This is a genomic window from Mycolicibacterium septicum DSM 44393, from assembly GCF_000455325.1.
In the GTDB taxonomy this organism is placed as follows: Bacteria; Actinomycetota; Actinomycetes; order Mycobacteriales; family Mycobacteriaceae; genus Mycobacterium; species Mycobacterium septicum.
This window is the reverse complement of the sequence record NZ_HG322951.1, coordinates 3,576,853-3,623,532: the sequence shown is the minus strand read 5'-3', so window position 1 is coordinate 3,623,532 and position 46,680 is coordinate 3,576,853. Positions and strand designations below refer to the sequence as shown.

Sequence of the window (46,680 nt, the reverse complement as noted above, 5' to 3'; positions counted from 1 at the left end):
ATGAGGGCGTCAACGGCATGTGGGGCGCGCCCTACGAGCCGGGCTACCGGGTACTCGACGGCCTGCGCGCGGCGATCAACACCGAACACCTGGCGCTGTCGCCGACGACCCGCATCGGCCTGTGGGGATACTCCGGCGGCGGTCTGGCCAGCGCCTGGGCCGCCGAGATGGCCGGCAGCTACGCACCCGAGCTCAACATCGTCGGCGCCGTCCTCGGCTCGCCCGTCGGCAATCTCGGAAACACCTTCCGCCGGCTCAACGGCACCGTGTTCTCGGGCCTGCCCGCCCTCGTGGTGGCCGCCCTCGCCGACATCTATCCCAATCTCAACCAGGTCATCGCGGAGCACGCCACGACCGAGGGACGCAAAATCCTCGACCGGTTGCATCGCATGACCACCGTGGAAGCCGTCTTGCGGATGTTCCGGACCGACATGGCCGACCTGGTCGACATGCCGCTGGACGAGATCCTCGACGGGCCCGAGGTCAGTGAGGTGTTCGAGGACACCAAACTTGGTGTGGCCGTGCCGGTTCCGCCCGTCCTGATCGTGCAGGCCGTGCACGACGAGATCATCTCGGTCGGCGACATCGACGAACTCGCCGACACCTATCTGGCCGGCGGCGCCGACGTGACCTATCACCGCGACATGTTCAGCGAACACCTGCTGCTGCACCCGTTCTCGGCGCCGATGGCGCTGCGCTGGCTGACCGACCGGTTCGCCGATCGCCCGCTGACCGCCAACCTGGTGCGGTCCAAGTGGCCGACGCTGCTCAACCCGATCACCTACATGGGCATGGCGCGACTGGCCGGAATCGCCACCAAGGTCGCCCTGGGGCGTACGGTCCGGCGACGCCCGCTCTGATCTGCCGGGAGCTGGCACAATGGGGGTAGATGCGTTACACCCGTCAGCCCCCGTCGGTGGCCTTGCGCAACAGCGTCGACCACCTGTGGTGCATTGCGGACGGACCCACGTATCCCGCCGAGCGAATCCTGCCCACCGGCACCACCGAACTCGTCATCAATCTCAGCGCTGACGCCGTCACCATAGCGAACCATCAAGGTTCACAACGATTTTCGGGAACAGTGGTCTCCGGCCCCTACGCGCGACCGTTCGACATCGACGCCAGCGAGCACACCGCCATGGTTGGCGTGCATTTCAAGCCGGGCGGCGTACGCGCAGTCCTCGGGGTCTCACCGGACGAACTACTCGGCTCGCACATCAATCTCGACGCGGTGTGGAATGGCGCGGCTGCCCACCTCCGTTCCGAGGTCTGCGAGGCAAAGTCGACCACAGAACGCCTGGCGATCGTCGAACGCGCATTGCTCGCCCGACTGCACGACGGCCGCGAACTGACGCGCGAAGTGGCCGTTGCACTGAACGCGCTCAGCCTCAGCCGCCAACCACCGATCGAGAAGCTGGCCCGCGAGGTCGGCTTCAGCCACCGCAGGCTGATCCAGCTGTTCACGAACCAGGTCGGAATGCCGCCCAAACGGTTCGCCCGCCTGCAGCGGTTCCGGCACGCACACGACGCCGTCGCGGCGGCACTGTCACCGCCACATTGGCCCACCTTCGCCGTCGAGCATGGATACGCCGACCAGTCGCACATGATCCGGGAGTTCCAGGAATTCTCCGGGATGACACCCGGCGAGCAACTACGCCGAAGCCGGTACGTCGCGAAGGAAGACCACATCGCGCTCGAACCATAGGTCAATTTTGTTCAATACATCCGCCGCCGAGATCGGCAGACTGCGGTCATGTCTGGACCCATCACCTACCGAACCGGCGCAGTCCGCTACCAGGTCACCGACGTCGAGCGGGCGGTCGCTTTCTACACCGAGCACCTGGGGTTCGATGTGGCCCTCCACGGCGGACCGGCATTCGCGTCCGTGGCCAACGGCCATCTCACCCTGTTCTTGAGCGGGCCGGGGAGTTCGGGCGCACGTGCACTGCCTGATGGCACCCCGCAGACCCCCGGAGGCTACAACCGACTCGTGCTCGAGGTCGATGACCTCGACGCGGCCATCGCAGAGTTGCGCGGAGCCGACGTCACGTTCCGCAACACGGTGCAGACAGGGCCGGGCGGCAGGCAGATCCAGCTCGGCGATCCCGACGGCAACCCCGTCGAGCTGTTCGAGGCGGCCGTCAAGCCCCCGGTGAACTGACCACCGGCGGAATCACCGGATACGTCGGCGTCTGCACAGGGGGCCAGGCGCCCAGATCGTCGCGAACCGTCGACACCGCGATCAACGCGTAGACCATCGCAGCCATCGCGGCCGGGAACAGAATGGTGCCGGCAATCTGCAGCGGCGTGTGCCCGAAGAAGACCGACGCCGCTTCCACCACATAGTGGACACGGTTTTCCGGGGTGACGGGTGCACCCGCGATGTCGAGCGAGCCGAACCGCCAATGAGCAAGTGCCGCACCGACACCCGCGGCCACCGCCGTGGCCACCGCACAACCGGCGGACAACGCGGCGACCAGAACCGGCCCGCGGTGCGGGGTCCACTGCCACAGTGCCACCGCCGCCACCACGCCCAGGACGACGAGCAAGCCGACGAACATGAACGCCGAGGTGAAGAAGTGGTCGGATTCGCCGCCAAGGAAGGCATGCACCCGGTCACCGCTGCGGGTCAACGCCACCACGCCGTGCACTCCCGGGGCCAGGAACGCCCACAGCGCACCGAGGACGGCACCCGCCACGGCAAGAGCGGCGATGACGATCACTACCGCCCGCTGACGCGAGACGCGCGGTGCACCGGGGATATCGGCAGGGGCCGGTTGAACCGACAGCATCTGCTCTTCGCCCGAGAGGCTCATCGCCGCGTATCCAGGTCCGTCGAATCCACCTGCCCATGCCGCGAACACTTGGCCCACCACCCGGTCGGCCGCACCTGGACGATCATCCGGCGGCCGCACTCGGCACAGAACCGGGGCGGTTCCAGGCCGAGCTGAGCCGCGGTGGGAAGCGCAGTTCCGTTCGCCGCGTCAGCCTGGACCCCGGTGTACACGTTGTAGAGGCCGGCGCCGACGGGCGCGGGCAGAGCCGGCGTTTCTGCCATATCGGAGATCACCACACCCCTGTTCTACAGGCTGGCGTTGAGGGCCTTGATCGGCATCTGCAGATCGTCGAGCAATTCCAGGTCCGACTCGGCCGGGCGACCCAGCGTGGTCAGGTAGTTGCCGACGATGACGGCGTTGATGCCGCCCAGGATGCCCTGCTTGGCGCCGAGGTCACCGAGGGTGATCTCACGGCCCCCGGCGAAGCGCAGCATGGTGCGCGGCAACGCCAGCCGGAACGCGGCCACCGCCTTGAGCGCCTCCGACGCCGGCAGCACCTCGAGATCGCCGAACGGAGTGCCCGGGCGGGGGTTGAGGAAGTTCAGCGGCACCTCGTGCGGGTTCAGCTCGGCCAGGTTGGCGGCGAACTCGGCACGCTGCTCCAGCGTCTCCCCCATGCCCAGGATGCCGCCGCAGCAGACCTCCATACCGGCCTCACGCACCATCTCCAGCGTGCCCCAGCGCTCTTCCCACGAGTGGGTCGTGACGACATTGGGGAAGAACGACTGCGCCGTCTCCAGGTTGTGGTTGTAGCGGTGCACGCCCATTTCCTTGAGGCGGTCCACCTGCTCCTGGGTCAGCATGCCCAGCGAGCACGCGATCTGGATGTCGACCTCGTTGCGGATCGCCTCGATACCCGCGGCCACCTGGGCCAGCAGCCGCTCGTCGGGGCCACGCACCGCAGCCACGATGCAGAACTCGGTGGCCCCGGTCTTGGCGGTCTGCTTGGCGGCCTCGACCAGGCTAGGGATGTCGAGCCAGGCACTGCGCACCGGGGAGGCGAACAGGCCCGACTGTGAACAGAAGTGGCAGTCCTCCGGGCAGCCGCCGGTCTTGAGGCTGATGATGCCCTCGACCTCGACCTCGGGGCCACACCACTTCATCCGGACCTCGTGGGCCAGGGCCAGCAGCTCCTCGAGCTGGTCGTCGGGCAGCTGCAGCACCTGCAGCGTCTGATCCCGGTCGAGGCCGACGCCACGCTCCAGAACCTGCTCGCGAGCCATGCCCAGTACATCTACGGCTGCCTGCGTCACCGAAAGTCCTCCTGTGGATCGTCTGCCTGCCGGGGCCGGCGGTTGAACACATCGATCGAGCCCGACAACTGAACACGTCGGCGGGTGCCGACAATTGAACGCGTCGGCGGGTGCCGACAATTGAACGCGTCGGCGGTGCCGACAATTGAACACCGTTCAGGCTAGGGTAACGGTGTGCAACTCCACAAACCCGACGTGGTGGATGCGGCGACGGCCATCCTGGACAACTACGGCATCGCCGACCTGACGATGCGACGCCTGGCCCGTGAGCTCAATGTCAGCCCGGGCGCGCTGTACTGGCACTTCGCCAACAAACAGGAGCTGCTCGGCGCCGTCGCCGACCAGATACTGCGGCCCGCACACATCGATACGCGCCGGCTCGGCTGGCGCGAGCGGATCCATGAGATCTGCCGAGTGCTGCGCGATGCACTGTTGTCCCACACCGACGGCGCCGAGCTCGTGTCGTCGAGCCTGGCAGCCGGGCAGTCCGCGGCCACCGCGGGAGTTGTCGAGCAACTCACGGAAGCGGCCCGTGAGGCGGGTGTGGCTGCCGACGACGCCGAACCGGCCGCTCGCACCGTCATCTATTACGTACTCGGATTCACGGTGGACGAACAGTCCCGGCTGCAGTGGGATGCCGCGGGCGCACTGTCCGAAGAGCAGTCGGTGCTGACCCGCGATACCAGCCGCCAGTTCGCATTCGGGCTGCAGGTACTCGTCGACGGACTGGCGGTGCACGGTGGCGCCAATCTTGAAGCATTGCAACGCAATAGCTGAAGTTTCCGGACTCCGCGGCCGGCTCAGCCCATCCCGTTGGAGACCACCGCGTCCAACGCCGCCACCGAGGCCGGTTCACCGGAGACTTCGACATCGCCTCCCCGGGTCCAGGCCCACAGCGCCAGATCGACAACCGGGCCGCGAACCGTGCCGGACGCGCGGGACATCCCGCTCGCCCGCTGGGCGCGCGGCCAGTCACCGGCACGACCAAATTCGACCGACCAGCGTTGCCCGGTATCGGAGCCGATGAAATCGATGACGGCCCGGGGCTCATAGTGCGAGCCTGCCGGCTGCCAGCCCCACATGACATCGACGGCGTGGTCGAGCGCCCCCGAGGCCACATCAGGGCCGATCGCGCCGACCGGTAGACCGGCCGTCAGTTCGGCATCGACCCGGTGCATGGTGGCCTCATACGTCTGCATTCGCCGGGTGAAGCCGACGGTCTGGTCCGGCTGCCACCACGACCACCGCACGTCGGTGTCGGCCAGGTTCTCCAGTTGCGCGAGCAGCGACGCGGTGGCCTGCTCGCGCAACACCGCGATATCGGCAAGCGCATCGGGACGGACCGGCTTGGACTGCTCGACGGCGGCCAGATCGGCGTCGGCGCGGGCATTCCGGGCCAGGACGCCGGCCCAGAAGAAATGCACCTCGGTCAGATGCCACAGGAGGTCGGTGGCGGTCCAATCGGGACAGGTCGGACACCGAGCGTCAGGTGCCGTCTCCGACAACACGTCGGAGAATCGCTGGGCTTCGGCACGAATGATCGCAACACGGTCCACCACCCCAGCATGTCAGCCGATCGCGTGCTCCACCCGCTTGTCGCCGTCCCAGTGCCGTAGCCCCGTCACCTGGCCGACGATCTCGGAAGGGCGTCCGGCGATCCGCACGGCGGTGGCCAGCCGGGCCGGAGCCACCCGTCGGGCCAGCGTCACGTGCGGGGTCCAGTTCGCCGGTTCCGCGTGCGGCATCGGGGCCGGGTCCATGAACGGCAGGCACAGTCGGTACGTATCGGCCTGGACGGCGAGCAGCTCGTCGGTCGGCACCAGCAGCCGCGCCAGCACTCCGGCCGAACGCCCGAAGATCAGGGTCGCACCGAGCCGGCACGGCAGCGGGAATCGGTCCACGAGCTCGGCCAGCACGGCGTCGGCCCCGGGGTCGATGCGCTGGGCGACAGTCAGCGTCGCGTGCGGCCGACCGGCCGGAGCCTGGCTGGGAATGTCTTTGTCGCGCAGTGCATCCCATATTCCACGGATCGCGACCTCGGTGTCCGGGTCGAAGACCAGCTCGACGGAATGCACCATCTCAGATCAGGCCGATCAGCCAGTCCCGGTCGAAGGCATCGGCGCAGATCTTCTCGAACTCCGCGGCACTCGCGCTGCCGGCGCCGGCGGGCAGCACGGCCCGAAGCGGCGCCAGTTGCGCCAGCGCCTCCCGGTTGCCCGCCTCCGTGACGCCGGGGTTCTCCGGCCAAGCACCGATCACCAGGCCGGCACATGGAATCCCCTGCCCGGCAAGAGATTCCAATGTCAACGCGGCGTGATTCAGAGTCCCCAGCCCGGGAGCCACCACCACCAGGACAGCGGCGGCCAGATCGGCGGCCAGATCACGCACCGTGACACCGTCGTCGCCCAATTCGACGAGGAGTCCACCGGCACCTTCGACCAGGGTCAGCCCGCCGGCAATCTCGGCACCCCGCACCGCGTCCACCAACTCCGCGCGGGTCGGCAGCGCACACCCGGCCCGGTGCGCGGCCGCGACCGGGGCCAGCGGCTCCGGATAACGCCATCCCCCATGCAGGTTGCCCACCCCGGACAACCGGTTCACCTCAGCGAGGTCGTTGTCGCCGTCGACGGTTCCGGTCTGCACCGGCTTACACACCGCGACATCGAGGCCGGCCAGGCGGGCCGCACACGCGAGCGCGGCGGTCGTCACCGTCTTCCCGACGCCGGTGTCGGTACCCGTGACGACCAGCGTGCTCACAAGCGGGCCTTCGAGAGCACCTCGGTCAACACCTGGCGGGCCAGGTCCATCTCGTCGGCGGTCAGCGAGGCCCGTGCGGTCAAGCGCAGCCGCGAGGTGCCCTCGGGCACCGTCGGCGGACGGAAGCACCCCACCCGCACCCCACGGTCCAGGCACGCGGCCGCCGCGGCCACCGCCACCTCGGGCTCACCGAGGATCACCGAGACGACCGCGGAGTCCGGCACCGCGGTGTCCCCGGAAATCCGGGCGAGTTCGGCGGCATGGTCCAACACGGCTTGGGCTCGCTGAGGTTCGGCGATCAGCACCCGCAGGGCGGCCCACGCGGCGCCGACGGCCGCCGGCGCCAGGCCGGTGTCGAAGATGAACGGACGGGCCGCGTCGATGAGATGGGCGCGGATCGGCTCCGGGCCGAGCACCACGCCGCCCTGGCTGCCCAGCGCCTTCGACAGCGTCGTCGTCATGACCACGTCCGGCGCCCCGGCCAGGCCGGTCTCGTACAGCAGACCCTGTCCACCCGGGCCGCGCACACCCAGTCCGTGCGCCTCGTCGACGAGCAACAGCGCCCCGTGGCGGCGGCACACCGCATGCAGCTCACGCAACGGCGCCAGCGCGCCGTCGGTGCTGAACACGGACTCGGTCAGGACCACAGCGCGTTCCTCGGTGCGCGCCGACAGTGCGGCATCCACCGCGTCGACGTCACGATGTGGAGTGACGGTCACCCGGGCGCGCGACAACCGGCAGGCGTCGACGAGCGACGCGTGCGTCAGCGCATCGGAGACCAGCAGCGAGCCGGGACCGGACAAGGCGACGACGGCACCCAGGTTGGCGGTGTAGCCCGAGGAGAAGACCAACGCCGACTCGGCGCCGACGAACGTCGCCAGGGCGGTCTCGAACCCTTCGTGCAACTCGGTGTTACCCGTGACCAGGCGTGATCCGCCGGCACCTGCGCCCCAGGTCCGCAGCGCCTCGATGCCTCCGTCGAGCACCTCCGGGTGCTGCGACAGCCCCAGGTAGTCATTGGAGGCCAGGTCCAGCTCGGTGGCCACGGCAGGGCGGGTTCGCAGCTCGCGACGTAATCCGGCCTCCCGGCGCTGCTGCTCGACGTCTGCGAGCCAGGCCAGCGGTGAAAGATCCGTGCGCGTCACGTGATGCTCCTCTGTGAACCTGTCGACCATTGAAAACGTCGGCGGTGCCGACCATTGAACACCGTTCAGGTTAGTGCACGAGCCACGCCGACCATGCCTGCGGTGATCTGTTCCACCTCCGTGGGCGTGCAGATGAAGGGCGGCATGGCATAGATCAACTTGCCGAACGGACGCAGCCAGACCCCGTGCTGCAAGGCCGCCAAGGTGGCCACCCGCATGTCCACCGGCTCGCGCATCTCGATCACACCGATGGCGCCGAGCACGCGGACATCGGCGACGCCCGGCACCGTGCGGGCCGGCTCGAGTCCTTCCCGCAGCCCGGCCTCGATCTCGGTCACCCGCGCCCGCCAGTCACCGCCGATCAGCAGTTCCACCGCGGCGACGCCGACGGCGCAGGCCAGCGCGTTGGCCATGAACGTCGGTCCGTGCATGAGGGCGCCGGGCTCCCCCGCGCTGATCGTCCGGGCGATCACCCCGGTGCACAGCGTGGCGGCCAGGGTGATGTAGCCGCCGGTCAGCGCCTTGCCCACGCACATGATGTCCGGACTGACCCCGGCGTGCTCGGCGGCGAACAGCTTTCCGGTGCGGCCGAATCCCGTGGCGATCTCGTCGAAGATCAGCAGTACATCGTGGCGATCACAGATCGCGCGCAGGTCGGCCAAGTACCGAGGATCGTGAAAACGCATGCCCCCGGCGCCCTGCACGACGGGTTCGACGATCACCGCGGCGAGTTCGTCGGCGTGTTCGGTCAGCTGCCGCTCGAATGCCTCGCTGTAGGCCGGTTGGTAGTCGGCGGGCACGGGCGGTGCGAAAACTTGAGGGACCAGCACATCGGTCCACAGCGAGTGCATGCCGCCGTCCGGATCGCACACGCTCATCGGGGTGAAGGTGTCGCCGTGGTAGCCGCCGCGCCAGGTCATCAGGCGGTGTTTGGAGCCTCTGCCCAGGCTGCGCCAGTACTGCAGCGCCATCTTGACGGCCACCTCGACGGACACCGACCCGGAATCGCTGAAGAACACGGTCTCCAGGCCTTCGGGGGTGAGCTCCACCAGCAGCTGCGCCAGCCGAGCGGCCGGTTCGTGGGTCAGGCCGCCGAACATGACGTGGTTCATGGTGGCGAGCTGGTCGTTGATCGCACGGTCCAGTACCGGGTGTCCGTGGCCGTGCACGGCGGTCCACCAGGACGCCATCGCATCGATCACCTCGATCGGTGCGCCGTCGGTAGGGTCGATCACAGTCAGCCACGCGCCTTTGGCACCGACCGCCACCACCGGCGGAAGCGCCGCCGAGCCCATGGCACTGTAGGGATGCCAGATATGGGCGGCGTCGATGGCATTGATCTGCGCTGGTGTCAGCTCAGCCACAGTCGGGCAGCCTAGCCCTTTGCTCACAGACTGTGACGCACGCATCCGAAATGTGAGCGGCAGGCCGATGTTAGGTAAATTGGCCTCGACCATGAAAACCCTTGACGCCCCCCGGACGGAGCCCGGCACCGAATCCGGTTCCGTTCCACGCGCAGTCATGGGTACCCGTGCATCGGGTTTCTACCGCCACGATCTGGACGGACTGCGCGGCATCGCCATCGCCCTCGTGGCGATGTTCCACATTTGGTTCGGCCGGGTTTCCGGTGGTGTCGACGTTTTCCTGGCGCTGTCCGGATTCTTCTTCGGCGGCAAGATCCTGCGGATCGCCCTCAATCCGGATGCGCCGCTGTGGCCGCTTCCCGAAGTGGTCCGGTTGATTCGACGCCTGCTTCCCGCACTGGTGGTGGTGCTTGCCGCAGCCGCCGTGCTGACGATCCTGGTGCAGCCCGAGACCCGCTGGGAAACGTTTGCTGACCAAAGCCTGGCAAGCCTGGGCTACTACCAGAACTGGGAACTGGCCAACACGGCCGCGGACTACCTTCGCGCCGGTGAGGCGGTCAGCCCGCTCCAACACATCTGGTCGATGTCCGTCCAGGGGCAGTTCTATGTGGCCTTCCTGTTGCTGGTCTTCGGGTTCGCTTTCCTGGGCCGTCGGCTGTTCGGCCGCCATCTGCGCACCGCGTTCATCGTTTTACTGAGCGCGCTGACCATCGCGTCTTTCGTGTACGCGATCATCGCCCACAACAACGATCAGGCCACCGCCTACTACAACAGCTTCGCCCGCGGCTGGGAACTGCTCGTCGGGGCGCTCGCCGGGGCGCTGGTACCGGCGGTGCGGTGGCCGATGTGGTTGCGCACCGTCCTGGCGACCGTCTCGCTGGCCGCGATCCTGACGTGTGGCTGGTGGCTCGACGGCGTCAAGGAGTTTCCCGGGCCGTGGACTCTGGTTCCGGTCGGCGCCACCGTCATCTTCATCCTGACCGCTGCCAACCGGATCGACGATCCGAGCGCGGGCCAGCGGTTGCCCGCACCCAACCGGATGCTGGCGACAAAGCCGTTCGTATCGCTGGGCTCGATGGCCTACTCGTTGTACCTGTGGCACTGGCCGTTGCTGATCTTCTGGCTGTCCTACTCGGGCCATGCCCACGCCAACTTCCTCGAGGGCACGGTCGTGCTGCTCGTGTCGGGCGTTCTGGCCTGGCTCACCACGCGCTACATCGAGGAGCCACTGCGGTCGCAGAAGGCCAAGGCCGCCACCACCGCGGCACCTGCCGTTCCGCTACGGGTCCGTCTGCGCCGGCCCACCATCGTTGTCGGCTCGATCGTCGGCCTTCTCGGTGTCGCCCTGACCGCCACGTCGTTCACCTGGCGTGAGCATGTCACCGTGCAGCGCGCCAACGGCAAGGAACTGTCGGGGCTGTCGGCCCGCGACTATCCGGGAGCACGAGCACTGATCGACCACGCGCGGGTACCCAAACTGCCCATGCGCCCCACGGTGCTCGAAGCGAAGGACGACCTGCCGGCCTCCACGACGGACGGCTGTATCAGCGATTTCGGCAACACCGACATCATCAACTGCACCTACGGCGACAAAGACTCCCCGCGCACCGTCGCGGTGGCCGGCGGGTCGCACGCCGAGCACTGGATCACCGCCCTGGACCTGCTGGGCCGCCTGCACAACTTCAAGGTCGTCACCTACCTCAAGATGGGTTGTCCTCTGACCACGGAGGAAACACCGCTGGTGATGGGCGACAACCGCCCGTATCCGAAATGCCATGAGTGGAACGAAAAGGTGATGTCCCGGCTCATCACCGACCGGCCCGACTATGTGTTCACCACCTCCACCCGGCCATGGAACATCAAGCCAGGTGACGTGATGCCGGGCACCTATATCGGAATCTGGGAAACTCTCTCGCAGAACAACATTCCGGTTCTGGCGATGCGCGATACTCCGTGGCTGACCCGAAACGGCCAGCCGTACTTCCCCTACGACTGCCTGGCCAACGGCGGCGACTCCATCTCCTGCGGCCTAGAGCGGTCCAAGGTACTCTCCGACCACAACCCCACGCTGGATTTCGTCGGAAGGTTTCCTCTGCTCAAGCCACTCGACATGAGCGATGCGGTGTGCCGTAAGGACTATTGCCGCGTGGTGGAGGGAAATGTGTTGCTGTATCACGATTCCCACCACATCTCCACGACGTACATGCGCACGATGACAGGTGAACTGGGCCGCCAGATGGCGGCGGCCACCGGTTGGTGGTGAACCCATGCCACCGTCTTCTCCAGTGCCGTCATCTCCAGTACCCACGCCGATGTCGACCGTCTGGCCCGGCGAGGCCTACCCGCTCGGCGCGACCTATGACGGTGCGGGCACCAACTTCTCGCTGTTCTCGGAAGTCGCCGAACGCGTCGAGCTGTGTCTGATCGCCAAGGACGGGACCGAGCACCGGATCAATCTCGAAGAGGTCGACGGCTACGTCTGGCACGCCTACCTGCCGACTGTGACGCCCGGGCAGCGGTACGGGTACCGGGTGTACGGCCCGTGGGATCCCGGCGCCGGACATCGGTGTGACCCCAGCAAGCTGCTGCTGGACCCTTACGGCAAGTCGTTCCACGGCGACTTCGACTTCAGCCAGGCGCTGTTCTCCTACGACCTGACGGCCGAACCTCCCGGCACCGGAACCCCGCCGCAGGTCGACTCCCTGGGCCACACCATGACCAGCGTGGTGATCAACCCGTTCTTCCAATGGGGTTCGGACCGCTCACCCAAGACCCCGTATCACGACACGGTCATCTACGAGGCACATGTCAAGGGAATGACCCAGACGCACCCGGGCATCCCCGAGGAACTCCGGGGCACCTATGCGGGGCTGAGCCACCCTGTGGTCATCGAGCACCTCCAGTCGCTGAACATCACCGCGATCGAGCTGATGCCGGTGCACCAGTTCATGCACGACCATCGCCTGCTGGACCTCGGGCTGCGAAACTACTGGGGCTACAACACAGTCGGTTTCTTCGCCCCGCACTTCCAATACGCGGCCACCAGGCACGCCGGCGGCGCGGTGGCCGAGTTCAAGACCATGGTCAAGGCGTTCCACGATGCCGGTATCGAGGTCATCCTCGACGTGGTCTACAACCACACCGCCGAAGGCAACCACCTCGGCCCCACCATCAACTTCCGCGGGATCGACAACGCCGCCTACTACCGGCTCCTCGACGGGCAGCTCGAGTACTACAAGGATTTCACCGGAACCGGCAACAGCCTCAATGCCCGGCACCCGCACACGCTGCAACTGATCATGGACTCTCTGCGGTACTGGGTCCTGGAGATGCACGTCGACGGGTTCCGGTTCGACCTGGCCTCGACGTTGGCCCGCGAATTCTATGACGTGGACCGGCTTTCGGCGTTCTTCGACCTGGTCCAGCAGGACCCGGTGGTCAGCCAGGTGAAGCTCATCGCCGAACCGTGGGACATCGGCGAGGGCGGCTACCAGGTAGGCAACTTTCCCGGCTTGTGGACCGAGTGGAACGGCAAGTACCGCGACACCGTGCGTGACTACTGGCGCGGCGAACCCTCGACGCTCGGCGAGTTCGCGTCCCGGCTCACCGGCTCCTCGGACCTCTACGAGGCCACCGGCCGCCGGCCCGGCGCCAGCATCAACTTCGTCACCTGCCACGACGGGTTCACCCTCAACGACCTGGTGTCCTACAACGAGAAGCACAACGAGGCCAACGGTGAGGACAACCGCGACGGCGAGAGCCACAACCGCTCGTGGAACTGTGGCGTCGAGGGCCCGACCGACGACCCGGAGATCCTGGCCCTGCGCGCCAAGCAGATGCGCAACATCATGGGGACACTGATGCTGTCGCAGGGCACCCCGATGATCGCCCACGGCGACGAGATCGGTCGGACCCAGTTGGGCAACAACAATGTGTACTGCCAGGACTCCGAGCTGTCCTGGATGGACTGGTCGCGGCTCGAGAGCAACGCCGACCATCTGGAGTTCACGCGTAAGGTGCTCGCATTCCGCAAGCGCCATCCCGCGTTTCGGCGCCGCCGGTTCTTCGAGGGCAAGCCGATCCGCAGCGGTGACCAGGTCCGCGACATCGCGTGGCTCACCCCGGCGGGGACCGAGATGACCCCCGAGGACTGGGGCACCGGGTTGGGTACCTGTGTCGCGGTGTTCCTCAACGGCGATTCCATCCCGGCCCCCAACGCCCGAGGTGAACGCGTCGTCGACGACACATTCCTGTTGTGCTTCAACGCCAACGACCACGAGCAGGACTTCGTCACCCCGAACGGCGATTACGCCGCCGAATGGACCGGCGACCTCGACACCGCCAGCCCGACCGGCGATTCCGGTCTCGTGGTGGCCGCGGGCGAGAAGATCTCACTACAGGCCCGCTCACTGCTCGTGCTGCGCAAGACGGCCTGATATGCCCAGCCAGGTCCTGTCCACGTATCGGCTCCAGATGCGCGGGGACTGTTGCACATTCGATGACGCGGTGAATCTCCTGGACTATCTCGACCGGCTGGGAATCTCGCATCTCTACCTGTCGCCGATCCTGACCGCCGCGCATGGATCCACCCACGGCTACGACGTCACCGATCCCACCACGGTGTCGGCCGCCCTCGGTGGCAGGGAGGGACTGCGCCGATTGTCAGAGGCTGCCCGATCCCGCGGCATGGGCCTGATCGTGGACATCGTGCCCAACCACGTCGGCGTCGCCCAGCCCGAGCAGAACCCTTGGTGGTGGGATCTGCTGCGGCATGGCCGCGCCTCAACCTACGCGGACTACTTCGACATCGATTGGGAGCTCGACGGCGGGCGGATCGTGTTGCCGGTCCTGGGTTCCGACGACGATGTCGCCGACCTGGTGCTCGACGGCGACGTGCTGCGGCTGGGCGACCTGGTCTTCCCGGTGGCGCCCGGAACCGGCTCGGGCACCGGCAGCGAGGTCCATGACCGCCAGCACTACCGGCTGACGGGTTGGCGCACCGGGATCTGCGGCTACCGCCGCTTCTTCTCGATCACCTCCCTGGCGGCGCTGCGCCAGGAGGACCGCACCGTCTTCGACGCGAGCCACGTGGAGGTGAAGCGCTGGTTCGACGAGGGCCTGGTGGACGGCCTGCGGATCGACCATCCGGACGGATTGTCCGACCCCGCAGGCTATCTGGGGTGGTTGCGCGAACTCACCGGTCCCGAGGCCTGGATCGTGGTCGAGAAGATCCTGGCCGCCGACGAGAGCCTCGATGCGTCACTGCCCGTCGACGGCACCACCGGGTACGATGCGCTGCGCGAGGTCGGTGGACTGTTCATCGCCCCGTCCGGCGAAAGCCCGCTCACCGCGGTGAGTGGGCGCCCGGACCCCGACGCCGAACGCACGCTAAAGACCGAGGCGGTCACCGACACCCTGGCCAGCGAATTGAGCCGGCTGTGCCGGGCCATCACGGCGGTGACCGCGAGGCAGGACCCGCTGCTGCCGTCCGCGGTGGCCGCACTGATCAGCAGGATCGGCGTGTACCGCAGTGACTATCCGGCGCTCGGCGCGACCCTTCCGGTAGCCGTGCAGGAGACATCCTGGGCCGCACCGGAACTGACCGACACGCTGTCCACCGTCGCGACGGCCCTGTCCACCAGCGACGAGGTGGTGTCCCGGTTCAACCAACTGTGCGGTGCGGCCACGGCCAAGGCGGTCGAGGACTGCCTGTTCTACCGCGACGCCCGACTGGTGTCGCTCAACGAGGTCGGCGGTGCGCCAGAGTTGTTCGGGGTGACGGCAGCCGAGTTCCACCAGCGGACGACGACGCGGATGCGCGCCTGGCCGAAGGCGATGACCACGTTGTCGACCCACGACACCAAGCGCGGTGAGGACGTCCGCACCCGCATCGGGCTGCTGTCCCAGGTCCCCCAGACGTGGGCCGATTCGGTCGAGCGGTGGTCGGCATCGTCCACTCCCCCGGACCGGGACACCGCACTGTTTCTGTGGCAGAACATTTTCGGCGTCTGGCCGGCGGACGGAGCCGTCACCGACGAGCTTCGTTCCCGGTTGCACGCCTACGTCGAGAAGGCGATCCGGGAAGCCGCCGCCCGAACCTCCTGGCATGATCCGTGCGTGGACTTCGAGAACGAGGTGCACGGTTGGCTGGACCGGGTCCTCGACGGGCCGGTCGCAGCCGAACTGACGGCGCTGGTGGGTCGGCTCGCCGCGCATGCCCGAAACGACAGCCTGGGCCAGAAACTCATCCAGCTGACCGCGCCCGGCATTCCCGACGTCTACCAGGGCACCGAAACGACCGAGGACAGTCTGGTCGATCCGGACAACCGGCGCCCCGTCGACCATGCGGCGCTGCGTGATGCTTTGGAGCGCGGGGACGACGACAAGCTGCGGGTGACCACGGCTGCGCTGACACTGCGCCGCGCGCGGCCGGCGACCTTCCGGGCCGGCGGCTACACGCCGCTGCCCGCCACCGGTAGCGCCGCAGCACACCTGGTGTCGTTTCGGCGCGGTCAGGATGTCGTGGTGGCCGCGTGCCGGTGGACCGTGGCACTGGCCGAAACCGGCTGGGCCGATACGGCATTGCCCTTGCCCGACGGCCGGTGGCTGGATCGGCTCAGTGGCCGGCGGTGGGCCGGGCTGGTGCCGCTGACCGACCTGCTCGCCGATTCGCCGGTGGCCTTGCTGGAGCGCACGGATGACTGAATTCACCGTGTGGGCACCGAAGCCCGACCGCGTGCGGGTCGACGTGGACGGAGCGCTACACGAGATGACGCGCACCGCCGACGGCTGGTGGCGGGCCGAGGTCAGCTGCCGCGCCGACGCCCGGTATGGGTTCGTTCTCGACGAGGACGCCACGGTATTGCCGGATCCTCGCTCAGCGCGCCAGCCCGACGGGGTGCATGAACGCTCACAGCTGTGGCAGCCCGCGCCGGACGCCTGGACCGACGCCCGGTGGGCGGGCCGGTCCATCTGCGGCGGGGTGATCTACGAACTTCACACCGGAACCTTCACTCCCGAGGGCACATTCGATGCCGCCACCGAGAAGCTCGACCACCTGGTGGATCTGGGTGTCGATTTCGTGGAGTTGATGCCGGTCAATGCGTTCAACGGCACCTACGGCTGGGGCTATGACGGGGTGCTCTGGTACGCGGTGCACGAACCCTACGGCGGGCCGGACGGCCTCGTCCGGCTGATCGACGCCTGCCACGCACGTGGACTCGGCGTGCTGATCGACGCGGTGTTCAACCACCTCGGGCCGTCGGGCAACTACCTGCCGCGGTTCGGTCCGTATCTGTCGACCGGCAGCAATCCGTGGGGCAGTTCGATCAACCTGTCCGATGCCGACGCCGACGAGGTGCGCACCTACATCATCGATTGTGCGCTGCGCTGGATGCGCGACTTCCACGCCGACGGTCTGCGTCTGGATGCGGTGCATGCGCTGGCGGATACGACCGCGATCCATCTGCTCGAGGAACTGGCGGCCGAGACCGACGCCCTGGCCGAAGTACTCGGCCGTCCCCTCTCGTTGATCGCCGAAAGCGACCTGAACGACCCCCGGCTGATCACCCCGCGCGACCGTGGCGGCTTCGGCCTGACCGCACAGTGGGACGACGACGTCCACCACGCCATCCATACCGCGGTGTCGGGTGAACGTCAGGGCTACTACGCCGATTTCGGATCGCTGGCCACCCTGGCACAGACGCTCAAGCACGGATATTTCCACGCCGGAACCTATTCGTCGTTCCGTCATCGCAGACACGGCCGTCCGTTGGACACCGCCACCATTCCGGGCACCCGACTGCTGGCCTACACCCTCACCCACGACCAGGTCGGCAACCGCGCCGTCGGCGATCGGCCATCGCAGCTCCTGACCTTCGGCCAGCTGGCCGTCAAGGCCGCACTTGCGCTCGGATCACCCTATACGGCAATGCTTTTCATGGGCGAGGAATGGGGATCCTCCTCACCGTTCCAGTTCTTCAGTTCGCATCCCGAGCCGGAACTGGCCCGCGCCACCGCCGAGGGCCGTAAGGCCGAGTTCGCCGAGCACGGCTGGGATGCCGACGAGATCCCGGATCCGCAGGACCCGGAGACATTCCTGCGGTCAAAACTGGACTGGAGCGAGGTCTCCGACGGCGACCACGGTCGGCTGCACAGGACCTATCGGGAGCTGATCGCGCTGCGGCGCACCGAGCCCGACCTCGCCGATCCGTGGCTCGATCACATGTCGATCGACTTCGACGAACAGCAGCGTTGGATCGTCCTGCACCGTGGTGCCCTGTCGATCGCCTGCAACCTCGGTTCCGACGCTGTGTCCGTGCCGGTGACGGGCGAACTGCTCGCGGCCTGGGAAGAACCCGACATCGGTTCCGGCGCCACGCTATTGGCCGGCCATTCCTTCGCGATCCTGCGCACCGAACGCGTTCAGTAGTCCTTCCGCACGGATGTGCTGTCCGGATCCACCGGGACACCGCGCGAATCGGTGGGGCGCAATACCGCGAGCACGAGACCGCGCTCGTCGACGAGTGCCGACCGAGCCTCGTCAGCGTCGAACGCGTGCCGCTCACCCCACTGGCGCAGCGCCACCACGACGGTGAAGAGGTCACGACCGGCCCGGGTGAGCGTGTAGATCTGCCGCCGGCCCGATGCGGCCACCTCACGATCGAGGATGCCGCGCTCGACGAGACGGCGCAGCCGGTCGGTGAGGATGTTGCGCGCGATTCCGGTGCGCTGCTGAAAGTCGGTGAACGCCCTCGCGCCGTCCATGGCGTCGCGGACGATGAGCAGACTCCAGCGGTCCCCCACGAGGTCGAGAGTGCGCGCCACTGGGCAGGTGGGATCGGTCCAGGTCACGTCATCGCTGTGCGGCACCGGGTCGGTCATCACACCCCCTTGAAGAGTTGCTGATTGAGACCATTCTGCCGTAGCCTACGATTAGTTGCAATATGCAACCAATCGAAGGAGTGTGCATGGAACTGACCCTGGGTCTGCGGATGTTCTTCGCCACCGTGTGTGCGGTGGCCGTCGCGACGATCTACGCGGCGCAGCCCGTCCTCGCCGGCATCGGCCGCGATCTGGGCGTGCCGGAGGCTGACCTGGGATGGATCGTGACGGCCGGACAACTCGGTTACCTGGTCGGGCTGGCGCTCCTCGTCCCGTTCGGCGACATCCTCGACCGTCGTCGGCTCATCAGTGGGCACCTTCTGCTGGCCGCAATCGGCGTGACGCTGGCGGCGATGGCCACCCAAACCTGGCTGCTGCTGGCCGGATTGGCGGTCGCCGGGTTGTTCGCGGTCGTCGTCCAGACCACTGTCGCCTACGCCGCGGCCCTGTCCACGCCCGAGGACCGCGGCCGGACCCTCGGCATGGTGACCTCCGGAGTCGTCGTCGGCATCCTCGGTTCACGCGTCGCGGCAGGCGCCCTCGCCGCCGTGTGGGGGTGGCGCAGCGTCTATGTCGGGCTGGCGGTGTTGCTGGTCGCGCTGGCCGGTCTGGTGCCGAAACTCCTGCCGCCCGACCCACGGCGCGAAGACGCGGATTACCTCGACGTGCTGACGTCGTTGGCCCGACTGTTCCGCGAGCGTCTTTTCGTTTCACGCGGGCTGATCGCGTTCTTCCTGTTCGCGTCCTTCGGGACGCTGTGGAGCGGCCTGGCGCTGCCGCTCACCGCCGCTCCGTGGCATCTGAGCACGGCACAGATCGGCCTCTTCGGTATCGCAGGTCTTGCCGGCGCGCTCGGTGCGGCCCGGGCGGGACGCTGGGCCGACTCAGGACTCGCGAGCGCCGTCACCGGCGGGGCGCTCGCACTGCTCACCGCGTCATGGCTGGCCATCGGACACGCATCATGGTCGCTGGTACTGATCGTCGTCGGTGTGATCGTGCTCGACTTCGCCGTGCAAGCGGTGCACGTGAGCAACCAGCACCTTCTCACCACAGCCCACCCGCATCGCACCAGCAGCGTCATCGGCGGCTACATGTTCTTCTACTCACTCGGCTCGGCGCTCGGGGCAACGGCCACGACCGCGGTCTACTCGCTCGCGGGGTGGGCCGGTTCCAGCATGCTCGGCGCCGCGTTCGCGGCGTGCGCGCTCGTCGTCTGGTCGGTCAGCCGAGCGGCGCACCAAACGCCACGATGACGGCGACCACCGCGAGCACCGCAGCGAAGAGGCGAAGATGGTCCACGCCCTTCGTCACCCACTTCTCCCCCACGACGACCCCGAACAGGACCACCATCAGCCACAGCGCATGCGGGGCCAGCGCCATCGGCAGCATCATCGGGCCACATGCGCCGGTGCACTGCAATCCGTTCCGCAGCCCCTCCCCTACGCAGGCTCGGTCCGCGCGCCATCCGTCGGCCGGCAGCGCCCGGACCCGGTGGCACGCGCGGAGGAAGAACCGCTTCCTGCGGGTCAGTTCCCAGACCGCCGCTGTCGCCAGGAGCGCCGAGACGACAAGAGCACCTACGGCTTTCGGTCCGATCAACCAGGCGAGCGCCAGTGTGAGGGCTCCGAATGCCGACCACACCGCGAGGTAGCCGACCGCGAACAACGCCTGGCCGCGGTGGCGGCGATTCCATCTGCCGTTCAGCGCTATCGACCGGGCGGCGGGCAGCGTTGTCGGCAGCATCATCGCGGCCGCCATCAGCGCCCACAGCGCCATCGAATCGGGGAATTCCATTGCACCGGAATGCACCCCGGCACAACCGGCGATGTCGACGCTCATCGTGCCGTGGTGGTGGCCCACGCCGTGCGGCACCGTCGAACAATGTCGGGCTCCGGCGTGAGACGGCATCGTCAGATGCAGGATCACGACCGCGAGCCAGGCGGCCACCGCGACCGTCAGCAGGGACAGCTCCGGATGTCTCCACCGCAACCGCCGCCAGGCCGATGGCCGCGCCGCCCGGTTCGGCACCGCGGTGAGTGTCATTGCAGGAAGACGCTCACTCGACCAACTCGCGCATTGCCGGACTCCTGCGGCGCCGAGGCCTGGGCACCCGGCAGCTGGATCGGATGGTCCGCCGGCTCCACATACTGCGGGACGAAGGTGACGCTGACCTGATCGCTCCAGCGGCCCTCGGCACTGAATCGCCGGTACAGGCCCGTGATGTCGAAGGCGAGCCGCATCCCACCGTGCTCATTGTCGGGGTTACTGGTTTCCTCGATCCCGAAAAAGGCCGCGACACCGACGAAATGGTCGTCATCGACGGTGGGTTCACCACCGCCCACGTTGAGATACACCTTGTAGGTGACGCCCACCGGTGCCGGTGACGTCACGTCCTCGATGCGGAGGAAGGCACGCGACGCCGGTGTCGCCTCCTCGGCCAGCGGGCCGATCGGAGGAGCGATGCCGAAGGTGACGTTGGCGGTCTCACCGGCAAGGGCGATCGCACTGTCCGATGCTCCGACGAGTTCCGGCGGGTTCTCGGGTGCAGGTTCGGTCGGCATGAGAGCCTCCAGTGCGACAGGGGCCGTGATGTCCTCGTAGCGGTAGCTGAGCTGGGTCGTGGTGTCGAGCACCTCTTGCACCGTCTCGGTGAGCGTCGCCCGGTTCTCGTCGTGGAAGTGGAACGTCACACCGGTCAGCCAGGCGGCCTCCGTGGTGTTCGTCCGGTCGGGCATCGTCCGCCAGATCTCCCAGATCCGATCGATGTTGGCGTGGTGCAGCCAGAAGATCGGGTCCAGCGCGGCGGTGTTGAACGAACCCATCAGGCCGCCCACACCCACGTGAACCGCACCGTGAGGCGTTCCTTCGAGCGGTCCCATCGCCGAGCCAGGATCTTCGCCGCCATGGCTGAATCCGGTGCGCCCACCGGCAAACCCACCGATCCCGGCGAAATCGACCGGCGCCAGCGCACTGGTCAGGTCGACGTCGGAGGCGGGCAGCGATGACCCGTCGTTGAGGTTTCGCCCGGGCACCCACAGCGGGTTGGGCGTCACGCCGTCCGGCAGGGTGGTGTCGAGAAAGGCCTGCGGCAACCGCCTGTGGGCGGCATCGTCGCTGCTGTAATTCCAGTAGGGCAACGCCCAGGTCGCCTTCGTCTGCTCGTCGACGTCGTCCAGGTCGGCGATGGCAGATCTGATGATCCGTTCGAACCACTGCAGATACATCCGGTGCCAAGGCAGGAAGAACCAGCAGAAGTGCTGGCATTGGTTCCGGTAGTTGTCGGGATTCACTGTGGTGCCATGGATGTCGGACTGATACTGCCAACCGATCGGGTCGAACTGATCCGCGTCCGTCCGGTCGATCAGCACCTGCACTGCGCGGGCGTAGGCGTAGATGGTCGGGTGCCAGTGATCGATCTCGTCGAGAGTCCAGATGTCGTGGCGGACCCGCGTGGCCGCTTCCGTGACCGTGATGATCTGCCCCGTGAAGATCCGATTCACGTTGGCGATCTGGGGATTGGCGCTTTCGAGGTCGGCCAGGCTCACCCCGAATCTGGCTGCGATGTGGGTCAGCGTGTCGCCGGACTGCACGACGTATTCGGGTCCGGGCGCCGGTGAGCTGCCCGGCACGACGATGATCTGGCCCGGGAAGATCCGATGTGGATCGGTGATGTGCGGGTTCGCCGACTCAAGGCCGGCCAGACCCACCCCGAGCCGAGTTGCGATGGCACCGAGGGTGTCACCCGATTTGATGAGGTATTTCGCCATGGCTGGCTCCCTTGACGGCAGATCTCCCGTGAGGCGGTAACCCCACGTCATGGACGGTAGGCATCTGTAGCCCGGGACGCGCGCGTAGATCACTACCTGCATTCGGTGCCGACGCGGTCCGCACGGCGCGCGACATCGGCACCGCGGCACACCTCGCAGGTCCGTCCCACGCAATTTTCGAGTAGGCGACTACGCACGAAATTCGCGGCATCCGCAACGCATGATCAGGCCATGCCGTGGCGCCGACACCCGGTCGGCCCTCGACGGGGCAGCCACCATCGGACCAGGAGACGTGAGAACTGATGAACGACAACGGGTTAGAGAGCTTTGCGCTGCACGGCGCGGACAAGTACCAGGGCCCGGCAGTACAGGCCATCAATGACGAGGCCATCAGGCCGGACGCGGCCCGGGCGATCGACGTCGCAACGCTGGATCCGGAATCGGCCGCGCGTCGCTATCTGAACCAGATGATCGCCAGTCCCGAGGTGCCGACCATCACCGACAGCAACGCGGGCCCGGGAACCGAGTACCGGGCCCTCGGCACCGAATCCATCCCGCTCACGGATTCCACCGTCGTCAAGTTCGCCCAGTACCGTCAGCACATTCCGATCTACGGCTCCCTCGTCACGATCGAGTTGGATGACGACAACAACATGCTGGCCGTGAATTCGGCGATCGGCAATCCCGACGGAGTCGACGCCGTGGCGGCGATATCGCCGGCCCAGGCTCAGGACGTGATCGTCAAGGACGCGGGCAAGGACGCGCTGCCCTTGCCGGAGCCGCCCCGGCTGTACTTCTACTTCGACAACAGCGCCCAGCCCGGGGTGTGGCGCCTGGTCTACATCGCCAAGAACGTCCAGCGACACCGCAAGCGCACCTCGGACGGCCATCCGGAGACGCTGCCGGAACTCTTCGACTACGTCGTCGACGCCCATTCCGGCGATCTGGTGACCAAACTTCCCCGTACGCAGACGATCTCATGGACCCTGGAAGAACTGGACTCCACCGATGCACTCGGCCAGACCCGGCGCATCCGGGCCGAGCGCGATGAGAACGACAACAAGCGGCTCGTGGACCCGACCCGGCGCATCGAGACCTACGATTTCGGGTTCCGCAGGATCGAATCGCAATTCCGCTCGCTGCCGGGCGCCGCGCCGATCACCAACCCCCCGGCCCCGTGGAGCCCGGCGGCGATCAGCGCGCATGCCAATGCCCAAGAGGTGGCCGATTACCTGCTGAACACGTTGCAGCGCAACGGTCTGGACAACCAGGGGGGGCCTTTCATCTCCTCCATCAATTGCACGTCGATCCAGGACCCGACACCCCGTGAATGGCGCAACGCCGCCTGGATCGGCACACAGATGGTGTACGGCCAGCGCAGCGTCGACGGCGAGCTGCGGTCCTATGCGGTGGCCGTGGATGTCGTCGCCCACGAGATGACACACGGATTGACCGACAACACGGCCCGCCTGGAGTACAAGGACGAATCCGGCGCGCTCAACGAGTCCTATTCGGACATCATGGGCACGATCATCGCGAACTCCCAGAAGCCGGACATCGACAGCTGGAACTGGGAGATGGGCGAGGAACTCGACGGAACCGGTGTGCCGCTGCGCGATCTGAGCGATCCGACGCGGCGCGGTCAGCCCGCCCACGTGCGCGACTACGTGAACACGACCCGCGACAACGGCGGCGTGCACACCAACAGCGGCATCCACAACAAGGCGGCGTACAACGTCATCAGCGCGAAGAACGGCCAGGGCTACCTCTTCACGCCGCAGGACGTCGCAACGCTGTTCTATCTGGCACTGACCCTGCACCTGTCGCGGACATCCGGGTTCAGCGACAGCCGACGCGCGGTCGAACTCGTGGCCAAGTCCCTGTTCCGCAAGGATCCGCAAGACGTTCTGGACGAAAAAGTCCGAGCCGTCAGTGCCGGGTTCGAGGCCACCGGCATCAGTGCCTGAGGCCTCGCCGGCTCAGGACGAGTTGCTCAGGTCAGGTACCGGTAGGTCGGCGACCCCGGTTCGAGCAACTCGACGTGGATATCGGAATCCTGCATCCGGGCCAGCAAGCCCTCCAGGTCCGTGGCCGCGCTCAGCTCGACACCGCACAACGCCTCACCGGTCTCCCGGTTGTTGCGCTTGACGTACTCGAACAGGGTGATGTCGTCGCCCGGCCCGAGCACCTCGTCGAGGAAGCGGCGCAGCGCCCCGGGTTCCTGCGGGAAGTCCACGAGGAAGTAGTGCTTGAGTCCCAGGTGCACCAGTGACCGCTCGACCACCTCGTTGTAGCGGGACACGTCGTTGTTGCCGCCCGAGATCAGGCACACGACGGTGGACCCGGGCTCGATGTCGGCCTCCAGCAGCGCGGTCACCGACAGCGCCCCGGCGGGCTCGGCGATGATTCCGTCGTTCTGGTACAGGTCGAGCATCGCAGTGCAGACCGCGCCCTCGTCGACCGTGGTGAGGGCGACCATGTCACCCGCGGCGGCCAGCGCGGCGTAGGGCAGCGCACCGGCCCGTGCCACTGCCGCACCGTCGACGAACTGATCGACATGGTCGAGGGTCACGGGTTCGCCCGCGGCCAGTGCGGCGATCATCGACGCCGCACCCGCAGGCTCCACACCGAGCACCGATGTGCTCGAGGCGCGCTCGGCGAGGTATGTGGTGATGCCCGCGATGCAGCCGCCACCGCCCACCGGGACGATCACCAGATCCGGCTCGTCGTCGAGTTGGTCGAGCACCTCGGCGGCGATGGTGCCCTGGCCGGCCATCGTGCGCAGGTCGTCGTACGGCGGCACCAGGGTCGCCCCGGTGCGTGCGACATCGTCGAGCGCGGCGGCGGCGGCCAGATCGTAGGTCGACCCGCCGGCGATGAGCTCGATGAACTCGCGGCCGTGGTACCTGATCCGATCCCGCTTCTGCTTGGGGGTCTTGGCCGGCACATAGACGCGGCCGTGGGTGCGCATCGACCGGCAGGCCATCGCGAAACCCTGGGCGTGGTTGCCTGCCGAGGAACACACGACGCCGGCCGCCAGTTCCTCGGGCGAGAGCTGCGCCATCAGGTTGAACGCGCCGCGCACCTTGTAGGAACGCACCGCCTGCAGGTCCTCGCGCTTCAGGTAGACGTTGGCCCCGGTCGCTTCCGACAGGCGTTCGTTGAACTGCAGCGGGCTGCGGGTGACCACCCCGGAAATTCGCTCGGCGGCCTCGTCGATGTCGGCGGCAGTCAGCGGCGCGGCCAGCGGGGACACTCGGGAGCCTTTGCTCAGATCGGCAGTCACCGTTCAATGGTGCCACTGGCCAGCGGTTTCACTACACGTGGGTGGGCGCACACGCCGGGATTCCGCTGTCCGCGCCACGAGACCACCGAAATTCGCGAGATGCGGTTGAACAGACCCCGAACTGGGAAAACAACCATCGTGCGGCACACTCAGCGGCGGGCGCGGTGGGCGGCAGCGCGCACCGTGATGGTGGTCGCGCTCGCTGCGTCCGTGTCTGCGTGCGCGGCGCCCGCCGGCAGCCCCGCCGATGCCAACACCGCGCGGGTCTTCATCGACGACCAGGAAATGCCGACGTCCTACAAGGTGCAGTGCACGCAAATCTCCTGGTTGTGGACCATCGAAACAGAGCCGGAAACGCCCGGGTTCACCGCGATCATCCAGACCGGGGCCTCTGTCGAGCCCAAGGTCATGCGGATCCGGGATCTGACCGGCTTCACCGGGAGCGCACTGGCCGCGGCGGCGGACACCCAGGCAGGCATCGACGACACCAAATTCCACTTCAGCGGCACAGCACACGGCTCGTTCGCCGACCGCCCGACCAAACCGGCCGAGGTCCGGTACCGGGTGGAAGCCCGCTGTTGAACCAGATCAACCGGTAAAACGACACGCCTGATCCGAGGTTTCGGCTAGCCGAAATCAATGTTGCGAGCTATCGTCAACATATGACCACCGCCGGGAACTTTCGCAGCGCCACCTCCCGGGCCGATCACCAGGTCGACATCGCCGGGGTTCCCTGGCCGACCTACAAGCTGATCGCCCTGGCGATCGGCGCCCTGGTGCTGGTGGTCGTCGGTGTGGCCACCATGAGTGCGGCACCGGCCGTGCTCTCGGCCACCGCGGTCACCATCGCGGTATGGCTGGGTCTGGGCCGGATCTCGCCCGCTGATCACTGACCTTCCAGCAGTCCCCGCAACGTCTCCAGATCGGCAGCCACGGCGGCGACATCTGCCTCGAACTGCTCATCGGTCATCCCCGGTCGCTGCCGGACGGTGAACACGACTTCGCACGACTTTTTCCTCGACCCCCGCCGGGACGACCCGCATCGGGTTGTAGACGGCCTCACCCGAGGGCAGACGCACCACGTGATCGAGCACGCCGAGCGCGTTCGTCGGCGTGAATTCCACGCTGACCTCACCCATCGGGGAATCCGCCACCCATCCTCTCGAAGTGAGGCGCAACCCGCCCTCGGCCAGTCCTGCCGCCCACGTGGCCAACTGCCGCGGATCCGACGCGTAGGCGTACACCGCGTCGGGCGCGACCTCGATCCAGACGCTCACATGCCTGCTCCGCATGGTTCCACCGTAGGTGCCGGACGCTCGCCGCGCACCCACGCATTGTGACGATTCACCAGTCAGGCCGTGATCGCAAGGGCGGTAAACGTTTTCGCCCAACTGTTCAGCCGCGCACCGGGTGTACGGTCGGGTTTGTGGGTATTGCGACGACGGGCCTCTCACCGGTGGAGGAAACCGCTTTCCTGACGCTGTACGCCCGGGCGCTCGACAGCCGGTGGGCCCGCCCGATTCTCGGCGACACCATGGCGGATGAGGCAGTCGGACAACTCGATTACGACTTCGCCGGCCTGGGGGTGCAGACCAGCGTGGTGTGCCAGTCGGCGCTGCGGGCCAAGATGCTCGACGACCGGGTCCGTGCGTTCGTGGCCGGCCATCCCGACGCCGTCGTCGTCGATCTCGGCGGCGGCCTCGACAGCGGTGTTCACCGTGTCTCACCGCCGGTCACAGTCGACTGGTACAGCGTGGACCTGCCTGGGATCAGCCAACTACGGGACCGCGTGCTGCCGCCACTCCCCCAGGCACATACGGTTGCCGCGTCGCTGGCCGACCCGGACTGGACCGACCCGATTCCCTCCGATCGACCCACCATGCTGGTGGCCGACGGACTGTTCGCCTTCCTCGGCGAACCGGTCATCACCGGCATCTTCCGGAAGATCACCGAACACTTCGATTCCGGGGAACTCGCGTTCAACGACTACGGCCGGATCGGCTGGATGAGCAGGGCGGCCCTGAAGTTCTTTCCGGCCAAGATGTTCAAAGATGTCGGAAGCCAGTGGGGCTACCCGGGATTCAAGGACGCCCACCATCCCGAAACCTGGAACCCGCGACTGCGACTCGTCGAGGAGTCCAGCCTCGCCCACCAACCGGAGGTCGATCGCTTTCCCGGCGCACTGCGGATCGCGACCCGGGTCTCCGGCCTCAGCAAGGCGACGGCCCGCAAGGCGCGCATCCTGCGGTACCGGTTCTGACCGGCCGACGCCATTACCCGTCAGGTAGTCGACCGAACCGGCACGTGGCGTCATCGTTGACGCATGTCGCTGTCCATCGGCATCATGCTGCCAAGCCGGGAAACCGCGATGACGGGGCGTCATGACGCGCACGGACTGATCGAATTCGCCCGAATCGCAGAGGAATCGGGATTCGACTCGGTATGGACCGGGGATTCCGTGCTGGCCCGCACCCGGGTTGATCCGCTGACGCTGCTCGCCGCGGTGAGTGCCCGCACCTCCCGCGTCACCCTCGGTACCGCAGCGCTGATCGGTCCGTTGCGCCCGCCGCTGCTGACCTCGGTTCAGGCCGCCACGGTCGACCAACTCTCGGGCGGCCGGCTGATCCTCGGACTGGGTTCCGGATCTCCCCTACCGGAGAGCCGGCGTGAATTCGACGCGCTGGCAATGCCGTTCAGCGATCGGGCGCGTCGCCTGGACGAGGCCGCCGAACTGTGGCGGCAGGCATGGGCCAGCGAGAGCCGATTCAGCGGCCGGTACTGGCAGATCGACGGCCTCGACAGTGTGCTTCCACCCGCGCGCCCGGGCGGCCCGCCCCTGTGGTTGGCCGGCGGCGACTCGGACCGGGTCATCGCCCGGGTCGCCGAAGGCTACGACGGATGGTTGCCCTACCTTCCCGATGCCGGCGCCTACGCGCGGGCCTGGGCGCGAATCGGCGAGCTGACACCGCGCCCCATCACGCCCGCGCTGTACGCCACGGTGTGCATCGACGACGACCGCAGGCGCGCCCACGACACGCTCGACAGCTACACCCGGACCTACTATCGCCAGCCGCTGGATGTGCTGAGCTCGTTTCAGGCGTTCTGCGGCGGATCCGCCCAGGAATGCGCGGCGTGGCTCGCCGGCTATGTCGACGCCGGGGCACGACACCTGGTTCTGCGGATAGGCTCGCTCGATCCTCACCCACACATGCTTGCCGGCCGGCTACTGCCGCTCTTGCGTCAGGCCGGAAGCTCGTGATGAATCCCGCACGTACACAACTCGATTGACGGACACGTGCACCGCATACCCCACTCGATGACAGCTCGGGCCCGGGCCAGCGCCTCCATCTGCGCATCGATCTCGGCGAGTTTGGACTGCGCCAGTTCACGAGCCACCGGCCGGCCCGGAGTGTCGTCCTTGAGCAGCAGCCCGATCTCGGTCAACGAGAACCCGGCGGTCTTGCACAACCTGATCACTTCCAGCCGCATCAGCACCGACTCCTGATAGCGGCGCTGCCCGCCCACGCGCTCCGGCGCGGGCAGCAGCCCGACCTGCTCGTAGTAGCGCAGCGCGGTCTGAGCCACCCCGGTCCGCTGCGTGACATCTCCGATGGTCAGCGTCGTGCCCATCCGACCTCCTCACTCGAGCTTGACTTAGAGTCAACTCTAAGTCGTTGACTGGTTACATGCCGCATACCGACACCACACTCCAAGCCCTCAGCCGCTCCCACTACGCACTGCTGCGCAGCTTCCGCCGCGACGGCACGGCCGTCGACACCCCGATCTGGTTCGTGCTCGACGGCCCAACGGCGCTGTTCCGCACCAAGATCGGCCCGAAGACCCGCAGGCTCGCCGCCCGACCCGATATCGAACTGGTGGTCTGCGATTACAAGGGACGAATCACCGGCAGCACCTGGCTGAGCGGCCGGGCCACCGTCCTGGGCGGCGAGGACGCCCAGCTGGCCAACCGCGCCCTGCACCGGCGATACGGATGGCAATGGAACATCGTGCCGCTGCTCAAGATCCCCGGCGTCACCAACGTGCACCGCGACCTTCCGTTGCGGGAGAAGCTACGGCGGGCGCGGGATCGCGGGCTGTGGCCCGACAGCGCGATCGTGAAGATCGACCTGGCCGCTACCCCAGACAACCCGGGCCGAGCAACGCCTTGAGATCACCCATCAACGCCGAGGAAGGGGTCACCCGCAGCGACTGATCCAGTTCCAGCGTGGTGATCCGCTCGCCGCTGATCAGCCGCAGATGCACCTGGGAGGTGCCGGGATGATTGGCCAGCACCTGCTTGAGCGCACTCACCTTGTCGATAGTGCACTGGCGGGTGGGCAGGCTCACCGCCAGCGGCCGGTCGGCCTGCGCACTGCTGAAGTCGGGCACGACCAGTTCGTGGGCGATCAGCGAGATCCGGTCATCGCGCGCAGCCACTTTCGCCTTGACCAGTACCACCACGTCGTCCGCGATCTCGTGGCCGAACAATGAGTAGGTCTGAGGGAAGAACAGCACCTCGATACCACCGGTGAGATCTTCCAATTGGGCTGAGGCCCAAGGCAGGCCGTTCTTGTTCACGCGCCGGTTGACCGAGGCCAGGATTCCGCCGACCACCACCTGCGCGTCGTTGGCGATGTCGCCGTCCAGAATCGCCGGGATCTGAGTGTCGACCTGGTTGGCCAGCAGGTGCGCGATCCCGTTGAGCGGATGACCGGACACGTAGAGCCCGAGCATCTCGCGTTCGAGGGCGAGCTTGTGCTTGTCCTCCCACTCCTCCTCGGGCACCTTGATGGTGAACACCGCGTCCGTGCCGCCGCCGTCGTCGGCGCCGCCGAACAGGTCGAACTGCCCCATCGCCTCGGCCTTCTTGGTGCCGAGCACCGAATCGACGGCGTCGGTGTGCACCAGGAACAGCCCCTTGCGGGGATGGCCGAGCGAATCGAACGCGCCCGCCTTCACCAACGATTCGGTGACCTTCTTGTTGCAGGCCGCGATGTCGATCTTGTTGAGGTAATCGGAGAAGTCGGCGTACTTGCCCTTCTCGGTCCGGCTACTGATCAGCGACGCAACGACATTCGCGCCGACGTTGCGGATCGCGCCCAGACCGAACCGGATGTCGTCGCCCACCGAGGCGAAGTTCTGCACCGACTCGTTGACGTCGGGCGGCAGGACGGTGATCCCGAGCCGACGGCAGTCGGCGAGATAGACCGCCGCCTTGTCCTTGTCGTCACCGACCGAGGTGAGCAGGCCGGCCATGTACTCGGCGGGATAGTTCGCCTTGAGGTAGGCCGTCCAGTAGGACACCAGGCCGTAGCCGGCCGCGTGGGACTTGTTGAACGCGTACCCGGCGAACGGAAGGATGGTGTCCCACAGGGCTTTCACCGCCGCCTCGGAGAACCCGTTGGCGGTCATGCCTTCCTTGAAGCCCTTGTACTCGGCCTCGAGCACCTCAAGCTTCTTCTTACCCATGGCCTTACGGAGCGCATCGGCCTTACCCATGGTGTAGGAGGCGACCTTCTGCGCGATGAACATGATCTGCTCTTGGTAGACGATCAGGCCGTAGGTCTCGGCGAGGATGTCTTTGAGCGGTTCCTCGAGCTCGGGGTGGATGGGCTTGATCGCCTGCCGGCCGTTCTTGCGATCGGCGTAATCGTTGTGGGCGTTCATGCCCATCGGACCGGGACGGTACAGCGCGAGCACCGCCACGATGTCGTTGAATCCCGTGGGCTGCATGCGCCGCAGCAGGTCGCGCATCGCGCTGCCGTCGAGCTGGAACACGCCCAATGTGTCGCCGCGGCCCAGGAGCTCGTAAGCCGCCGGATCATCGAAGGGCAGCGTGTCCAGGTCCAGGTCGATCCCCCGGTTGGCCTGGATGTTCTCCAGGCAGTCACCGATGATCGTCAGGTTCCGCAGGCCCAGGAAGTCCATCTTCAGCAGGCCGATGGCCTCGCACGACGGATAGTCCCAGCCGGTGATGACCGCGCCGTCCTGAGGCCGTCTCCAGAGCGGGATCGCGTCGATGAGCGGCTCGGAGCTCATGATCACCGCACAGGCATGCACACCCGCGTTGCGCACCAGACCTTCCAGGCCGCGCGCAGTCTCGAAGATGGTCCGCACATCCGGATCGGTGTCGATCAGGGCGCGGACCTCGGCGGCTTCCTTGTACCGCTCGTGGTTGGGATCGGTGATCCCCGACACCGGGATGTCCTTGGCCATGATGGGCGGCGGCAGCGCCTTGGTGATCCGGTCGGCGATCGCGAAACCCGGCTGGCCGTAATGCACGCGGGCCGAATCCTTCAGCGCCGCTTTGGTTTTGATGGTGCCGAAGGTGATGACCTGGGCCACCCGGTCGCTGCCCCACTTGTTGGCCGCGTATCGCAGCATCTCGCCACGGCGGCGGTCGTCGAAGTCGATGTCGATATCGGGGGCCGACGGACGTTCCGGGTTGAGGAAGCGCTCGAACAGCAGACCGTGCGGGATGGGGTCGATGTTGGTGATACCCAGCGCATAGGCCACCAGTGATCCGGCGGCCGATCCACGGCCCGGCCCCACCCGGATCCCGACCGAACGGGCGTAGTTGATCAGGTCGGCCACGATCAGGAAGTAGGACGGAAAGCCCTTGTCGCAGATGACCTTGATCTCGTAGGCCGCGCGATCGGTGTACTCGGACGGGACGGGCGCGCCGCGAAACCTGCGCTCCTCCAGGCCGGCCTGCACCTCATGGGTCAGCCACGAGCCCTGATCGTGGCCGTCGGGAACCGGGAACACCGGCATGCGGTCGGTGGGCGTCCAGACGTCGGCGTAGGACTGCACCCGCTCGCCGATGAGCACTGTGGAATCGCACGCGCCCGGCACCTGGGAATCCCACAGGGCCCGCATCTCGTCGGCCGATTTGAGGAAGTAGCCGTCGCCGTCGAACTTGAACCGGTTCGGGTCCGACAGGGTCTTGCCGGTCTGGATGCACAGCAGCGCTTCGTGATTCTGCGAGGCCTCACGCGTGACGTAGTGACAGTCGTTGGTGGCCAACGGTGGGATGCCGAGCTTCTGCCCGACCTCCAGCAGGCCCTCGCGGACGCGGCGCTCGATATCGAGGCCGTGGTCCATCAGCTCGAGGAAGAAGTTGTCGGGGCCGAAGATGTCGCGCCATTTGGCGGCGGCCTCCAGCGCCTCCTGGCGTTGGCCCAGCCGAAGCCGCGTCTGCACCTCGCCGGAGGGGCAACCGGTGGTCGCGATGATGCCCTCGGCGTGTTCGGCGATGATCTCGGCGTCCATGCGCGCCCACTTGCCGAGCTGACCTTCGAAGGAAGCCAACGACGACAGCTTGAACAGGTTGCGCAGACCGGTCGCGGTTTCCGCGACCATCGTCATGTGCGTGTAGGCACCGCTACCGGAGACGTCGTCGCTCTTCTGGCTCGGGTCACCCCACTGGACACGCTTGGTCTCGAACCGCGAGGCGGGTGCGATGTACGCCTCGATACCGATGATCGGCTTGATGCCGACCTTGGTCGCCGAGTTGTAGAACTCGCTGGCGCCGAACATGTTGCCGTGGTCGGTCATGCCGATCGCCGGCATGCCCAGACGCTGCGCCTCGGCCAGCATCGGGGTGATCTTCGCGGCGCCGTCCAGCATCGAGTACTCGGTGTGGTTGTGCAGGTGCACGAAGGACCCAGAAGATGAACCGCTCATAGGGGTGCCAGTCTATGGCGCCCCACCGACACCGCCGCGCGTGTCGCCTCGCGTGTCTTTGCCGGCGAGTCAGAGATCACGATCGGCGATGGGCAGCAACCCATTGACGATCACCGATTGCAGTTGCTTGGCTATCGCTGGAACATCGACGGGACGGCCCTGCCAGCCGGTGTAGGCACCCACCCCCCACAACATCGCGTACAGCAGTTCTACCAAACTCGCCTGCTCGGTGTGCGCAGGCAACTCACGCCGGGCGACCGCCTCGGTGACCAGTTCCCCGAGGAATCCCCGGGTCGCCGTGACGGTGGCCGCGGGCAGATCGGGATGGCGGTACGACTCGATCCTGGCATTGACCAGAAACCCCACCACCGCGCCGTCCCGATGCCACACCTCCACCACGGCATCGATGTACGCATGCAACCGATCCAGCGTTCTTTCATGCTGTTTCGCGATGTGAATGCACGACATGACGACCTCGTGCGCCTGCTGCAGCAGTGCCCGGTAGAGGTCCTCGCGGCTGGCGAAGTAGTAGTTCAGCGTCGGGCGGCTCAGGCCGCTGCGCTTGGCGATCTCCTGGAACGTCGCCGCCGCGTAACCGCGCTCGTTGATGACTTCGTAGGCCGCTTGCACGATGCGTACACGGGTTTGCGCAGCATCGGCACCGACCGGACGGCCCGGCCCTCGACGGCTCGCCTTGGGCCTACCCCGGGGAGTCATCTAGCAAACACTAAGTCATTGCTGAATCAAGGTCAAAAGGTGGTGCCGCTAATGTCTCCGATCGGGCCGGACGACGTCAGACTCCGCACCCGCCCGTTCAGGTAGGCCCGCACCGAATCATCGGAGGTCAGCTCGATGGCCCGGCGGTATGCCGCCGCGGCCTCATCGACCCGCCCCGCCTCGCCGAGGAGATGGCCGCGGGTGACCCACACGGGCTGAAAGCCCTCGGCCGCGCGGTCCGTGATCGCGTCGAGGGCGTGCAAACCCGCATCGGCCCCGTCGATTTCGCCGTCCAGCGCAGCCAGGGCCACGGCGGCGCCCAATGAGGGACCCACCCGCATCAGTGCCCGATACAACTTGCGCAGCGCGTGACGCTCAACGCCGGCGGCGCAGTGCGCCGATTGAATCGCGGCCTCGTACTGGAACCGGCCCGGCCGCCCGAAGCCGTGGGCCCGGGCGAGCAGGCGTTCCCCGCGCGCGTACAGCCCGGCGTCCCAGCGGCCACGGTCCTGGTCGTCCAACGCGACGAAGGTGCCATCCCGATCGAGGCGGGCCGGGCGCCGCGCCTCACACAGGCACATCAACGCCGCCAGGCCGAGCACCTCCGGCTCCTCGGGCAGCAACTCGACGAGTACCATGGCCAGGTGGAGGGCCTCCGACGAGAGTGATTCGATCGCCGGCCGTTGCGGTACCGACAACCAGTCGATCGAATATGCGCCGTAGACGGCTTCGAGCACCTCGGGGAGTCGCGCGGCAAGATCGGTGCGCTCGGGCAGGGTGAAGGGGATTCCCGTGTCCCGGATGCGCTTCTTGGCCCGCACCAGCCGCTGCGCCATGGTGGCAGGGGCGACGGCGAATGCCGCGGCGATGGCGGCCGCGTCCACCCCCAGCACCGTCTGCAGCATCAACGGGGTACGGATGTCGGCGGAGATCGCCGGGTGCGCACACACGAGCATGAGCTCAAGCCGACGGTCGGGAATCGCGGCAGGCTCAGTCACCTCCTCGGCGATGTCGCGGTCTTGGGTCCAGGGCCCGCTCAACCGATGCGCCGGTGATTTCCACATGTCCCGCAGCCGATTTCGCGCCACGGTCAGCAACCACGCCTCGGGATTGCCCGGGACGCCGTCGCGCGGCCAGCGCTGCAGGGCGCGTTCCATCGCGTCGGCCAACGCGTCCTCGGCGGCGGTGATGTCGCGGCACTGCGCGGCCAGCAGCGCGAGCAGCCGGCCGTAGGACCGGCCGACCACCTGCGTGAGCCGCTCCCCGGCGGGCGTGTTCAGGGCGTGTACCAGCCCCGGCCCCGGCCGTAGGTCACCGCGACGGGCCTGATCTCGATCGAACCCCAGGCCGCGGCGGGGCACTTCCCGGCCCAGGCCAGCGCCGCGTCGAGGTCGGGAACGTCGATGACGAACACCCCACCCAGCCGTTCCCTGGTGTCGGCGAACGGCCCGTCCTGGATCTCCGCTGTGCCGGTGCGTGCCGTGTAGGTCGTGGTGGCCGACGCCGATTGGAGTACCTGCGTACCGACGAGCACGCCGGCCGCATCCAGGTCGTCGGCATAGCGGGCGAAAGCGGCCTGGGCCGGCTTCATGTCCTCCTCGCTCAGACCTGCCTCCGGTCCCTCCTGGTAGTGCATGAGTAGGCAGTACTGCACGGTGTCCTCCTGGTTGTCGATTCCAGCCTGTCACCGTGATGACGATTCCGGTTCCACCTGATCGACAATCTCGGCCGGCGAATCCGCCGGCTTTCTGCGCAGTGCGCTCACCGTCATGATCACGAGCGCCACCCAGATCAGGGCGAAACCGACCCATCGGCCCGGCGGCATCGGCTCGTGGCCGATGAACACACCCCAGGCCATCTGCAGTCCCGGGTTGAGATAGAACAGCAGTCCCAACGTCACCATGGGAAGCCGCTGCGCGGCCGCGGCGAACAGCAGCAACGGCACGGCGGTGACCGGTCCGGCGAGCATCAGCAGCACCGCGTGCCAGGGGCCGTGGTTGAGGAAGTTCCCTTGGCCCAGCACCTCCAGGGTGATCACGTAGCCGGCGGCGAGCGGGAGGGCCAGCAACGTTTCCACGGCCACGCTCACCCGTGGGTCGGCCTGCACCACTTTCTTGACCAGGCCGTATATCCCGAAGGACAGCGCGAGGATGACCGCGATGTAGGGCGGTGCGCCCAGTTCGGCGGTCAGGATCGCCACCGCGATGAGCGCGAGCACCAAGGCGGTCGCCTGCCAGCGGTTGATCCGTTCGCGGAACACCAGCACGCCCAGCAGCACGCTCACCAGCGGGTTGATGAAATAGCCCAGCGCTGCGTCCACGACGTGACCGGTGGTGACGGCGTAGATGTACGTCCCCCAGTTGACCGCGATGAGGACGGAGGCCGCCAGCAGTTGAAGCCAGGTCCGCAGCGTCAACCGGCGTAGATCACCGAGTCGCCGGGCCACCGCCAGCACAAGCACCAGGAACAGCGCGCTCCACACGATGCGGTGGGCCAGCACCTCCGGCGCACCCGCGGGCAGCAACAACAGGAAGAAGCCGGGGCACAGTCCCCACCAGATGTAGGCACCCGCGCCGAACAGCACCCCCGAGCGGCCTGCAGCGGCTCGTTGCGGCGAGGCCTGACCACCCACGGCTAGTGGCGGCGCAGGACGTCGAGGGCGGCTTGCAGGTCGGCCGGGTAAGGGCTGGTGATCTCGATGCGCCGGCCGTCAGCAGGATGGGCGAAGGCCAGGGACCGGGCATGCAGCCACTGACGTTCCAGCCCAAGCTTTTTCGCCAACGTGGGATCCGCACCGTAGGTCATGTCGCCGCAACACGGGTGATGCAGGGCGGCGAAGTGCACGCGGATCTGATGGGTCCGGCCGGTCTCCAGCTGGATGTCGAGCAGGCTGGCAGCCTGGAACGCCTCGACGGTGTCGTAATGGGTGACGCTGTGCCGGCCACCCTCGACGACCGCGAACTTCCAGTCGTGACCCCGGTGCCGCCCGATCGGGGCATCGATGGTTCCACTCGACGGATCCGGGTGTCCCTGCACCAGCGCGTGATAGCGCTTGTCGACGGTGCGCTGCTTGAACGCCCGCTTGAGCACCGTGTACGCCCGCTCGGACAGCGCCACCACCATGACGCCGGACGTGCCGACGTCGAGTCGGTGCACGATGCCCTGGCGTTCGTGGATGCCCGAGGTGCTGATCCGGAATCCGGCGGCGGCCAGGCCTCCCAACACGGTTGGACCGTGCCAGCCGACCGTGGCGTGCGCGGCCACGCCTGGCGGCTTGTCCACCGCCACGATGTCGTCGTCGGCATAGAGGATGTCCATGCCCTCGATGTCGACCGGGGTGTTCTCGACGGGGGCGGGCGCCTCGGGCAGCCGGACCTCCAGCCAGGACCCGGCGACGAGTTTGTCGGACTTCGCGGCCGGGGCGCCGTCGATGTCGACGCCGCCGTCCTCGGCCATGGCCGCCACGGCCGTCCGCGACAGCCCGAGCAGCCGGGCCAGCCCCGCATCGACTCGCATTCCCGCCAGGCCCTCGGGCACTGGCATCGACCGGGTCGTCACTATGACGTCTCGGCCTGGCGACCGACCGTGCTCGACTCGTCCGACGGGGTCACCGGAGCGGCGTCACCGGTCTCCTCGGCGTCAGTGTCAGTGTCCGTGACCTGAGCGTCTGCGGCCACAGCTGGTTCCGGCTTCACCTTCTCCGGCTCGGGATCGTCCAGACGCCGGCGCCCGACGGTATCGAAGTCGAAGCCGAACAGCGACAACGCCACCAACAGGATGGCGCCGCCCACGACCGCCGGATCGGCCACGTTGAACACCGGCCACCAGCCGACCGAGAAGAAGTCCACCACGTGGCCGCGCAGCGGTCCGGGGGCGCGGAAGAAGCGGTCGATCAGGTTTCCGGTCGCACCGCCCAGGATCATGCCAAGGCCGAGAGCCCACCACGGAGAGACCAGCCGGCGGCCCATCCAGACGATGCCGATCACCACGCCGGTGGCGATGAGGGTCAGCACCCAGGTGTAGCCGGTTGCCATCGAGAACGCCGCGCCGGAGTTGCGCACCAGCGTCCAGGTGACGGTGTCACCGATGATCGACACCGGTTGGCCGGGTGTCAGCAGGCGCACCGCGAGCACCTTGGTCACCACGTCGACGAACAGCACCACGGCAGCAACGGTGAGCAGCAGACGCAGCCGCCGCCGAGGCGGAGCAGCGGTTACGGAGGACGATTTCGTGTCCCCGGTTGCGTCGGTCACCGGCTCCGCCGGGCCTGACGTTTCATCAGTCACTCTCCCATCATCCCAAACAGTCGATGCGGGACAATCTGCACCGTGATGGAGCCCGCAAAGCTGTCCGCGCACCCGCCCCGGCGCATCGTCGTCATCACCACCGGCGGCACCATCTCGACCAGCACCGACGGGGCCGGAATCAGGCGCCCGACGCACACCGGCGCTGACCTGACTGCCGGGATGGCCGTTGCGGCGCAGGTCGACGTCGTCGACGCGATGGCGACCGACAGCGCACTGCTGACACCCGCCGACTGGGACCGGATCGCACGCGCGGTCGGCGCCGCGGCGGCCGATGCCGACGGAGTCGTCATCACCCATGGAACCGACACCATGGAGGAGACCGCGCTGTGGCTCGACCTCACCTACGGCGGGAAGGTCCCCGTGGTGCTCACCGGGTCGCAACGCAGCGCGGACGATCCCGACAGTGACGGACCGGGCAACCTGCGGGACGCGATCACCGTCGCGGCCGCCCCGCAGGCCCGAGACCTCGGCGTGGCGGTCAGCTTCGCCGGCACGGTGTGGCAACCGATGGGCCTGCGCAAGCGTCATACCCGCGATCTGGACGCCTTCACCGGCACCGCGCTCGGAATCGTCACCGACGCCGGGTGTGAGATCACCACCGCGAAAAGCGCGCGTCTTTCTCGGTGCGCTCGCGGCAGCCTCAGCGCCCCGGGTCGACATCGTGGCCGCCTACCCGGGGGCGGACGCCGCAGCCCTGGACGCCTGTGTCGCCGCCGGAGCGCGGGGCATCGTGGTCGAGGCCGTCGGCTCGGGCAATGCTGGGACCGCACTGATCGACGGGGTCCGCAGGCACTGCCGCGACGGCGTGGTGGTCGCGATATCGACGCGGGTTCCCGACGGCCCGGTCGCCGCGCAGTACGGCCCCGGACAACAACTCGTCGCTGCCGGCGCGATGATGTTGCCCCGGCTGCGCCCACCGCAGGCCCGAGTCCTGCTGATGGCCGCGTTGGCCGGCGTTCGGCCGGTTGGCGAGGTCGTCGAAGCCTGGGGTTGACGCCCTGTGTTGAATAGAGAACGTGCGTTTCCACATTTCGGCGGCGGCTGCCGCCGGCCTACTGGTGCTCAGCCCGCTGCCGACCGCGCTGGCGCTGCCCTCACCGCCCGGCGTCGAGGAGATCGACGGCTACCCCATCGCGGAGGGCAACTACAGCTCACCCACCGATTTCTACGGGATGTTCTTCCGAACGCCGGACGGCCGATTCTGCGCGATCCGGCCCAACCGGGGACCCGTCGGCTGCGACGCGGTGCCCGGGGACGCACCGGCAGGAACCAACCAGACCTTCGTCGAGAGCGGCGCTCCCGCCTCGTACCGATTTTCCGGAACCGCGTCCTTCACCCGCGATGATGTCGATGTGCTGCCCGTAGGACACCGCCTGGAGAACTGGGGAGCCAGCTGCGGTATCGGCGAGCAGGGCTCGGTGATCTGCAAAACCTCGGGCCGGCATGGCTTTTCGCTGGACACCGCGTCCGGCGTGCTCTGGTAGCCGGTGGTCGCTCACGTCGCCGGCAGCGGGGGTTGACGCCATCGGTTGAATGGAGCCTATGCGCCACATCATGGCAATTGCCGCGGTCGGCCTGTTGGCACTGGGCCCCGTACCCACTGCCGCGGCCGAGCCACCGCCGGGCGCCGACCAGATCGACAGCTACCCCATCGCCGAGGGGCACTACAGTTCGCCCACCGATTTCTACGGCGTGTTCTTCCGGACCCCGGACGGTCGTCATTGCGGAATCGGTCCCAACGGCGGCCCGGTGGGTTGTGACGCCGTGCCGATCGATGCCCCGGCGGGCAGCAACCAGATCTTCGTCAACAGTGGCGGGCCCGCCTCCTACCGGCACTCCGACACCGCCTCGTTCACCCGCGACGTCGACGTGCTGCCCGAGGGTCACCGACTGGAGAACTGGGGCGCCAGTTGCGGAGTCGGCTATCAGGGCACGGTCACGTGCAAGACGTACGGCGAGCACGGCTTCATCCTGAGCAGTACCTACGGCGTGCTCTGGTAGTCGGCCAATCCGCTGAGATAGTCGCCCCAGTCCAGGCTGGCAACCGGGTCGGCCCGGCGGAATCCGGGCGTGTCGTCGGGGAAGGTCCTGGCCAGTCCCGGCCCGCTGGCCCGGGTCTCGAACCGTACGGTCATCACCCCGTGTCCGGCGCCCTGGACCCAGCCATGGCCGTGCTCGGGGTGCGCCACGTCGTCGCCGATGCGCCAACCGGTTTGGGTTACCTGGGCTGTCTCGGCGCTGTGCTGGTGAGAGTCGGAGATGTCGTCGAGCTGCTCCAGGTCCGGGAACAACGATTCCTGCCTGCTGTCGGACAGTCCTGAAAAACCCACGCCCACAAGACGAATCGGACCGATCTCGACCGGGTCGAGCAAGAGCCGACGGGCGGTTCCGATCAGGGTGGCGGCCTCGGTGGTGGCGTAAGCCAGTGTGGCAGAACGGGTCAGCGTGCTCATATCGGACTTCTTCAGCTTGACGGTCACGGTCCGGGCGCCGCGGCCGTCCTTCTCCAGGCGCCGGTGCGCGTGTTCGCCGATCGGGCCGATCGCATCCTGAAGCTGACGCAGCGTGGTGAGGTCCTCGGGAAATGTCGACTCGGCGCTGATCTGCTTGGCCTCGGCCCGTTCGGCCACCGGGCGATCGTCGATTCCGCGGGCCAGCCGATGCAGCGCGGCCCCGACCGCCGTGCCGAGCACGCTGGCGGCCTCGGCATCCGACAGCGCGGCCAACGCACCCACCGTCTCGATCCCGAGCCGGTGCAGCTTCTCCTCGGCCACCGGTCCGATCCCCCACAACTTGCGCACCGGTAGGCCGTCGAGCAGCCGCGCCTCCTCGTCGCGGCGGACGACCCGGATCCCATCGGGTTTGGCCAACCCGGAGGCGATCTTGGCGATCTGCTTTCCGGATCCGGCCCCGACGGAGGCCACCAGCCCGGTCTGCTCACGCACCTTGGCCCGCAACTGCTGGCAGAACTCCTCGACATCGGCCGCGGTGGCGCCCGTAAGTTCAACAGGCTCGCCGAAGGCCTCGTCGAAGGACAGCTGCTCGAGCACCGGTACGACGCTGCGGACGGTGTCCAACGCCCGCCTGCTGGCCACGCCGTACACGGCACCGCGGGGCGGCAGCACAACCGCGGGTGCACCGACGAGCCGGCGGGCCTGATGCATCGGCATCGCCGAGCGCGCGCCGAAGCGGCGCGCCTCGTAGCTGGCCCCGGCCACCACGCCGCGACCGCCCATACCGCCGACGAGCACGGGCCTGCCGCGCAGGGTGGGACGGGTGAGCTGCTCGACGGAGGCGAAGAACGCATCCATGTCGAGGTGCAGAACCCAGCGTCCGCCTGCGCCCGTGACCTCGGCGCCGTTCATGCTTGTGATGCTATGGCGCTAGCCTGACCTGCATGACGCCGGATGACGTACCGATCAGGGACGAGTCGATTCGCCTGGGACAGTTCCTCAAGCTGGCATCCCTGATCGACAGCGGCGCCGACGCCAAGTCCGTCATCGCCGACGGCCTGGTCAGCGTCAACGGCGAGGTCGAACTCCGGCGCGGCAGGCAGCTGCGCCCCGGCGACACCGTTTCGCTCGGGGACCGCACGGCCCGGGTCACCGGCGCCTGATCGGGCCGCCTCACGCTTTGGCGATCGCGACCCGGACCCCGTCCCCGATCACCGTGCCGTCCGCCAGCGCAGCCTCGTCGACGAACTCGAAACCGGTGGCCAGGATTTCACCGGCGATGAGATCTCGATGGGTACGTGCCCACGGCTCGTACTGAGCCGGGACCGCGATCTGCACCACGATCCGGTCGGACACCTCAAGACCGGTCGACTTACGCAGTTCCTGCAGTTCACGGATGCGGTCCTTGGCCCAGCCCTCGGCCTCCAGTTCCTCGGTGACCGTGCCGTCGAGCACCACCAGGCCCGCGCCGTCGGGCAGGGCCGCGGTCCACTCCGGATCGGCGGCAACCAGTTTGGCGGTGTACTCCTCGGGTTGCAGCACCACCGGCCCGGCGGTCAGCGTGCCGTCGGGATTGACCACGCCCTCCCCCGCCTTGACGGCCTTGATCGCGGCCTGAACGTCCTTGCCGATCCGGGGACCGGCGACGCGGGCGTTGACGGCGAGGTCGAACTTGCCATAGGCGTCGATGTCGTCGGTCAACTCGACATCCTTGACATTGAGTTCGTCGGCGATCAGATCCACGAACGGCGTGATCGAGGACGGATTCACCGTGTTGTCCAATGCCACAGTCAATTTCGGCAACGGCAGGCGCACCCGCAGCTTCTTGGCCTTGCGCAGCGAGGAACCCACCGAACACACCTCGCGCACCTGGTCCATCGCGGCCACCAGATCGGCGTCCTTGGGCAGCACATCGGCTTCGGGCCAGTCGGTCAGGTGCACCGAACGCTCACCGGTCAGGCCACGCCACATCACCTCGGTCGCCAACGGCAGCAGGGGCGCAGCCAGCCGGCACGTCACCTCGAGGACGGTGTGCAGGGTGTCGATGGCGTCGGCATCCTCCTCCCAGAAGCGCGAACGTGACCGGCGCACATACCAGTTCGTCAACGCCTCGGTGAACTGCCGCAGCTCGTCGCATGCCCCGGAGATGTCGCACGTGTCCAGCGAGATGGTCAGATCGTCACGCAGCTGAGCCAACTTGGCCAGGATGTAGCGGTCCAGCACATTGTCAGAATCGGTCCGCCAGGTGCCCTTCTTCGGCGCGTACAACGCCAGGAAGCTGTAGGCGTTCCAGAACGGCAGCAGCACCTGCCGGACGCCTTCGCGGATACCCTGCTCGGTGACGATCAGGTTGCCGCCACGCAGGATCGGCGAGGCCATCAGGAACCAGCGCATGGCGTCGGACCCGTCCCGGTCGAACACCTCGCTGACATCCGGGTAGTTGCGCAACGACTTGCTCATCTTCTGGCCGTCATTGCCCAGGACGATCCCGTGCGCCACACAGGTTTTGAAGGCGGGCTTGTCGAACAGCGCGGTGGCCAGCACATGCATGGTGTAGAACCAGCCGCGGGTCTGGCCGATGTACTCGACGATGAAGTCGCCCGGGAAGTGGGCGCTCGCACCGCCGGCCCCGGTCTCATTGTCGGCACCGCCGACGCCGTCGAACCACTCCCGGTTCTCGAACGGGTAATGCACCTGCGCATACGGCATCGACCCGGAGTCGAACCACACGTCGAACACGTCCTCGATACGGCGCATCGTGGCCTTGCCGGTCGGGTCGTCCGGGTTCGGCCGCGTCAGCTCGTCGATGAACGGCCGGTGCAGATCGGTCGGCCGCACACCGAAATCGCGCTCGAGCTCGTCGAGGCTGCCGTAGACGTCGATCCGCGGGTAGGCCGGGTCATCGGACTTCCATACCGGAATCGGGCTGCCCCAGTACCGATTTCGCGACACGGACCAGTCGCGCGCATTGGAGAGCCACTTACCGAACTGTCCGTCCTTGACGTGCTCGGGATACCAGGTGATCTGCTGGTTGAGCTCCACCATCCGGTCCCGGAACTCGGTGACCTTGATGAACCACGACGACACCGCGCGGTAGATCAACGGATTGCGGCACCGCCAGCAGTGCGGGTAGGAGTGCTCGTATGTCTCGTGGCGCAACAGCACCGCGCCGTTGGCCGCCGCGGGCCCGTCGCCGTTCTTGAGGTCGCGGATGATCTGCGAATTGGCGTCGAAGACGTGCTGGCCCGCGTAATCGGGCACCGTCGCGTCGAATCGGCCCTTCGAGTCGACCGGGGTGACCGCGACGATGTCGGCGGTGTCGGCGGTGGCCTTGTCGTCCTCGCCGTAGGCGGGGGCCATGTGCACGATGCCGGTGCCGTCCTCGGTGCTGACGAAGTCGGCTGCCAGCACCTGGAACGAGTTGGGCGCGTCCATGAAGTAGGTGAACGGCGGCAGGTACCGCGTGCCGAGCAGATCCCGCCCGGTGTAGCTGCCGAGAACCTCGGGCTCCTCCCCGAGCTCACGGGCGTACGCGGCGAGCCGAGCCTGGGCCAGGACGTAGCGCCGCCCGTCGGAACCCTGCACCAGCACGTAGTCGATGTCGGGATTGACGGCGACGGCCTGGTTGGACGGCAACGTCCACGGCGTCGTCGTCCAGATCAACAGGTGCGCACCCTTGAGCGGGCCGTCGGTCACGGTGAAGCCCACGGTGACCGCCGGATCCTGGCGGCTCTGGTAGACGTCGTCGTCCATCCGCAGCTCGTGGTTGGACAACGGGGTCTCGTCGTTCCAGCAGTACGGGAGCACCCGGTTGCCCTCGTAGGCCAGGCCTTTGTCCCACAGCTGTTTGAACGCCCAGATCACCGACTCCATGAAGGTCGGATCCAGGGTCTTGTAGTCGTTGTCGAAGTCCACCCACCGGGCCTGGCGGGTCACATAGGCACGCCACTCGTCGGTGTACTTCAGCACCGAGGCGCGACATGCCGCGTTGAACTTCTCGATGCCCATCTCTTCGATCTGGGCCTTGTCGGCGATGCCGAGCTGGCGCTGCACCTCGAGTTCGGCGGGCAGCCCGTGGGTGTCCCAGCCGAACCGGCGCTCCACCTTGTAACCGCGCATGGTGCGGTAGCGCGGCACGATGTCCTTGACGTAACCGGTCAGCAGGTGGCCGTAGTGCGGGAGCCCGTTGGCGAACGGCGGCCCGTCGTAGAAGACGTATTCCTCGGCATCAGCACGGCGCGCGATGCTGGCCCGGAAGGTGTCGTCGGCAGCCCAGTAGTCGAGCACCTCAAGTTCCCGCTCCGGGAAGTTGGGTGCGGCCGGCTTGGGATACCCGGCCGACGTTGAGGACTCCGATTGGGCAGTCACTGACGCGTCTCCTGTGCCTATGACGCGGCCGGGCCGCGTCGGGGCTCCCCATCCGGGGAGCCTGTGTTTCCAGGCACGGGGACGACGTCGCACGGATGCGCAAGCGCCGCGGTACCACCCCGCTTGCGCGCTGCATGCAGCGCGCCGCTCAACTTCGGGCGATCACGGGCCCACCCGTCCGGTTCTACTGGGCTACGCCGGATCCGAACATTCGAATCAGAGTGGCTGTTCTTCCGAAGGCTCCCCGGTGATGGCCGGATCAGCGCCGATCCGCCCAGTCTAATGAGCGCCGCAAATCAGCCGGCAATCAGACCTAACCGGAGGTGACCTCGATCAGGGCCAGCGGAAACTGCTCGGCCAGCTCATCGACCGTGCACTGGTCGAACCTGCGGCTGTCGAACCGCCAGAGCAGGCGCATCGTGGTCTCGGTATCGGGATGAATGTGCAGCGCCAGCGGATGGTCGGACTGCCCCGCTCGCGGCCCGTCTCCGTACGCGAAGCTCATGTCCGCCGACGGGTGTTCACCGTTGCCGACGCTCGGACGTGCCACGGCCAGCAATTCGGGCCCTGACATGCCACGATGCGATACGCAGGGCACTCCGACGCGGCGATATCCGGCCCGCTCGGGACCACTCACGACATCGACGGTCAACACACCGTCACCGATCGCGCGGGCGACCGTCCGGCCCAGGGCGGCCAGCAGCAAGTCCTCGGCCGTGCAGCCCATCGCGATCTGGGCTCCGTGCAGCTCGGCGGACAACACGTCGTCCAGCGCACTGGACACCAATGCAAAATCCGAGGCGGCCGGCGGTCCGACGGTGCCGTAGTCGGCGATCCAGGAACCATTGCCATATGCGTCGGGCAGGACGGAAACAGACATATCTGTAACGGTAACCAGAGTTTCCCAAAATTGGGAGAGCTGTGCCAAAAGTCTGACAGCGTTGTCAATAACGCCGTTGTTGGCATTGCTGCGGTTCGCTGAGACCAATTGTGGGCTCGGGGTCTATGGTGTTCTGATGCCGCGAACCGACGAGAACGGCAGGCAGCTCAAGGCCCTGCTCGACTATCTGCTGGACGGCGAGGTCGACGCCAAGGCCGTCTACAGCGCGCTGGGAGTATCCAGCAGCACGTATTACCGGCGCGTGAAAGAAGCCGACTATCCCAACGCCGAGGAATTGCGGCAGGTCGCCGATCGCTTCCACCTCAGCTATCCGGACCTGCAGATCCGGTTCGGGCTGATGAGTCGCCAGGAAGTCTGGCATTACATGGAGTCGTCGCCGGTGACCGTGGCTCCCGTGGACACCGCCACCCGGGTCCGGCCTGCCGTCCACCGGCCCAAGAAACTGTCCCAACTCACCCCACGACACGACGCTCCCCCGCTGTAAGCGGCGCGCCGGCACTATCCGCACCACCGTCCGAGGCAAATGCTATGTCCGTCGCCACTCTCATCGCCATCACACTGGGCTGCATCGCATGGAGTCTGTGGATCAGAAGGGTCACCTGGTCCTGCCGGTGGGAAGTGGCCGCCACCCTGAACATCGCCCTGCAGGGCGTGGCGGTGCTGCTGATGTCGCCGTGGGCCTCGGAAACCATCGGGCACGTTCTGTATCAGCTGACCGGTAAGTGGAACGTCGAGGACTATCTCGGCCACGACGCGTACATCGTGGCCGCGTCGGCCATCGTCTACAACTCCCTTGGCCGCCTTCAGGACGACAACGCCATGCAGCGCTCCTTCAAGCAGTACGTCGAGCGTCCTGCCACCATCTGCATCCCGGTGCTGCTGGCGACCTTCTCGATGGGCAACGGCGCCACGGTGTACCGGGCCGACTTCTTCCAGGTTCCGACGGATTTCTGGCT

Annotated in this window: 43 protein-coding genes and 2 pseudogenes (1 of these 45 only partly in view); 21 read left to right on the top strand and 24 right to left on the bottom strand. The window is 67.3% G+C overall.

Annotated features, from left to right (window positions below; translation table 11 throughout):
• From TX88_RS17120 to TX88_RS17110, 3 genes are all read left to right on the top strand, one after another.
• Nucleotides 1-860, top strand: an 860-nt coding sequence (locus TX88_RS17120; RefSeq protein WP_044518420.1) for a lipase family protein, incomplete at its 5' end; no start/stop codon positions are given.
• A 29-nt stretch (nucleotides 861-889) separates the two neighbouring features.
• Nucleotides 890-1,705: a helix-turn-helix domain-containing protein gene (locus tag TX88_RS17115; RefSeq protein WP_044518418.1), complete on the top strand. Its 816-nt coding sequence runs from the start codon at nucleotides 890-892 to the stop codon at nucleotides 1,703-1,705.
• Between the two features lie 48 nt (nucleotides 1,706-1,753).
• Nucleotides 1,754-2,161, top strand: coding sequence for a VOC family protein (locus tag TX88_RS17110; protein WP_044518416.1), 408 nt, complete (start codon nucleotides 1,754-1,756; stop codon nucleotides 2,159-2,161).
• Here the strand turns inward: TX88_RS17110 and TX88_RS17105 are convergent.
• From TX88_RS17105 to bioB, 3 genes are read right to left on the bottom strand one after another with little or no spacing between them, the layout of a single operon-like run.
• On the bottom strand, nucleotides 2,142-2,816 hold the full coding sequence (locus TX88_RS17105) for a DUF2567 domain-containing protein (RefSeq protein WP_044518415.1): 675 nt from the start codon (nucleotides 2,814-2,816) through the stop codon (nucleotides 2,142-2,144). The genes TX88_RS17110 and TX88_RS17105 overlap by 20 nt on opposite strands.
• A complete protein-coding gene (gene bsaP / locus TX88_RS17100; RefSeq protein WP_084622019.1) occupies nucleotides 2,813-3,058 on the bottom strand; it encodes a biotin synthase auxiliary protein BsaP in 246 nt (81 codons plus the stop codon). Before bsaP ends, TX88_RS17105 begins: the two co-directional genes overlap by 4 nt.
• A gap of 24 nt (nucleotides 3,059-3,082) precedes the next feature.
• Complete coding sequence (gene bioB, locus TX88_RS17095) at nucleotides 3,083-4,060, bottom strand: biotin synthase BioB (RefSeq protein ID WP_044518412.1); 978 nt, start codon at nucleotides 4,058-4,060, stop codon at nucleotides 3,083-3,085.
• A gap of 204 nt (nucleotides 4,061-4,264) precedes the next feature.
• Between bioB and TX88_RS17090 the strand changes: the two genes are divergently transcribed.
• Nucleotides 4,265-4,867, top strand: coding sequence for a TetR/AcrR family transcriptional regulator C-terminal domain-containing protein (locus TX88_RS17090; protein WP_044518410.1), 603 nt, complete (start codon nucleotides 4,265-4,267; stop codon nucleotides 4,865-4,867).
• Nucleotides 4,868-4,890: 23 nt separating this feature from the next.
• On the opposite strand, the gene TX88_RS17085 is transcribed toward TX88_RS17090, so the two are convergent.
• The 5 genes from TX88_RS17085 to TX88_RS17065 all read right to left on the bottom strand — a co-directional run bounded on the left by TX88_RS17085 (nucleotide 4,891) and on the right by TX88_RS17065 (nucleotide 9,356).
• Nucleotides 4,891-5,646: a maleylpyruvate isomerase family mycothiol-dependent enzyme gene (locus tag TX88_RS17085; protein WP_044519504.1), complete on the bottom strand. Its 756-nt coding sequence runs from the start codon at nucleotides 5,644-5,646 to the stop codon at nucleotides 4,891-4,893.
• Between the two features lie 12 nt (nucleotides 5,647-5,658).
• On the bottom strand, nucleotides 5,659-6,168 hold the full coding sequence (locus TX88_RS17080) for a 2'-5' RNA ligase family protein (protein WP_044518409.1): 510 nt from the start codon (nucleotides 6,166-6,168) through the stop codon (nucleotides 5,659-5,661).
• A gap of 1 nt (nucleotide 6,169) precedes the next feature.
• Entirely contained in the window at nucleotides 6,170-6,847 is a 678-nt protein-coding gene (gene bioD / locus TX88_RS17075; RefSeq protein WP_044518407.1) for a dethiobiotin synthase, read from the bottom strand.
• Complete coding sequence (locus tag TX88_RS17070; RefSeq protein WP_044519502.1) at nucleotides 6,844-7,992, bottom strand: 8-amino-7-oxononanoate synthase; 1,149 nt, start codon at nucleotides 7,990-7,992, stop codon at nucleotides 6,844-6,846. The genes bioD and TX88_RS17070 overlap by 4 nt, the downstream gene beginning before the upstream one ends.
• 65 nt (nucleotides 7,993-8,057) lie before the next feature.
• Nucleotides 8,058-9,356 carry an adenosylmethionine--8-amino-7-oxononanoate transaminase gene (locus TX88_RS17065; protein WP_044518405.1) on the bottom strand — a complete coding sequence of 433 codons (1,299 nt, stop codon included), beginning with the start codon at nucleotides 9,354-9,356 and terminating at the stop codon, nucleotides 8,058-8,060.
• Between the two features lie 91 nt (nucleotides 9,357-9,447).
• Here TX88_RS17065 and TX88_RS17060 point away from each other — a divergent pair, with 91 nt between their 5' ends.
• Genes TX88_RS17060 through treZ form a run of 4 tightly spaced genes read left to right on the top strand, consistent with a single transcriptional unit; the run spans nucleotide 9,448 to nucleotide 17,787 of the window.
• On the top strand, nucleotides 9,448-11,619 hold the full coding sequence (locus tag TX88_RS17060; RefSeq protein ID WP_044518403.1) for an acetyltransferase SucT: 2,172 nt from the start codon (nucleotides 9,448-9,450) through the stop codon (nucleotides 11,617-11,619).
• Between the two features lie 49 nt (nucleotides 11,620-11,668).
• Nucleotides 11,669-13,792, top strand: coding sequence for a glycogen debranching protein GlgX (glgX, locus tag TX88_RS17055; RefSeq protein WP_409365866.1), 2,124 nt, complete (start codon nucleotides 11,669-11,671; stop codon nucleotides 13,790-13,792).
• Nucleotide 13,793: 1 nt separating this feature from the next.
• On the top strand, nucleotides 13,794-16,061 hold the full coding sequence (gene treY / locus TX88_RS17050; RefSeq protein WP_044518398.1) for a malto-oligosyltrehalose synthase: 2,268 nt from the start codon (nucleotides 13,794-13,796) through the stop codon (nucleotides 16,059-16,061).
• Nucleotides 16,054-17,787, top strand: a complete 1,734-nt coding sequence (gene treZ, locus TX88_RS17045) for a malto-oligosyltrehalose trehalohydrolase (protein ID WP_044518396.1) — start codon at nucleotides 16,054-16,056, stop codon at nucleotides 17,785-17,787. Before treY ends, treZ begins: the two co-directional genes overlap by 8 nt.
• Here treZ and TX88_RS17040 read toward each other — a convergent pair.
• Entirely contained in the window at nucleotides 17,781-18,239 is a 459-nt protein-coding gene (locus TX88_RS17040) for a winged helix-turn-helix transcriptional regulator (RefSeq protein ID WP_044518395.1), read from the bottom strand. The genes treZ and TX88_RS17040 overlap by 7 nt on opposite strands.
• A gap of 86 nt (nucleotides 18,240-18,325) precedes the next feature.
• On the opposite strand from TX88_RS17040, the gene TX88_RS17035 reads away from it, so the two are divergent.
• Entirely contained in the window at nucleotides 18,326-19,492 is a 1,167-nt protein-coding gene (locus TX88_RS17035; RefSeq protein WP_044518393.1) for an MFS transporter, read from the top strand.
• Here TX88_RS17035 and TX88_RS17030 read toward each other — a convergent pair.
• Both TX88_RS17030 and TX88_RS32825 read right to left on the bottom strand, forming a co-directional pair.
• Nucleotides 19,461-20,282 carry a copper chaperone gene (locus TX88_RS17030; RefSeq protein WP_044518391.1) on the bottom strand — a complete coding sequence of 274 codons (822 nt, stop codon included), beginning with the start codon at nucleotides 20,280-20,282 and terminating at the stop codon, nucleotides 19,461-19,463. The genes TX88_RS17035 and TX88_RS17030 overlap by 32 nt on opposite strands.
• On the bottom strand, nucleotides 20,279-22,006 hold the full coding sequence (locus TX88_RS32825; RefSeq protein ID WP_049925025.1) for a tyrosinase family protein: 1,728 nt from the start codon (nucleotides 22,004-22,006) through the stop codon (nucleotides 20,279-20,281). Before TX88_RS32825 ends, TX88_RS17030 begins: the two co-directional genes overlap by 4 nt.
• Before the next feature lie 302 nt (nucleotides 22,007-22,308).
• Here TX88_RS32825 and TX88_RS17015 point away from each other — a divergent pair, with 302 nt between their 5' ends.
• Nucleotides 22,309-23,973, top strand: a complete 1,665-nt coding sequence (locus TX88_RS17015; RefSeq protein WP_044518390.1) for a M4 family metallopeptidase — start codon at nucleotides 22,309-22,311, stop codon at nucleotides 23,971-23,973.
• Between the two features lie 26 nt (nucleotides 23,974-23,999).
• On the opposite strand, the gene ilvA is transcribed toward TX88_RS17015, so the two are convergent.
• On the bottom strand, nucleotides 24,000-25,292 hold the full coding sequence (gene ilvA / locus TX88_RS17010) for a threonine ammonia-lyase IlvA (RefSeq protein WP_044518388.1): 1,293 nt from the start codon (nucleotides 25,290-25,292) through the stop codon (nucleotides 24,000-24,002).
• Nucleotides 25,293-25,430: 138 nt separating this feature from the next.
• Between ilvA and TX88_RS17005 the strand changes: the two genes are divergently transcribed.
• Together TX88_RS17005 and TX88_RS17000 are read left to right on the top strand one after the other, a co-directional pair.
• On the top strand, nucleotides 25,431-25,874 hold the full coding sequence (locus tag TX88_RS17005; RefSeq protein WP_244438438.1) for a lipoprotein LpqH: 444 nt from the start codon (nucleotides 25,431-25,433) through the stop codon (nucleotides 25,872-25,874).
• A gap of 80 nt (nucleotides 25,875-25,954) precedes the next feature.
• Complete coding sequence (locus TX88_RS17000) at nucleotides 25,955-26,185, top strand: hypothetical protein (protein ID WP_044518386.1); 231 nt, start codon at nucleotides 25,955-25,957, stop codon at nucleotides 26,183-26,185.
• Here TX88_RS17000 and TX88_RS16995 read toward each other — a convergent pair.
• Nucleotides 26,179-26,584: pseudogene (locus tag TX88_RS16995) on the bottom strand (SRPBCC family protein). The gene TX88_RS17000 and the pseudogene TX88_RS16995 sit on opposite strands and share 7 nt — an antisense overlap.
• 134 nt (nucleotides 26,585-26,718) lie before the next feature.
• Here TX88_RS16995 and TX88_RS16990 point away from each other — a divergent pair.
• Together TX88_RS16990 and TX88_RS16985 are read left to right on the top strand one after the other, a co-directional pair.
• Nucleotides 26,719-27,552 carry a class I SAM-dependent methyltransferase gene (locus TX88_RS16990; protein WP_044518385.1) on the top strand — a complete coding sequence of 278 codons (834 nt, stop codon included), beginning with the start codon at nucleotides 26,719-26,721 and terminating at the stop codon, nucleotides 27,550-27,552.
• A 63-nt stretch (nucleotides 27,553-27,615) separates the two neighbouring features.
• Entirely contained in the window at nucleotides 27,616-28,551 is a 936-nt protein-coding gene (locus TX88_RS16985; protein ID WP_044518384.1) for an LLM class flavin-dependent oxidoreductase, read from the top strand.
• On the opposite strand, the gene TX88_RS16980 is transcribed toward TX88_RS16985, so the two are convergent.
• Entirely contained in the window at nucleotides 28,533-28,922 is a 390-nt protein-coding gene (locus tag TX88_RS16980; protein WP_044518382.1) for a MerR family transcriptional regulator, read from the bottom strand. The two genes, TX88_RS16985 and TX88_RS16980, sit on opposite strands and share 19 nt — an antisense overlap.
• A gap of 56 nt (nucleotides 28,923-28,978) precedes the next feature.
• Between TX88_RS16980 and TX88_RS16975 the strand changes: the two genes are divergently transcribed.
• Complete coding sequence (locus TX88_RS16975) at nucleotides 28,979-29,461, top strand: PPOX class F420-dependent oxidoreductase (RefSeq protein ID WP_044518380.1); 483 nt, start codon at nucleotides 28,979-28,981, stop codon at nucleotides 29,459-29,461.
• Here TX88_RS16975 and dnaE read toward each other — a convergent pair.
• From dnaE to lspA, 7 genes are all read right to left on the bottom strand, one after another.
• Nucleotides 29,427-32,978: a DNA polymerase III subunit alpha gene (gene dnaE / locus TX88_RS16970; protein WP_044518379.1), complete on the bottom strand. Its 3,552-nt coding sequence runs from the start codon at nucleotides 32,976-32,978 to the stop codon at nucleotides 29,427-29,429. The genes TX88_RS16975 and dnaE overlap by 35 nt on opposite strands.
• Before the next feature lie 69 nt (nucleotides 32,979-33,047).
• The gene (locus TX88_RS16965) at nucleotides 33,048-33,695 is read right to left on the bottom strand and encodes a TetR/AcrR family transcriptional regulator (protein WP_044518377.1); all 648 of its coding nucleotides are present in this window, start codon (nucleotides 33,693-33,695) and stop codon (nucleotides 33,048-33,050) included.
• Nucleotides 33,696-33,727: 32 nt separating this feature from the next.
• Nucleotides 33,728-34,942, bottom strand: a complete 1,215-nt coding sequence (locus tag TX88_RS16960) for an RNA polymerase sigma factor (protein ID WP_244438437.1) — start codon at nucleotides 34,940-34,942, stop codon at nucleotides 33,728-33,730.
• 29 nt (nucleotides 34,943-34,971) lie between these two features.
• A complete protein-coding gene (locus TX88_RS16955; protein ID WP_044518376.1) occupies nucleotides 34,972-35,349 on the bottom strand; it encodes a YciI family protein in 378 nt (125 codons plus the stop codon).
• 30 nt (nucleotides 35,350-35,379) lie between these two features.
• The gene (gene rarD, locus TX88_RS16950; protein ID WP_044518374.1) at nucleotides 35,380-36,279 is read right to left on the bottom strand and encodes an EamA family transporter RarD; all 900 of its coding nucleotides are present in this window, start codon (nucleotides 36,277-36,279) and stop codon (nucleotides 35,380-35,382) included.
• Between the two features lie 50 nt (nucleotides 36,280-36,329).
• Nucleotides 36,330-37,253, bottom strand: coding sequence for an RluA family pseudouridine synthase (locus TX88_RS16945; RefSeq protein WP_044518372.1), 924 nt, complete (start codon nucleotides 37,251-37,253; stop codon nucleotides 36,330-36,332).
• Nucleotides 37,253-37,981: a signal peptidase II gene (lspA, locus tag TX88_RS16940; protein WP_044518370.1), complete on the bottom strand. Its 729-nt coding sequence runs from the start codon at nucleotides 37,979-37,981 to the stop codon at nucleotides 37,253-37,255. Before lspA ends, TX88_RS16945 begins: the two co-directional genes overlap by 1 nt.
• 45 nt (nucleotides 37,982-38,026) lie before the next feature.
• On the opposite strand from lspA, the pseudogene TX88_RS16935 reads away from it, so the two are divergent.
• The 3 genes and pseudogenes from TX88_RS16935 to TX88_RS16925 all read left to right on the top strand — a co-directional run bounded on the left by TX88_RS16935 (nucleotide 38,027) and on the right by TX88_RS16925 (nucleotide 40,003).
• A pseudogene (locus TX88_RS16935) lies at nucleotides 38,027-38,996 on the top strand (asparaginase domain-containing protein).
• A 13-nt stretch (nucleotides 38,997-39,009) separates the two neighbouring features.
• A complete protein-coding gene (locus tag TX88_RS16930) occupies nucleotides 39,010-39,486 on the top strand; it encodes a hypothetical protein (RefSeq protein ID WP_044518369.1) in 477 nt (158 codons plus the stop codon).
• A 58-nt stretch (nucleotides 39,487-39,544) separates the two neighbouring features.
• Nucleotides 39,545-40,003, top strand: a complete 459-nt coding sequence (locus tag TX88_RS16925) for a hypothetical protein (protein WP_044518367.1) — start codon at nucleotides 39,545-39,547, stop codon at nucleotides 40,001-40,003.
• Here the strand turns inward: TX88_RS16925 and TX88_RS16920 are convergent.
• Nucleotides 39,985-41,367 (bottom strand): DNA polymerase IV, encoded by a 1,383-nt coding sequence (locus TX88_RS16920; RefSeq protein ID WP_044518365.1) that lies wholly within the window; start codon nucleotides 41,365-41,367, stop codon nucleotides 39,985-39,987. The two genes, TX88_RS16925 and TX88_RS16920, sit on opposite strands and share 19 nt — an antisense overlap.
• Before the next feature lie 32 nt (nucleotides 41,368-41,399).
• On the opposite strand from TX88_RS16920, the gene TX88_RS16915 reads away from it, so the two are divergent.
• Nucleotides 41,400-41,618 (top strand): RNA-binding S4 domain-containing protein, encoded by a 219-nt coding sequence (locus TX88_RS16915; protein WP_044518364.1) that lies wholly within the window; start codon nucleotides 41,400-41,402, stop codon nucleotides 41,616-41,618.
• Nucleotides 41,619-41,628: 10 nt separating this feature from the next.
• Here the strand turns inward: TX88_RS16915 and ileS are convergent, their stop codons facing one another.
• Nucleotides 41,629-44,823 carry an isoleucine--tRNA ligase gene (gene ileS / locus TX88_RS16910; protein WP_044518361.1) on the bottom strand — a complete coding sequence of 1,065 codons (3,195 nt, stop codon included), beginning with the start codon at nucleotides 44,821-44,823 and terminating at the stop codon, nucleotides 41,629-41,631.
• Between the two features lie 313 nt (nucleotides 44,824-45,136).
• Nucleotides 45,137-45,703, bottom strand: a complete 567-nt coding sequence (locus TX88_RS16905) for a hypothetical protein (protein WP_044518360.1) — start codon at nucleotides 45,701-45,703, stop codon at nucleotides 45,137-45,139.
• Between the two features lie 136 nt (nucleotides 45,704-45,839).
• On the opposite strand from TX88_RS16905, the gene TX88_RS16900 reads away from it, so the two are divergent.
• Nucleotides 45,840-46,208 carry a hypothetical protein gene (locus TX88_RS16900; RefSeq protein WP_044519495.1) on the top strand — a complete coding sequence of 123 codons (369 nt, stop codon included), beginning with the start codon at nucleotides 45,840-45,842 and terminating at the stop codon, nucleotides 46,206-46,208.
• Between the two features lie 44 nt (nucleotides 46,209-46,252).
• On the top strand, nucleotides 46,253-46,680 hold the 5' portion of the coding sequence (locus tag TX88_RS16895) for a hypothetical protein (protein WP_044518358.1). Its footprint extends 307 nt past the window's final position; the window shows 428 of its 735 coding nt (coding positions 1-428); its start codon is at nucleotides 46,253-46,255; its stop codon lies beyond the right edge, outside the window.

Excerpts from the sequence above, each read along its gene's own strand:
- TX88_RS16915 (WP_044518364.1), top strand. The coding sequence starts at position 41,400 with ATGACGCCGGATGACGTACCGATCAGGGACGAGTCGATTCGCCTGGGA.
- dnaE (WP_044518379.1), bottom strand. The coding sequence starts at position 32,978 with ATGAGCGGTTCATCTTCTGGGTCCTTCGTGCACCTGCACAACCACACC.
- TX88_RS16900 (WP_044519495.1), top strand. The coding sequence starts at position 45,840 with ATGCCGCGAACCGACGAGAACGGCAGGCAGCTCAAGGCCCTGCTCGAC.
- TX88_RS17115 (WP_044518418.1), top strand. The coding sequence starts at position 890 with ATGCGTTACACCCGTCAGCCCCCGTCGGTGGCCTTGCGCAACAGCGTC.
- TX88_RS16985 (WP_044518384.1), top strand. The coding sequence starts at position 27,616 with ATGTCGCTGTCCATCGGCATCATGCTGCCAAGCCGGGAAACCGCGATG.
- TX88_RS17030 (WP_044518391.1), bottom strand. The coding sequence starts at position 20,282 with ATGACACTCACCGCGGTGCCGAACCGGGCGGCGCGGCCATCGGCCTGG.
- bsaP (WP_084622019.1), bottom strand. The coding sequence starts at position 3,058 with ATGGCAGAAACGCCGGCTCTGCCCGCGCCCGTCGGCGCCGGCCTCTAC.
- TX88_RS17060 (WP_044518403.1), top strand. The coding sequence starts at position 9,448 with ATGAAAACCCTTGACGCCCCCCGGACGGAGCCCGGCACCGAATCCGGT.
- TX88_RS17035 (WP_044518393.1), top strand. The coding sequence starts at position 18,326 with ATGGAACTGACCCTGGGTCTGCGGATGTTCTTCGCCACCGTGTGTGCG.
- treZ (WP_044518396.1), top strand. The coding sequence starts at position 16,054 with ATGACTGAATTCACCGTGTGGGCACCGAAGCCCGACCGCGTGCGGGTC.
- TX88_RS17110 (WP_044518416.1), top strand. The coding sequence starts at position 1,754 with ATGTCTGGACCCATCACCTACCGAACCGGCGCAGTCCGCTACCAGGTC.
- TX88_RS17000 (WP_044518386.1), top strand. The coding sequence starts at position 25,955 with ATGACCACCGCCGGGAACTTTCGCAGCGCCACCTCCCGGGCCGATCAC.
- TX88_RS17080 (WP_044518409.1), bottom strand. The coding sequence starts at position 6,168 with ATGGTGCATTCCGTCGAGCTGGTCTTCGACCCGGACACCGAGGTCGCG.
- TX88_RS32825 (WP_049925025.1), bottom strand. The coding sequence starts at position 22,006 with ATGGCGAAATACCTCATCAAATCGGGTGACACCCTCGGTGCCATCGCA.
- TX88_RS16925 (WP_044518367.1), top strand. The coding sequence starts at position 39,545 with ATGCGCCACATCATGGCAATTGCCGCGGTCGGCCTGTTGGCACTGGGC.
- TX88_RS17040 (WP_044518395.1), bottom strand. The coding sequence starts at position 18,239 with ATGACCGACCCGGTGCCGCACAGCGATGACGTGACCTGGACCGATCCC.
- TX88_RS16965 (WP_044518377.1), bottom strand. The coding sequence starts at position 33,695 with ATGACTCCCCGGGGTAGGCCCAAGGCGAGCCGTCGAGGGCCGGGCCGT.
- TX88_RS16975 (WP_044518380.1), top strand. The coding sequence starts at position 28,979 with ATGCCGCATACCGACACCACACTCCAAGCCCTCAGCCGCTCCCACTAC.
- TX88_RS17015 (WP_044518390.1), top strand. The coding sequence starts at position 22,309 with ATGAACGACAACGGGTTAGAGAGCTTTGCGCTGCACGGCGCGGACAAG.
- bioB (WP_044518412.1), bottom strand. The coding sequence starts at position 4,060 with ATGGCTCGCGAGCAGGTTCTGGAGCGTGGCGTCGGCCTCGACCGGGAT.
- TX88_RS16920 (WP_044518365.1), bottom strand. The coding sequence starts at position 41,367 with ATGAACGGCGCCGAGGTCACGGGCGCAGGCGGACGCTGGGTTCTGCAC.
- TX88_RS17105 (WP_044518415.1), bottom strand. The coding sequence starts at position 2,816 with ATGAGCCTCTCGGGCGAAGAGCAGATGCTGTCGGTTCAACCGGCCCCT.
- TX88_RS16905 (WP_044518360.1), bottom strand. The coding sequence starts at position 45,703 with ATGTCTGTTTCCGTCCTGCCCGACGCATATGGCAATGGTTCCTGGATC.
- TX88_RS16980 (WP_044518382.1), bottom strand. The coding sequence starts at position 28,922 with ATGGGCACGACGCTGACCATCGGAGATGTCACGCAGCGGACCGGGGTG.
- treY (WP_044518398.1), top strand. The coding sequence starts at position 13,794 with ATGCCCAGCCAGGTCCTGTCCACGTATCGGCTCCAGATGCGCGGGGAC.
- glgX (WP_409365866.1), top strand. The coding sequence starts at position 11,669 with ATGTCGACCGTCTGGCCCGGCGAGGCCTACCCGCTCGGCGCGACCTAT.